The organism is Umboniibacter marinipuniceus (assembly GCF_003688415.1).
GTDB lineage: Bacteria > Pseudomonadota > Gammaproteobacteria > Pseudomonadales > DSM-25080 > Umboniibacter > Umboniibacter marinipuniceus.
The window spans coordinates 172,645-229,066 of record NZ_REFJ01000004.1 but is presented as its reverse complement, the minus strand read 5'-3'; the positions used below and the strand labels follow the sequence as shown (position 1 = coordinate 229,066).

At 49.9% G+C, this 56,422-nt stretch carries 59 protein-coding genes (2 of these 59 running past the window's edge); 30 read left to right on the top strand and 29 right to left on the bottom strand.

Annotation, left to right across the window (positions count from 1 at the left end):
- The 13 genes from yjgA to DFR27_RS09320 form a co-directional block, all read right to left on the bottom strand.
- Window positions 1-481: the 5' portion of a ribosome biogenesis factor YjgA gene (gene yjgA, locus DFR27_RS09380; RefSeq protein ID WP_121877207.1), read on the bottom strand. 38 nt of this gene lie to the left of the window's left edge; only the first 481 of its 519 coding nucleotides appear in the window; the start codon lies at window positions 479-481; its stop codon lies beyond the left edge, outside the window.
- A 3-nt stretch (window positions 482-484) separates the two neighbouring features.
- A complete protein-coding gene (gene mgtE, locus DFR27_RS09375; RefSeq protein ID WP_121877206.1) occupies window positions 485-1,834 on the bottom strand; it encodes a magnesium transporter in 1,350 nt (449 codons plus the stop codon).
- Window positions 1,835-1,842: 8 nt separating this feature from the next.
- The gene (locus tag DFR27_RS09370; RefSeq protein ID WP_121877205.1) at window positions 1,843-2,112 is read right to left on the bottom strand and encodes an HPr family phosphocarrier protein; all 270 of its coding nucleotides are present in this window, start codon (window positions 2,110-2,112) and stop codon (window positions 1,843-1,845) included.
- Window positions 2,113-2,189: 77 nt separating this feature from the next.
- Entirely contained in the window at window positions 2,190-3,080 is an 891-nt protein-coding gene (gene rapZ / locus DFR27_RS09365; RefSeq protein WP_121877204.1) for an RNase adapter RapZ, read from the bottom strand.
- A 41-nt stretch (window positions 3,081-3,121) separates the two neighbouring features.
- Window positions 3,122-3,562: a PTS IIA-like nitrogen regulatory protein PtsN gene (ptsN, locus tag DFR27_RS09360; RefSeq protein WP_121877203.1), complete on the bottom strand. Its 441-nt coding sequence runs from the start codon at window positions 3,560-3,562 to the stop codon at window positions 3,122-3,124.
- 12 nt (window positions 3,563-3,574) lie between these two features.
- Complete coding sequence (gene hpf, locus DFR27_RS09355) at window positions 3,575-3,874, bottom strand: ribosome hibernation-promoting factor, HPF/YfiA family (RefSeq protein WP_121877202.1); 300 nt, start codon at window positions 3,872-3,874, stop codon at window positions 3,575-3,577.
- 173 nt (window positions 3,875-4,047) lie between these two features.
- Window positions 4,048-5,529 carry an RNA polymerase factor sigma-54 gene (locus tag DFR27_RS09350; RefSeq protein WP_121877201.1) on the bottom strand — a complete coding sequence of 494 codons (1,482 nt, stop codon included), beginning with the start codon at window positions 5,527-5,529 and terminating at the stop codon, window positions 4,048-4,050.
- A 30-nt stretch (window positions 5,530-5,559) separates the two neighbouring features.
- On the bottom strand, window positions 5,560-6,285 hold the full coding sequence (lptB, locus tag DFR27_RS09345) for an LPS export ABC transporter ATP-binding protein (RefSeq protein ID WP_121877200.1): 726 nt from the start codon (window positions 6,283-6,285) through the stop codon (window positions 5,560-5,562).
- A 2-nt stretch (window positions 6,286-6,287) separates the two neighbouring features.
- Entirely contained in the window at window positions 6,288-6,803 is a 516-nt protein-coding gene (gene lptA / locus DFR27_RS09340) for a lipopolysaccharide transport periplasmic protein LptA (protein ID WP_121877199.1), read from the bottom strand.
- Window positions 6,772-7,341 carry an LPS export ABC transporter periplasmic protein LptC gene (gene lptC / locus DFR27_RS09335; protein WP_170150831.1) on the bottom strand — a complete coding sequence of 190 codons (570 nt, stop codon included), beginning with the start codon at window positions 7,339-7,341 and terminating at the stop codon, window positions 6,772-6,774. The genes lptA and lptC overlap by 32 nt, the downstream gene beginning before the upstream one ends.
- Window positions 7,338-7,856: a KdsC family phosphatase gene (locus DFR27_RS09330; RefSeq protein ID WP_121877197.1), complete on the bottom strand. Its 519-nt coding sequence runs from the start codon at window positions 7,854-7,856 to the stop codon at window positions 7,338-7,340. Before DFR27_RS09330 ends, lptC begins: the two co-directional genes overlap by 4 nt.
- The gene (locus DFR27_RS09325; RefSeq protein WP_121877196.1) at window positions 7,856-8,818 is read right to left on the bottom strand and encodes a KpsF/GutQ family sugar-phosphate isomerase; all 963 of its coding nucleotides are present in this window, start codon (window positions 8,816-8,818) and stop codon (window positions 7,856-7,858) included. Before DFR27_RS09325 ends, DFR27_RS09330 begins: the two co-directional genes overlap by 1 nt.
- An 8-nt stretch (window positions 8,819-8,826) precedes the next feature.
- Window positions 8,827-9,768, bottom strand: coding sequence for a calcium/sodium antiporter (locus tag DFR27_RS09320; protein ID WP_121877195.1), 942 nt, complete (start codon window positions 9,766-9,768; stop codon window positions 8,827-8,829).
- A gap of 146 nt (window positions 9,769-9,914) precedes the next feature.
- Between DFR27_RS09320 and DFR27_RS09315 the strand changes: the two genes are divergently transcribed.
- The 6 genes from DFR27_RS09315 to hisC are packed head-to-tail and all read left to right on the top strand — an operon-like array spanning window position 9,915 to window position 15,075.
- The gene (locus DFR27_RS09315) at window positions 9,915-10,505 is read left to right on the top strand and encodes an MlaC/ttg2D family ABC transporter substrate-binding protein (protein WP_121877194.1); all 591 of its coding nucleotides are present in this window, start codon (window positions 9,915-9,917) and stop codon (window positions 10,503-10,505) included.
- Between the two features lie 23 nt (window positions 10,506-10,528).
- Complete coding sequence (locus DFR27_RS09310) at window positions 10,529-10,771, top strand: BolA family protein (RefSeq protein ID WP_121877193.1); 243 nt, start codon at window positions 10,529-10,531, stop codon at window positions 10,769-10,771.
- Between the two features lie 3 nt (window positions 10,772-10,774).
- Window positions 10,775-12,034 (top strand): UDP-N-acetylglucosamine 1-carboxyvinyltransferase, encoded by a 1,260-nt coding sequence (gene murA / locus DFR27_RS09305; RefSeq protein WP_121877192.1) that lies wholly within the window; start codon window positions 10,775-10,777, stop codon window positions 12,032-12,034.
- Window positions 12,035-12,061: 27 nt separating this feature from the next.
- Window positions 12,062-12,691 (top strand): ATP phosphoribosyltransferase, encoded by a 630-nt coding sequence (hisG, locus tag DFR27_RS09300; protein WP_121877191.1) that lies wholly within the window; start codon window positions 12,062-12,064, stop codon window positions 12,689-12,691.
- A gap of 2 nt (window positions 12,692-12,693) precedes the next feature.
- Window positions 12,694-13,992 carry a histidinol dehydrogenase gene (hisD, locus tag DFR27_RS09295; protein ID WP_121877190.1) on the top strand — a complete coding sequence of 433 codons (1,299 nt, stop codon included), beginning with the start codon at window positions 12,694-12,696 and terminating at the stop codon, window positions 13,990-13,992.
- Between the two features lie 3 nt (window positions 13,993-13,995).
- Window positions 13,996-15,075 (top strand): histidinol-phosphate transaminase, encoded by a 1,080-nt coding sequence (hisC, locus tag DFR27_RS09290; RefSeq protein ID WP_121877189.1) that lies wholly within the window; start codon window positions 13,996-13,998, stop codon window positions 15,073-15,075.
- A gap of 23 nt (window positions 15,076-15,098) precedes the next feature.
- On the opposite strand, the gene DFR27_RS09285 is transcribed toward hisC, so the two are convergent.
- A complete protein-coding gene (locus DFR27_RS09285) occupies window positions 15,099-15,791 on the bottom strand; it encodes a response regulator (RefSeq protein WP_121877188.1) in 693 nt (230 codons plus the stop codon).
- A 36-nt stretch (window positions 15,792-15,827) separates the two neighbouring features.
- Here DFR27_RS09285 and DFR27_RS09280 point away from each other — a divergent pair, with 36 nt between their 5' ends.
- Window positions 15,828-16,481 carry a hypothetical protein gene (locus tag DFR27_RS09280; RefSeq protein ID WP_121877187.1) on the top strand — a complete coding sequence of 218 codons (654 nt, stop codon included), beginning with the start codon at window positions 15,828-15,830 and terminating at the stop codon, window positions 16,479-16,481.
- A 171-nt stretch (window positions 16,482-16,652) separates the two neighbouring features.
- On the top strand, window positions 16,653-17,399 hold the full coding sequence (gene gpmA, locus DFR27_RS09275) for a 2,3-diphosphoglycerate-dependent phosphoglycerate mutase (protein WP_121877186.1): 747 nt from the start codon (window positions 16,653-16,655) through the stop codon (window positions 17,397-17,399).
- A 232-nt stretch (window positions 17,400-17,631) separates the two neighbouring features.
- Here gpmA and DFR27_RS09270 read toward each other — a convergent pair whose 3' ends face one another.
- Window positions 17,632-19,008, bottom strand: coding sequence for an MATE family efflux transporter (locus DFR27_RS09270; protein WP_121877185.1), 1,377 nt, complete (start codon window positions 19,006-19,008; stop codon window positions 17,632-17,634).
- Between the two features lie 43 nt (window positions 19,009-19,051).
- Window positions 19,052-19,648, bottom strand: a complete 597-nt coding sequence (locus tag DFR27_RS09265) for a 2-hydroxychromene-2-carboxylate isomerase (protein WP_170150830.1) — start codon at window positions 19,646-19,648, stop codon at window positions 19,052-19,054.
- 174 nt (window positions 19,649-19,822) lie between these two features.
- Here DFR27_RS09265 and DFR27_RS09260 point away from each other — a divergent pair, with 174 nt between their 5' ends.
- Window positions 19,823-21,289, top strand: coding sequence for an aminoacyl-histidine dipeptidase (locus DFR27_RS09260; protein WP_121877183.1), 1,467 nt, complete (start codon window positions 19,823-19,825; stop codon window positions 21,287-21,289).
- Here DFR27_RS09260 and rarD read toward each other — a convergent pair whose 3' ends face one another.
- The gene (rarD, locus tag DFR27_RS09255) at window positions 21,290-22,186 is read right to left on the bottom strand and encodes an EamA family transporter RarD (protein ID WP_121877182.1); all 897 of its coding nucleotides are present in this window, start codon (window positions 22,184-22,186) and stop codon (window positions 21,290-21,292) included.
- Window positions 22,187-22,271: 85 nt separating this feature from the next.
- On the opposite strand from rarD, the gene DFR27_RS09250 reads away from it, so the two are divergent.
- Together DFR27_RS09250 and DFR27_RS09245 are read left to right on the top strand one after the other, a co-directional pair.
- The gene (locus tag DFR27_RS09250) at window positions 22,272-22,754 is read left to right on the top strand and encodes a GAF domain-containing protein (RefSeq protein ID WP_121877181.1); all 483 of its coding nucleotides are present in this window, start codon (window positions 22,272-22,274) and stop codon (window positions 22,752-22,754) included.
- A 9-nt stretch (window positions 22,755-22,763) separates the two neighbouring features.
- Complete coding sequence (locus DFR27_RS09245) at window positions 22,764-23,546, top strand: alpha/beta hydrolase (protein ID WP_121877180.1); 783 nt, start codon at window positions 22,764-22,766, stop codon at window positions 23,544-23,546.
- Between the two features lie 148 nt (window positions 23,547-23,694).
- On the opposite strand, the gene DFR27_RS09240 is transcribed toward DFR27_RS09245, so the two are convergent.
- A complete protein-coding gene (locus tag DFR27_RS09240; protein ID WP_121877179.1) occupies window positions 23,695-24,309 on the bottom strand; it encodes a Yip1 family protein in 615 nt (204 codons plus the stop codon).
- Window positions 24,310-24,414: 105 nt separating this feature from the next.
- On the bottom strand, window positions 24,415-26,148 hold the full coding sequence (gene aceK / locus DFR27_RS09235) for a bifunctional isocitrate dehydrogenase kinase/phosphatase (RefSeq protein WP_121877178.1): 1,734 nt from the start codon (window positions 26,146-26,148) through the stop codon (window positions 24,415-24,417).
- An 84-nt stretch (window positions 26,149-26,232) separates the two neighbouring features.
- Here aceK and DFR27_RS09230 point away from each other — a divergent pair, with 84 nt between their 5' ends.
- Window positions 26,233-27,315, top strand: coding sequence for an enoyl-CoA hydratase/isomerase family protein (locus tag DFR27_RS09230; protein ID WP_121877177.1), 1,083 nt, complete (start codon window positions 26,233-26,235; stop codon window positions 27,313-27,315).
- A 40-nt stretch (window positions 27,316-27,355) separates the two neighbouring features.
- On the opposite strand, the gene DFR27_RS09225 is transcribed toward DFR27_RS09230, so the two are convergent.
- Window positions 27,356-28,609 carry a transglutaminase domain-containing protein gene (locus DFR27_RS09225; protein WP_121877176.1) on the bottom strand — a complete coding sequence of 418 codons (1,254 nt, stop codon included), beginning with the start codon at window positions 28,607-28,609 and terminating at the stop codon, window positions 27,356-27,358.
- Window positions 28,610-28,806: 197 nt separating this feature from the next.
- Entirely contained in the window at window positions 28,807-29,574 is a 768-nt protein-coding gene (locus DFR27_RS09220) for a TlyA family RNA methyltransferase (protein WP_121877175.1), read from the bottom strand.
- Window positions 29,575-29,646: 72 nt separating this feature from the next.
- Here DFR27_RS09220 and DFR27_RS09215 point away from each other — a divergent pair, with 72 nt between their 5' ends.
- The 9 genes from DFR27_RS09215 to DFR27_RS09175 all read left to right on the top strand — a co-directional run bounded on the left by DFR27_RS09215 (window position 29,647) and on the right by DFR27_RS09175 (window position 40,062).
- Complete coding sequence (locus tag DFR27_RS09215) at window positions 29,647-30,315, top strand: nitroreductase family protein (protein WP_121877174.1); 669 nt, start codon at window positions 29,647-29,649, stop codon at window positions 30,313-30,315.
- Window positions 30,297-31,199 (top strand): DUF6279 family lipoprotein, encoded by a 903-nt coding sequence (locus tag DFR27_RS09210; RefSeq protein ID WP_147434528.1) that lies wholly within the window; start codon window positions 30,297-30,299, stop codon window positions 31,197-31,199. The genes DFR27_RS09215 and DFR27_RS09210 overlap by 19 nt, the downstream gene beginning before the upstream one ends.
- A 104-nt stretch (window positions 31,200-31,303) precedes the next feature.
- Window positions 31,304-33,499, top strand: coding sequence for a YgiQ family radical SAM protein (locus DFR27_RS09205; RefSeq protein WP_121877172.1), 2,196 nt, complete (start codon window positions 31,304-31,306; stop codon window positions 33,497-33,499).
- A 44-nt stretch (window positions 33,500-33,543) separates the two neighbouring features.
- Window positions 33,544-35,754: a S9 family peptidase gene (locus DFR27_RS09200; protein ID WP_245962642.1), complete on the top strand. Its 2,211-nt coding sequence runs from the start codon at window positions 33,544-33,546 to the stop codon at window positions 35,752-35,754.
- Window positions 35,755-35,854: 100 nt separating this feature from the next.
- On the top strand, window positions 35,855-36,058 hold the full coding sequence (locus tag DFR27_RS09195; protein ID WP_121877170.1) for a hypothetical protein: 204 nt from the start codon (window positions 35,855-35,857) through the stop codon (window positions 36,056-36,058).
- Window positions 36,059-36,328: 270 nt separating this feature from the next.
- Window positions 36,329-36,754 (top strand): dCMP deaminase family protein, encoded by a 426-nt coding sequence (locus DFR27_RS09190; RefSeq protein WP_121877169.1) that lies wholly within the window; start codon window positions 36,329-36,331, stop codon window positions 36,752-36,754.
- A gap of 14 nt (window positions 36,755-36,768) precedes the next feature.
- Window positions 36,769-38,181, top strand: coding sequence for an alpha/beta fold hydrolase (locus tag DFR27_RS09185; protein ID WP_170150829.1), 1,413 nt, complete (start codon window positions 36,769-36,771; stop codon window positions 38,179-38,181).
- A complete protein-coding gene (locus DFR27_RS09180) occupies window positions 38,174-38,902 on the top strand; it encodes an ABC transporter ATP-binding protein (protein ID WP_121877167.1) in 729 nt (242 codons plus the stop codon). Before DFR27_RS09185 ends, DFR27_RS09180 begins: the two co-directional genes overlap by 8 nt.
- Window positions 38,899-40,062, top strand: coding sequence for an ABC transporter permease (locus DFR27_RS09175; RefSeq protein ID WP_121877166.1), 1,164 nt, complete (start codon window positions 38,899-38,901; stop codon window positions 40,060-40,062). The genes DFR27_RS09180 and DFR27_RS09175 overlap by 4 nt, the downstream gene beginning before the upstream one ends.
- A 100-nt stretch (window positions 40,063-40,162) precedes the next feature.
- On the opposite strand, the gene greB is transcribed toward DFR27_RS09175, so the two are convergent.
- Genes greB through DFR27_RS09155 form a run of 4 tightly spaced genes read right to left on the bottom strand, consistent with a single transcriptional unit; the run spans window position 40,163 to window position 43,417 of the window.
- Window positions 40,163-40,657 (bottom strand): transcription elongation factor GreB, encoded by a 495-nt coding sequence (gene greB, locus DFR27_RS09170; protein WP_121877165.1) that lies wholly within the window; start codon window positions 40,655-40,657, stop codon window positions 40,163-40,165.
- Window positions 40,650-42,575, bottom strand: coding sequence for an alpha/beta hydrolase family protein (locus DFR27_RS09165; protein ID WP_121877164.1), 1,926 nt, complete (start codon window positions 42,573-42,575; stop codon window positions 40,650-40,652). Before DFR27_RS09165 ends, greB begins: the two co-directional genes overlap by 8 nt.
- A gap of 2 nt (window positions 42,576-42,577) precedes the next feature.
- Window positions 42,578-43,054 (bottom strand): hypothetical protein, encoded by a 477-nt coding sequence (locus DFR27_RS09160; RefSeq protein ID WP_121877163.1) that lies wholly within the window; start codon window positions 43,052-43,054, stop codon window positions 42,578-42,580.
- Window positions 43,055-43,102: 48 nt separating this feature from the next.
- Window positions 43,103-43,417 (bottom strand): hypothetical protein, encoded by a 315-nt coding sequence (locus tag DFR27_RS09155; protein ID WP_121877162.1) that lies wholly within the window; start codon window positions 43,415-43,417, stop codon window positions 43,103-43,105.
- A gap of 91 nt (window positions 43,418-43,508) precedes the next feature.
- On the opposite strand from DFR27_RS09155, the gene DFR27_RS09150 reads away from it, so the two are divergent.
- From DFR27_RS09150 to csrA, 3 genes are all read left to right on the top strand, one after another.
- The gene (locus DFR27_RS09150; protein WP_121877161.1) at window positions 43,509-44,348 is read left to right on the top strand and encodes an ion transporter; all 840 of its coding nucleotides are present in this window, start codon (window positions 43,509-43,511) and stop codon (window positions 44,346-44,348) included.
- Window positions 44,341-47,757, top strand: a complete 3,417-nt coding sequence (locus tag DFR27_RS09145; RefSeq protein ID WP_170150828.1) for a transporter substrate-binding domain-containing protein — start codon at window positions 44,341-44,343, stop codon at window positions 47,755-47,757. The genes DFR27_RS09150 and DFR27_RS09145 overlap by 8 nt, the downstream gene beginning before the upstream one ends.
- A gap of 183 nt (window positions 47,758-47,940) precedes the next feature.
- A complete protein-coding gene (gene csrA, locus DFR27_RS09140) occupies window positions 47,941-48,144 on the top strand; it encodes a carbon storage regulator CsrA (protein WP_121877159.1) in 204 nt (67 codons plus the stop codon).
- Between the two features lie 34 nt (window positions 48,145-48,178).
- Here csrA and DFR27_RS09135 read toward each other — a convergent pair whose 3' ends face one another.
- Window positions 48,179-49,705, bottom strand: coding sequence for an ATP-binding response regulator (locus DFR27_RS09135; protein WP_121877158.1), 1,527 nt, complete (start codon window positions 49,703-49,705; stop codon window positions 48,179-48,181).
- 119 nt (window positions 49,706-49,824) lie between these two features.
- Between DFR27_RS09135 and DFR27_RS12705 the strand changes: the two genes are divergently transcribed.
- Together DFR27_RS12705 and DFR27_RS09130 are read left to right on the top strand one after the other, a co-directional pair.
- Complete coding sequence (locus DFR27_RS12705; protein WP_245962641.1) at window positions 49,825-50,001, top strand: response regulator transcription factor; 177 nt, start codon at window positions 49,825-49,827, stop codon at window positions 49,999-50,001.
- Window positions 49,989-50,441 carry a response regulator transcription factor gene (locus tag DFR27_RS09130; RefSeq protein WP_245962640.1) on the top strand — a complete coding sequence of 151 codons (453 nt, stop codon included), beginning with the start codon at window positions 49,989-49,991 and terminating at the stop codon, window positions 50,439-50,441. The genes DFR27_RS12705 and DFR27_RS09130 overlap by 13 nt, the downstream gene beginning before the upstream one ends.
- An 81-nt stretch (window positions 50,442-50,522) precedes the next feature.
- Here DFR27_RS09130 and cmoB read toward each other — a convergent pair whose 3' ends face one another.
- From cmoB to DFR27_RS09115, 3 genes are read right to left on the bottom strand one after another with little or no spacing between them, the layout of a single operon-like run.
- Window positions 50,523-51,482, bottom strand: coding sequence for a tRNA 5-methoxyuridine(34)/uridine 5-oxyacetic acid(34) synthase CmoB (gene cmoB / locus DFR27_RS09125; protein ID WP_121877157.1), 960 nt, complete (start codon window positions 51,480-51,482; stop codon window positions 50,523-50,525).
- The gene (cmoA, locus tag DFR27_RS09120) at window positions 51,479-52,210 is read right to left on the bottom strand and encodes a carboxy-S-adenosyl-L-methionine synthase CmoA (RefSeq protein ID WP_121877156.1); all 732 of its coding nucleotides are present in this window, start codon (window positions 52,208-52,210) and stop codon (window positions 51,479-51,481) included. The genes cmoB and cmoA overlap by 4 nt, the downstream gene beginning before the upstream one ends.
- Window positions 52,200-52,514: a Kazal-type serine protease inhibitor family protein gene (locus DFR27_RS09115; protein ID WP_121877155.1), complete on the bottom strand. Its 315-nt coding sequence runs from the start codon at window positions 52,512-52,514 to the stop codon at window positions 52,200-52,202. The genes cmoA and DFR27_RS09115 overlap by 11 nt, the downstream gene beginning before the upstream one ends.
- Before the next feature lie 150 nt (window positions 52,515-52,664).
- On the opposite strand from DFR27_RS09115, the gene DFR27_RS09110 reads away from it, so the two are divergent.
- The 4 genes from DFR27_RS09110 to DFR27_RS09095 all read left to right on the top strand — a co-directional run.
- Window positions 52,665-53,939, top strand: coding sequence for an NAD(P)/FAD-dependent oxidoreductase (locus DFR27_RS09110; protein WP_121877154.1), 1,275 nt, complete (start codon window positions 52,665-52,667; stop codon window positions 53,937-53,939).
- 266 nt (window positions 53,940-54,205) lie between these two features.
- Window positions 54,206-54,631, top strand: coding sequence for a nucleoside-diphosphate kinase (gene ndk / locus DFR27_RS09105; protein ID WP_121877153.1), 426 nt, complete (start codon window positions 54,206-54,208; stop codon window positions 54,629-54,631).
- Window positions 54,632-54,661: 30 nt separating this feature from the next.
- The gene (gene rlmN, locus DFR27_RS09100; protein ID WP_121877152.1) at window positions 54,662-55,807 is read left to right on the top strand and encodes a dual-specificity RNA methyltransferase RlmN; all 1,146 of its coding nucleotides are present in this window, start codon (window positions 54,662-54,664) and stop codon (window positions 55,805-55,807) included.
- Between the two features lie 32 nt (window positions 55,808-55,839).
- Window positions 55,840-56,422 carry the 5' portion of a tetratricopeptide repeat protein gene (locus tag DFR27_RS09095; protein WP_121877151.1) on the top strand. Its footprint extends 203 nt past the window's final position, so only the first 583 of its 786 coding nucleotides appear in the window; its start codon is at window positions 55,840-55,842; the stop codon falls past the right edge of the window.

Genomic DNA, 56,422 nt, shown 5'->3' with positions numbered 1-56,422 from the left:
TCTTGGCATCGTTGGTTGAATAGGGGTTGTCGGGCTGTTTAGCGGCAGCCTTCTGAGCATTACGAACTAGGTTGCGCATTTGTTGACGGTCCACCTGAGGGAATTCTTCAATAAGCTGAAAAACAGCTTGATCACCTCGGTCAATGAGTCGGGCACGCCAGGACTCTAATTGCTTCTCGCGCCTAACGTTAGCCTCAGAGCCAGGCTGAGTTAGCTCATAGGCCTGTTGAATGGCTTCGCTATCTTCATCACGCATCAGCTTACCAATACGTTGCATCATTCGGCGTTTAGCTTCTTTATGCTTTAGACGGTCGTACTCATCAATCGCTTCGGCAAGCAGTTCCGACATAGGAATCGTCGCGCGTTGCTTCTTATTGAGTTCAATGAGTGAAGTGCCAAGCGACTGGAGCGCTTCCATCTGGCGTTTTACTTCGGATTTGCTGATCCAATCGTCTTCGTATTCGTCGTTATGCTCGGTCATGTTTTAGCCGTAAAAAATGGTCGCTAGTCCTAAGAAGGACAGGAATCCCAGTACATCCGTAGCAGTTGTTTGAATCATACCGCCGGCTAGCGCTGGGTCGATTTTCATTGATTTTAACACGAGCGGGATGACTGTGCCCGCTATTGCCGCATTTAACAGGTTAAATATCAATGCCAGGCCAATGACGAGTCCTAAGGTCCACGCGCCAAACCAGAAGTAGCTCATGATTCCAACTGACACGGCGAAGAAAATGCCGTTGATAAGGCCCATTGTGAGTTCACGGCGAAGTAACCAGCCTAAGTTGCTTCTGCTGATCTGTCCAAGCGCCATACCACGGATGACTACCGTTAACGTTTGATTGCCAGCTACGCCCCCCATACTCGCCACGATGGGCATTAGGATGGCGAGAGCGACAACCTGCTCGATGGTCGCCTCAAACATTTTGATGACAGTGGAAGAGGTGAAGGCGGCGAGCAGATTAATAGATAACCACAGTGCTCGGCGCGGGAGTGACTTGCGGACGGTAGCAAAGGTGTCGATATCGTCATCTAATCCCGCCAGTCCCATCATGTTATGGTCCGTGTCCTCTCGGATCACGTCCACCACATCGTCAATGGTAATTCGACCCAGTAAACAGCCGTTACTGTCCACCACCGGAGCGGAAACCAAGTCGTTTCGTTCGAACAGCTGTGCTACTTCTCTATCCGTGGCGGTTGCAATAATAGGTTCGACGCTGGTCACCATCACTTCGCGCACAGTCATGCTAGGATCTGAGGTAAGCACGCGTGATAGCGGCAGCGTTCCAACGTACTCGTCGCCGCTGTTCACTACAAATAGGCTGTCTGTGGTGTTGGGTAGGTCATCGTGACGGCGAAGGTAGCGTAACACCACATCGAGGGTAAACTTCGGTCGCACCGTGATGGTATCGGTGTTCATGAGGCCGCCAGCGGTGTCTTCATCGAAACTTAAAACTCGCTCAACACGATGACGGTCTTGCCAAGACATTTCTTGGAGTACGTCTTGGATGACATTCTCAGGAAGTTGCTGAAGAATATCGACGATATCGTCGGTTTCGAGGCCCTCGGTGGCCGCGGCAACTTCAGAAGCCTCCATCCGTTCCAAAAATTGACTTTGGATATCCTCTGAGAGCTCGGTAAGAACCTCTGGTTGAGTCTCGTCGGCGATATTTGCCCAGAGTAGGCGACGAGTAGGCGGAGTAGAGCTTTCGATTAATCGTGCTTGGTTGACGGGGGGTAAGTGCTTGATGATACTGCGAATACGCGCGCCGTCATCCTGAGCGACGGCATCGCTTAGCTCGTGGAACTGTTCGCGGGTTAAGGCATCATCGTACATAATGACTACTACTCGTCTTCGTCAAAACGATTGTTAATTAGCGCCTCTAAACTTTGCATCGCGGCCTCTTCATCTTTGCCTTCACAGCTAATCTCAATTTCGGCGCCTTGGGCGGCCGCAAGCATCATCACGGACATAATGCTTTTCGCATCAATCTCTCGTTGAGCGTAGCCTATTTGCACCGAAGCACTAAACTCGCAGGCACATTTGGTTAGCTTAGCTGCCGCTCGAGCATGCAGGCCAAGCTTATTGATAATAGAAATTTTCTTCTTGATCATAGCAAGCCACAGGTTGGGAGTTGTTTATTGCTGCTTAGTCTATCACTAATCAGCGAAGATCTCGAAGGGTTCGCTCGTTACTTTGGGGTGGCAGGCCAGCGATGGCGTTCTCGATGACGAACGACAAGGTTGGGATGTTGCGCTAGCAGCCGTCGTGCCAGTGCCTCGGCAAGATAAACTGAACGGTGTTTGCCACCAGTACAGCCAATTGAGATAGTGAAATAGGCGCGGTTCTCACCCTCATATTCCGGAATCCAGCGTTCGGCTAAGTGCGAAATATCTTCGAGCATAGCCTTAACCATGGGTTCATCTTTGAGGAAATTAACCACTTGAATGTCGCGACCAGTAAAAGCTCTTAGTTTTTCATCCCAATGAGGATTAGGAAGGCAGCGAACATCGAACACAAAGTCCGAATCGTTGGGGACACCGTGTTTAAAACCGAAAGATTGTAAGGTCAGGTTGAGTCGACTCTCATGCTGGTCGCTCGCAATTTTATCTTTTACGAGCGCCCGGAGTTCGTGCACGGTGGTGGTGCTGGTGTCTACTCTGAGGTCAGCCAAACTGGAAAGTTGGTCTAATAGAGTGAGCTCTTCCTGAAGTGACTCCCGCAATGCTTGACTATCACCGGAGAGCGGATGTCGGCGGCGTGTCTCGGAAAAGCGAGTCATTAATACTTCAGTGTTGGCGTCCAAGAACACAATCCGTACCTGAATGCCAAGTTCCTTGAGGAGCTCAACAATGGCGCCAAATCTTGCAATTTCAGTACGGCTGTTCCGAGCGTCGATTCCCACAGCAATACCGCGAAACACGTCGTTATTTTGGTTAACTTTGTCAACTAAATCAGGAATAAGAGAAGCGGGGAGATTGTCTACCGTATAGAAGCCGTTGTCCTCTAAGGTGTTAAGTACTTGGCTTTTACCGGAGCCTGATCGACCCGTTACGATTACAAGCTGCGTTGGCGCAGTCATTTGAAGTTCCTTCTTTAGTTTGTCTAAATTTTACGTTGGCCTTAGCCTACCAGTTCATAGAGCTCGCTGGCACTCGTTGATTGACGAAGTTGTTCGATAAAACGAGAGTCATTAAAACGCTCGGCTATTGCGCTCAATGCCTGTAAATGATCTTCGGTAGCTTCTTGAGGGACAATCAGCGCACAGACGACATCAACAGGTTGGCCGTCGTGAGCGTCAAAGTCTATAGGGTTTTCAAGGGTAAGTAGGACACCAATGACCTCAGGGCAACCGGGAATTCTGCAGTGGGGAATAGCAATGCCATTGCCAAGACCCGTGCTCCCAAGGCGCTCGCGTTCGAACAGCGCCTTAAATAGTTCAGTGTCGTGGATTCCCATCGATTCAGAAACGATCTCAGCAATCAATTCTAGACAGGTTTTTTTGCTGCCAACCCGAGCGGATGCTCGGGTTGTATCAGGGGTTAGAAGTTGTGCTAACTCCATGGCGGGTTGGGATTAGCCTTGGCGTCGTGCCGCTATCCCTTTCTCCTTGTGCTTTAAAATTTGTCGGTCGAGCTTGTCAACCATATGGTCAATCGCTACATAAAGATCATCTTCCACGCTCTCGGCGTGAATATCTTCACCTAGAACATGAAGCGTAGCTTCCGCTTTTTGGCCGTTCTTTTCAACACTAAATGTCACATTTACATTATTGATGTTGTCAAAGTGGCGTTCAAGCTTTTCTAGTTTCGACATGGTGTGAGCGCGGATGGCGTCGGTGAGAGGAAGTTGGTGTCCAGCGATGTTTACTTGCATAAGTATTGACCCTCTTCGTATTACAGTAGATTAACAGAACAGCCTAGGGGGAAATGGCCCCTTCTAGTGAACGGTTCGGCGGGCTGTCTTCGTCACAAACCGTCTGAAAGCAGGAATAACTTTCCCTTATTTAAAGGTAATAGGTTTTTACGAAACTGTGGGAAAAAATTCTACTATTTGAGACGCTTTCGTTGACTTGACGGCGCAATGCCAATTGCTTCTCGATACTTCGCCACAGTTCTTCTTGCTACTTTGACACCATCGGCTTCCAAAAGTGCCATCAATTTTGCATCGGACAGGGGTTTATTTGGCGGCTCACTCTCTACAAGCTTTTTGATGAAGGCCTTAATGGCCGTTGCCGAGGTGGTGTCACCTGAGTCCGACGATACGTGAGACGAGAAGAAATACTTGAGTTCAAAAACGCCTCTTGGAGTTAGCATATACTTGCCGGCTGTTGCCCGCGAGATAGTAGATTCCGCAAGACCAAGCTCTTCCGCTACATCGGCGAGTACCATGGGCTTCATTGCCTCGGGGCCATAGTCAAAGAAAGCTCGCTGGCGTTCTACAATGGCCGATGCAACGTTAAAAAGGGTATCGAAACGGCTTTCTACACTCTTGATAAACCACTGAGCTTGTTGCAGGTTTTCACGGAGAAATTTGTTGTCATCACTGGCATCGCCGCGTTTGATCAACGCTGAGTACTCGCGATTCACACAGAGTCGTGGTGCCACATCGGGGTTTATTTCAACGTGCCAAAGATCTTTACGCAGTGAAACCAGTACATCGGGAATAACATACTCAGAATCAGACTCCGAAAAACTATCGCCTGGGTGGGGGTTTTGTTGTTGAATCAAGTCAATTGATAGTTCGAGTTCACCCTCGGAGCATTTCAGCAACTTCGCCAATTTCTTGAAGTCTTGCTTTAGGATCGCGGGCATATGATTGCTAGCAATGATGATGGCCCTGGCAACGGTGGGATGCTTAGGGTCCATTTCGCTCAGCTGGAGTGCAATACACTCACCAAGGTCTCGCGCACCTACACCAATTGGGTCGAAGCTTTGGATGAGGTGTAAGATGGCCTCGACCTCGTCGATCTCGAATTCGTTGTCATCGGTTTCTTCGTGGCGGTTTAAATCGTCCGCGATGGATGCGAGTTCGGCGGTTAGCCAGCCATTCGAGTTAATGCTGTCAATCAGATAGTCACCAATAAGGCGATCGCGGATCGAGAGTGGCTTCATCGCTAACTGAAAGCTCAGGTGATCCTGCAGGCTAGCGTCTTGGCTGCGGTTCGCTAGGAAATCAAAGTCATTCTCTGGGGCAGCCTTTGCGGGACCACCTGAATAGACGTCATCCCATTGACTGTCCACGGGCATATCGCTGGGGATATCTTTCTCCCACTTAGGCTCTGAGGCTGACTCGGTTAGTTGATAGCTATCTGGCGAGTTATCGTCACGCTGCTCGTTACTCAGCGAGTTGCTCTCGCTAGGTAATGCGGGGCTACTATCCTCTACGTCTAAGAGCGGATTGCGGTCAAGGGTGTCTTGAATCTCTGCTTGCAAATCAAGCGTTGAGAGTTGTAGTACTTTCACCGCCAGCTGAAGCTGCGGTGTCATGGTCATCTTAAGGCTGGTCTTTAATTGTAAGCTCTGTTTCATGACAAACCATCCATGAGGTAATACCCAGCACTAATACTGAAAGTTTTCACCAAGATAAAGTTCTTTTACCTTCGCGTTATTCAGAATATCGTCTTTCCCGCCATGTGCAATGATGTGGCCACCACCCACAATGTATGCTCGTTCACAAATCGCAAGCGTTTCGCGCACATTGTGATCGGTAATAAGGATGCCGATACCTTTCGAACGTACATGCTCAATAATAGACATGATCTCGTTAACGGAAATTGGATCTACGCCCGCAAAGGGCTCGTCGAGAAGAATAAATTTGGGTTCCATTGCCAGGGCACGAGCAATTTCGACCCGACGGCGTTCGCCGCCCGACAACGCAATGCCCATGGCGTCCTTGATATGCGTGATGCTGAATTCTTCGAGTAACTCATTCATCCGCTCGCGGCGCTGGCTCTGCGTGAGGTCTGCTCGATTCTCTAGGATGGCTAGAATGTTTTGGCTGACGGTAAGTTTGCGAAAAATCGACGCTTCCTGCGGTAGGTAGCCAATGCCAGAAATAGCTCGACCATGCATAGGCTGTTGAGTGATATCGAGCTCGTCAAGTTTGACGGTTCCTTTATCAGAAGGAACTAGGCCGACAATCATGTAGAAGCAGGTGGTCTTTCCGGCGCCGTTTGGCCCGAGCAGACCAACCACTTCACCGCTGCTTACTTCAATGGAGACATCGATAACAACCGGTCGCTTGTTATAACTCTTGGCGAGGTGTTTCGCGCTAAGCGTAGCCATGATTACTCCTCACTCGGTGTTTGAGCTGGTGGTTGAATGACGTGCCTAACGCCACCCGAAGCGTTCGCCGCTCCGCGTTCTAGATCGAATTCAATACGATTGGCTGAGACTTCCGAGCCTTTATTGCTGAAGAGTGCCTCACCGGTAACCACTACGAGCTTTGTTAGCAAGTCATAATCAACTTGATTGCCTTGCGCGTAAACCTCGCCAACTTCGCTAGACGGCGTATCTTTAAACGTTGCCGGCGGGCCGATAGCTAAGACTCGAACTACTTCTCCATCTTCGTAAAAAACATCGATACGCCCGGCTTCGATGATCAATGAACCCTGAATAATCTTCGCGTTACCAATGTACGAGGTAATGCCCCGTGCAACGTCTTGAGAAAAATCCTCGGAAAACATCTCAATGGGTTTGTCTCTATCCTCGGGCAGCCCGTGAGCGTTTGCAGACGAAAGAAAAACGCATATTAAAAGCAGCAGGGTGGCGTTAACGAGTAGGTTCATAATAGGTTTCAACATTGCCTTGAAGTTCGTAATACTCGCGTGCGAGCCAAAGTTTGAGACGGTCGCCGCGTGACTTTCCGAAATGACTATCAATGGTCACAGGATAAATCGCTTGAGCGAATGCTTCGTTAGGATAGTAATCAATCCGAGCGGTTTCAATCAATTGGTATTCGCCGTCACCAAGCTCTTGGAACAGTTTGACCTGTTGGTTGAGGCGAATCATATCATCTCGGCGATAAAAGGCCGCTCTTCCTGCTTGGACTTCCCAAGGGTTTAGGTCGCTTTGATCGTAAAGTTTCATGGTAGGTTGTTCAGCTACCATCAACTCGGCGGCTTCGAAATATTTGAGGTCTGGAGAGTTCAGTTGCCACTCAAGGTTGCCCACTAAGTTTGAGTAATGGCGAATCTCTGCATCCACTAGAAATAGTGAAGGTGGTACCTGCTCCGTTGGCGCAGGTTGAGCTTGTTCGACTTGGTTTGCAATCAAAAGCAAGTAGATGGCAGTGCAGCCAACTAAGAAACCGATGACGACTTTAGCACGCTGACTGATCACAGCCACTTTTCCAGGACGCTGTCATAGCGGCCTTGTGCTTTCAAGATCATATCGGCAACTTCGCGGAATGCGCCTTCACCACCACGGCGCTCAGTAATGTAGTCGGCATGGTCTTTAACCGCGCCGTCAGCGTTTGCTACCGCGATGCCAAGTCCAACGCGGCGAATACAAGCTAAGTCTGGCCAATCGTCACCAACATAGGCAACTTGAGATGGCGCTAACTGTCGTTCCGCGAGCATTTCACTGAGCGGGACCCATTTATCCTCACGGCCTTGAATGATGGTTTTGATGCCTAAATCGGCAGCACGTTTTAGCACCATGTCGCTAGTGCGCCCGGTAATGATAGCAACTTCGATACCCTCAGACTGCAAGAGCTTGATGCCGTGGCCGTCTAGGGTGTTGAAGTTTTTGAACTGCTCACCTTGAGCAGTGAACATCAGCTGCCCATTAGTGAGCACACCGTCAACATCCGTGACCACGAAGCGTATTTGCTGCGCAAGTTCATTCGCATTCATTAGGCGACTCCTGCTTTGAGAAGATTATGCAGATGAACCACTCCCACCACTTCATTATTATCGGTGACCACCAAGCTAGTAATTTGCCAGTCTTCCATGAGTGCGAGTGCCTCGGCCGCGAGCATGTTCGGGCCAACCGTTTTGCATTCGGTTGACATGACTTCCGACAGCGCTACCGGCATGACGCGATCATAGTGATCCATCGCGCGGCGGAGGTCTCCATCGGTGAAAATACCTTTGAGCGTCCCGTTGTCTAGCACTAAGGTCATACCAAGGCCTTTGCTGGTAATCTCAAAGAGTGCATCGCGGACGGAGGTAGAGGGTGAACAGACGGGTAGGTCGTCGTCACCATGCATGACATCGCTGACTTTTAATAAAAGCTTTCGCCCCAGTGCTCCGCCAGGATGAGAAAAAGCAAAGTCCTCGGCGCTGAAGCCTCGAGCTTCCAGGAGCGCGATGGCTAGCGCGTCACCCAAGACCAATTGTGCCGTAGTGCTTGAGGTTGGCGCCAGGTTGAGTGGGCAGGCTTCCGTATCAACGCCACTATTCAGTGGTGCATCGGACGCTAGCGATAGCGTTGAAGAGAGGTTGCCGGTCACACTGATAAGCTTAATACCAAGGCGCTTGATAAGTGGCAGTAGCGAAACGACTTCAGCAGTTGTGCCGCTATTACTGAGCGCTAAGACAACATCGTCTTCGGTCATCATTCCCAAGTCGCCGTGGCTCGCTTCGGCGGGATGAACAAAGAAGGCAGGTGTGCCCGTTGAGGCGAGCGTAGCCGCTACTTTTTTACCAATATGGCCAGACTTGCCCATGCCAGTCACAATGACTCGGCCGGAGCAGTTCATCACGATGTCACAGGCGGTGGAGAAATTATTGTTTAGACGGCTCAGAAGGCCGCTAACCGCTTTAGCTTCAAGGTCTATGGTTCGCTTTGCAGAGGCAAGGTGATCAATGGTCATAAACGTCCTTAAACAAGAAAGTAATAGTAGGCACAGAATGAGCTTAACATAACCACGCCAAAGCTTCTGCCTAGCTTACTGCCGCGGCGTTTCAATGTGAGTGCGCAGGCGATGACAAGCAACGCGGTTAAGCCAGCCATGACATAGTAGTCACGTGACAGAATATCTGGGTCAATGGCCAATGGCCCGACAACGCCAGGAATGCTCGCTACGGCGATGATATTAAAAATGTTTGAGCCAATAATATTGCCGAGTGCGATGTCGTGATGACCTTTCAGTGCACTGGCGACTGACGCCGCAAGTTCGGGGAGGCTGGTCCCTACCGCCACAATCGTCAAGCCAATAAGGAGCTCGCTGACTCCCAGCGTGAGCGCGACGCCCTTAGCGCCCCAAACCAGTGTATTGGCGCTGCCAATCAGAATGGCCAGACTAACGATAAACCAGGCAAACGTCTTGAACCCTTCGCTGCGTTCAATTTCTTCTTGTTCTACCCCGGTTTGAGTTCGCGATACCAGCCAGAGAAAAACAGGTATAAGTAACAGGAGAATCAATCCCTCGAGTCGGCTAAGCTCGCCGTTAAAGATGAATAACCCAAGGAGCGCGGTAACGCCCACCAGAAAGGGTGCTTCCATCTTGAATAACTGTTTCGCAATGGGAATGGGGGCAACAATAGCGGTAATGGCCAACACCAGCGCAATGTTGGCCACGTTTGATCCTAAAGCATTACCCATTGCGAGGCTTCCAGAGTCACTCAGGCTCGCGCTTAGCGCGACCAGTACCTCAGGCGCAGACGTGCCCAAGGAGACAATGGTTAAACCAATGGTCATGGTTGACATACCTAGGTTTTTGGCAATAGAAGCGGAGCTTGCTACGAATCGGTCTGCACTCCAAATGAGTCCGGCAAAACCGAGTAGGATGGCAAGTGTTTGATAGATGATTTCTGTTGACATAAAAGCAGGTACTACAACGTATGATTAGATGAACTTGTAATTTTAAACTCAGAACGAGTTAATGTCAGTAGAATTCGGTGCCCTTTCATTGGAACTTACCCCTAGTAGCGGTAGAATGGCATCAGCAGAGATAGGAAGCTTGAGTTATGAAGCGTTTGCAAATTGTATTACTAGCACTGTGTGCACTGTTGGTTAACACCGTAGTGGCAGAAGAACTGTCGGCAGATGAAGCGGTAGCCAAAATGACTAACGACGTCATTGAGGTGGTCATGGAAGCTAAGGAGAATGGTAATGATCTAGATGGCTTTATGCCGCGTCTAGACCAATTAATGACCTATTACGCAGACTTCGATTGGATTGCCGCCCAAATCATGGGGCGTTATCGTCAGGGTGCCTCGCCCGAGCAGATCACCCGCTTTGGAAGTCGTTTCAGGTCGGTCATGATTTCTACCTATGCAAAAAGCTTTTTAGCCTATAACGGCGAGCGCGTCACCACCTTACCGGTAGAAGAGCGCTATGCTGGCGAGCGAAGAGTGCCTGTTCGACAAACTGTCGAGGGGATCGCTGGCGGTTTAAACGTTATCTACACTATGGGGCAGCGTTCAGACGGCCGTTGGGTCATGTTGAATTTACGTGTTAATGGTGTGAATTTAGGGCAGACCTACAATCAACAATTTTCGCGAATGATGACGGAGTTCAACTCCGTTGACGCGGTAATCGATAACTGGGGGCAATAAGCCTATCCAGACCAGAGGATATTATGGAAGCAGAACAAGTTAAAGAAATCGTCGTGGCGGCTTTTCCTGAAGCGCAGGTCGACGTAGGTCGTGACGGCAGTCATTACTCAATTCGCGTGGTAAGTGAGAGCTTTGCGGGTATGACACCAGTTAAAAAGCAGCAGAGTGTATACGCTTGCTTGAATGAACACATTGCTTCCGGTGCGCTTCATGCACTGCATATTCAAGCGCTGACACCAGCACAATGGGCTGCAAAACAAGGCTGAACTATGGATAAGTTTAAGGTTTATGGACCAACAAAGATTGCGGGAACAGTAGCGGTATCGGGAGCTAAAAATGCGGCGTTGCCCATCATGGCTGCGGCACTGCTGCCCAATGGCGCGCTGACCTTAAGCAACGTTCCTCAGTTAAATGACATCCGAACCCTTGCTAAGCTCATAGAGTGCCTAGGTGCTCGGGTGGAGTTGGACGGGAATGTCGCCAAAGTGGATGCCACAGCAGTCGATAAAATAGTCGCGCCCTATGAGCTGGTAAAAACCATGCGAGCAAGCATTCTGGTGTTAGGGCCGCTGCTTGCGCGTCTTGGTAAGGCCGAAGTTTCCTTCCCGGGTGGCTGCGCAATCGGCAGCAGACCTGTAGATCTGCATCTTAAGGGATTCGAAGCTATGGGTGCAAAGATTGATATCCGAGATGGCTATATTGTTGCCGAGGCGCCCGCCCAGGGCTTGAAGGGTGCGGATATTCATTTTGATGTGGTGTCCGTTGGCGCCACGGAAAATCTGGTAATGGCTGCTACGCTGGCTAACGGTCGAACCATTCTTCGTAATGCTGCACGAGAACCTGAAGTCGTCGACCTGTGCCATTTCTTAAATGCGATGGGTGCTCAGGTGAGTGGCATTGGTACCGAAACGCTCGTTATCGATGGCGTTGAGGCGCTGCATGGCTGTGAATATCGAGTTGTTGCTGATCGTATCGAGGCGGGAACCTTTCTCGTGGCTGCGGCCGCAACACGTGGCAGTATTACCTTGCTAGATGCAGCACCTGAAACCATGGATGTCGTGTTATTCAAGCTGCGCGAAGCTGGGGCAGATATCCAGATAGACGGCACCACCATCCATCTGACTATGAACAACAAGCGGCCGAAGGCGGTAAGCTTCGTCACCGCGCCTCATCCAGAGTTTCCCACCGATATGCAGTCGCAATTTTTGGCGATGAATGCGGTGGCGGAAGGTACTGCAGAGGTAGTTGAAACTATCTTTGAAAACCGCCTCGTAGCAGCGCAAGAAATGAATCGAATGGGCGCTCAAATTCTGCTCGAGTCAAATACCGCTAAGGTCACTGGGGTTGAATCACTGAGTGCAGCGCCAGTGATGGCTACGGACTTGCGAGCGTCGGCGAGTTTAGTCATCGCAGGTTTATTAGCCAGCGGCGAAACCTTAATCGATCGTATTTATCACATCGACCGTGGTTATGAATCGATTGAAACAAAATTTGCTCAGCTCGGAGCACGCGTAGAACGCATCAAATAATTTGATGCGTTCATTACTGGGGGATAAATGAGCACCATTACAATTGCCTTGACCAAAGGCCGGATTCTTAAAGAAACGCTACCTCTTCTTGCCAAAGCTGGCATTGAGCCTATCGAAGATATTTACACCAGTAGAAAGTTAGTCTTTGCTACCAACCGCCCTGATATCCAATTATTGATACTTCGCGGTGTTGACGTACCAACCTATGTCCGCTTTGGTAGTGCCGATATCGGTATCTCGGGTAAAGATATTTTATTAGAAATCGACAATAGTGATTTCTATGAACCGCTTGATTTAGGGATTGCGACTTGCGATTTGATGACGGCGGCAAAAAAAGGTTCGGCAGTTCAAACTGGACGCATTCGCGTGGCTACAAAATACCTCAAGGTAGCGGAACAATTCTACGCTGAGCAGGGCCGCCAGGTAGATCTTATCAAGCTCTACGGAGCAATGGAGTTGGCGCCAATTTTGGATTTGGCGGACGAGATTGTCGATATCGTGGATACCGGGAACACCCTCAAGGCTAACGGCCTAGAACCCCGCGAGTTTATTTGCCATGTCAGTTCCCGAGTGATTGTTAATCGTGCCTCGATGAAAACGAAGCATAGAGCCGTTACTGCCATTATCGATGCATTGCGCGAGGCTATTACTCAGTGAACATGAAGATCAAGCAACTAGATAGTGCTCAGGACAACTTTCAAGCTCAACTGGCTGATCTTTTAGCGTGGGAAGCCACGAATGACGATCAGTTAGACCTCGCGGTGCGAAATATTATTAGTTCGGTTCGAAGAGACGGGGATGAGGCGCTGATTGCCTTGAGTAATCAATTCGACAATACCGATTTTACTGATGCCAGTAGTTTCGAGATCCCTATGGCTGTCTGCCACGACGCACTCGCTAATTTGGATGATCAGGTTCGCGCGGCGCTTGAGTTGGCGGCTGAGCGAATTCGTACTTATCATGGTCATCAACTTGCAGAGAGTTGGACCATCACCGACGACTATGGCAGCTCACTTGGACAGCAAGTAACGCCGCTGGAGCGCGTGGGTATCTACGTTCCGGGAGGCAAGGCTTCCTACCCCTCATCGGTGCTTATGAATGCCTTGCCGGCCCAGGTTGCCGGGGTGGACGAAATCATCATGGTGAGTCCAACACCTAGCGGTGAGCTAAATCCGCTGGTGATGGCTGCCGCTGCACTAGCCGGAGTGAGCCGCTTCTTTGCCATTGGTGGTGCGCAGGCCGTGGCGGCACTTTGTTATGGCACCGCTACGGTTCCGAAGGTTGATAAAATTGTTGGCCCAGGAAACCGCTTTGTTGCCGCTGCCAAACGTCAGGTATTCGGCCGTGTTGGTTTGGATATGATTGCAGGGCCTTCGGAAATTTTAATCATTGCTGATGAGACGGTTTCTCCGCAGTGGTTAGCGGCCGATCTTTTCGCTCAAGCTGAGCACGATGAATTGGCGCAATCCATACTTATCAGCCCGAACCCCGAAGTGTTATCGGCGGTCCAACAGGCGTTGAATGAGCTCATTGATACCATGCCTCGCCAAGCTATTATTCGCGCCTCAATTGAAGGGCGTGGAGCTTTGATTCAGGTAGCCTCACTCAACGAAGCCGTGGAGTTGGCGAATCAAATAGCGGCCGAACATTTAGAACTCGCCTTTAAAAACGCCGATCAATGGGTGTCGAAAATCCGTCATGCTGGAGCGATTTTTGTTGGCGGCTATACGCCTGAAGCTTTCGGAGATTACTGCGCAGGACCTAATCACGTCCTGCCAACATCGGGTACGGCACGCTTTTCGTCACCGCTGGGAGTTTATGACTTTCAGAAGCGAAGTTCTGTGATTAATGTGAGTGCCGATGGCGCTAAGATTTTAGCGGATTGTGCCGGCTTACTGGCCGACCACGAATCGCTTTCCGCTCACGCGCTCTCCGCGCGACTGAGAAAAGAGGGTTAAGTCGTGTCGCGAATAAAACGAGTTATCCGCCCGGAATTGTTGGCGCAATCTGCTTATCATGTACAGAGTAGCCAGGGTTTGCTGAAGCTTGACGCCATGGAGAGCCCATTCAAACTGAGCGGCGAATTGTTGCAGCAATGGCTGCAAGCCATCTCGAGTACTTCATTAAATCGCTACCCAGACCCAACAGCGGGCAAGGCAGCGAAGCGATTCGCCGAGGTTTTTGCTTTGGCCGAGGATGAGGGGATTTTGTTTGGTAATGGCTCCGATGAGTTGTTGCAGATACTCATCCAAGCCGTTGCCGCCGATGGCACTAAGGTGCTGGCACCGTCGCCATCATTTGTGATGTATGAGACGCTGTGCCTTTGGAATCGTATTGAATTTGTTGGTGTGGATCTGAACGCTGATTTTTCTTTGAATATGCCGGCAATGTTGGAGCAGATAAACACCCATCAACCGGCGCTTATTTTCTTGGCGCAGCCTAATAACCCAACGGCTAACAACTGGGCCGTAGAAGATCTTCAGGCTATTGTTGAGTGTGCAGAGGGACTCGTTGTTATTGATGAGGCTTATTATGCCTACAGTGACCGCCATCACCTTGAGTGGATTCGCCGTTACGATAACGTCGTCATTGTGCGAACGTTATCAAAGCAGGGCTTTGCAGGAATCCGTTTGGGAATGCTTATTGCTAAGCAAGCGTGGTTGGATGAGTTCAATAAAGTCCGCATGCCCTACAATATCAATGTGCTCACTCAAGCAACGGCTGAGTTTGTAGCCGATGCCTGGGAACCTTTAGGTCTTGAAGCAGGGCAGCTTGCCGAAAATCGCCAGGAGTTAAGTGATTCACTCGTTGAACTTGGTCTTGAGGTTTTCCCGTCACAGGCCAACTTTTTAGTGGTGCGAACAGCTCACGAGGGCGCTTTACTTTGTAATGAGCTGAAGGCGCGCGGGGTGCTGATTAAAAACCTCTGTGGCACTCACCCGCTGTTCAAACATTGTGTCCGTATCACGGTTTCTAGTATTTCCGATAACACTCTGTTGTTGTCGGCGATTGAAAGTAGTTTGGAGAATTTGACCTCCTAAACTAATCGTTGGCGTAGACATCCTCAGCTGCGCCAGCGATAGCCCTGTGCATAGATTGTCTCGATAGCGCTGAAGTCTGAATCAAGTAGCTCAAACTTACCGCGAATGCGTTTAATGTAAGAGGTGATGGTTGCGTCATCAACGGTCATATTAGCCGCATACATCAGGGCGTCTTTTGACTTAACGTGTCCAGGTCTTTCCGCAAGTGCCTTCACTAAATAAAATTCGGGCACTTTTAAGTCAACAAGCTGGTCTTGCCACCAAACCTGAAGGCTTTTATCGTTGATTCGTAAACTGCCAACCGTAATCTCATCGCTAGTATCGGACTGACCCTGAGCAAGAATTTCGAAACGTTGGATAAGGTTTCTAACTCTTACTCTGAGATGTTCAAGACCAATGTCTTTGGTTAAGTAATCATCGGCACCCAAATGAAGACCGGCTACTTTGTCGAAGTCGCTATCTCGGTGAGTAAGAAAAATGATGGGGATTGTTGGAGCGCTATCGCGTAATTTTCGCAGCAGTTGAAAGCCTCCATCGCGTTCGTCGTCTAGGCCAACATCCAGCATAATTAGATTCGGCAATTCATCTAGAATCCCCGCTTCGGCGGTTTGGCGATTAGGATAGTGAACAACTTTGAAGCCATCCTGTTCAAATAAATCGCGATAATTGCTGGCAAGCGTTGGTTCGTCCTCGACGATGGCGATGGTCTTAGCCATAATGAATCTCCCTGAATGACCAATTAAGAGGCTGCGATGAAAATTGCCTATGGAATCATTTTTAGACTGTTATTACTGATAGCGGTGATCTGGCAACTTACCAATCTCTCCGATGGTATCACGATAAATGCCGTGCTCGTATTGCTAATTTTTCTGGTGCCTGAATGCCAATTACAATGGGCAAGGCGCTTCGCCACAGCCCCTATTCTAACTGAGAAATCACCCATTGCGATGCTTGTGCTGGGGCTCTTGTACATGGGAGTACTCCTAACCACGGATGAGACCTATACGGGAACTGTACCCAGTATTGTTGCCATATTGGGCTATGTACTCTTTGTTAAGTGGGTGCAGAGTGTGCAGTTTAACGGCCCGCTGAACAAAACGTTAGCGTTACCGGAATTTCTGCAAGGCTATCGACAGGTTTGGATCTTACACGGCCCGTCTAATGCCTATGATTGGCCAATATGGCGCGCAGTGGCTAGCGCTGAAGATGTTGCACTGTTGTGCGTTAACGCTGGTAGCTGGTCTTCAGAGCGAGTCCGCGATGACGAAGCGGTGCAGCAGTTCATTAAGCAGTTAGGCGGTGATAGTTTTCCGCCGGGTGGCGGCATGCGGTTGGACATCGAAGCAGGTCGCATCACCAACGTAGTACGTGAGGCTAGCAAGCGGGTGCGACCGAGCTTATCGTAAACTGGGGCTGTGTTTAGCGAAATTTAGTTGCTGATATTGTCATGCGAATTTAGTTACCCATATTGTCACGAGATATAGTCACTATGCCTATAATTCAGTCACGCCAAGGTCGTATATCGTTGTAAGTCACGCTATACTGCGGCGCATCTCAACATGCACGGGAGCAGTTACATGTATCAGTTGGTTTTGGTTCGTCACGGTCAAAGTACTTGGAATAAAGAAAATCGTTTTACTGGCTGGAAAGATGTCCCGCTATCAGAGCGCGGATTGGACGAAGCTAAGAAAGCGGGCCAGATGCTAAAGGCAAAGGGTATCGAGTTCGATACGGTTTTTACTTCCGTGTTGCGCCGTGCAATTATCACTTCGAACAATATCCTTGAAGAGATGGACCTAAGCTGGCTTCCAGTTCAGCGTAATTATCGTCTTAATGAACGTCATTACGGCGGTCTCCAGGGACTTGATAAATCTGAAACGGCGGCAAAGCATGGCGAAGAGCAGGTACTGATCTGGCGTCGTAGTTTTGATACCCCACCTCCAGCAATGTCAGTAGATGACCCTGAGCACCCATGTAATGATCCTCGCTATGCAGGCCTTGACGCTCGCGCATTACCGAATGCGGAAAGCCTAAAGTGCACTATCGATCGAGTTTTACCCTATTGGCATGATGCCATTGCCCCGGCTTTGAAAGCCGGGAAGAAGCCACTAGTTGTTGCTCACGGCAACAGCCTTCGTGCCTTGGTTAAGTACCTTGAGAACTATTCCGATGAAGCGATAATGGGCATCAATATTCCAACCGGAATGCCGTTGTTGTACACCTTAGACGAAAACTTCCAGGTAGTGTCTAGTGAGTATGTTGGTGATCCTGAAGAGGTTGCTAAGCTGATGGCAGAAGTTGCCGCGCAGGGTAAAGCCAAGTAAGTTTCAAACACTGAAATGCTTGACGAGAAAAGGGCTGCCATGAGGTAGCCCTTTTTTGTTGGGCTAGCGGGCTAACTGAGTCACCAGTCCGTAGTTAGCATTCGGCATTCGACATTCAGCATTCAGCATTCAGTAGTCGGTAGTCGGTAGTCGGTAGTCGGTAGTCGGTAGTCGGTAGTCGGAATTTGCGAGTGATGACTCGTGAGCCAAAGTGCTGCAGTGCCGAGCAATCTCAGCCCTGATAGTATTCAGTACCACTCACACGATATTTCTTTGAGACCCTATTTAGTCTGGAGATCAAAAGTAGCCCTGCAGCCGTTAGGCCGGCAACGAAGCCCATCCAGAAGCCGCTGGCCTCCCAGGATGTCCCAGTGATATTCCCAAGGCTGAGTGACCAACTTACGGTAAAGCCCACTCCCCAGTAACTGAGAATCTGAATCACCATGGGGATTCGGGTGTCTTTATAACCACGTAGTGCGCCCACCGAAATGATCTGTACCGCATCGATAATTTGGAATGCCGCCGAGAAAAATAGTAGATTACGCGCAATGGTGAGTACCGTTGGATCGCTGGTGTAAAGGGCAACGATGCCGTCCTTAAACACCAAGGTTGCCGTGGCTGTAATAACGGCAATAGAGCAGCTCATTGCAATGGTGAGAAAGCTAGCGTAGCGAGCTTGGTCTAGGTCTCCCTGGCCAATCAGATGCCCAACGCGAATGCAAATTGCCATGCTCATCCCGTAGGGAATCATGAAGATCATACTCGCCATGTTTAGCGCAATCTGGTGAGCTGCTACGGTGTCTGAGCCGAAGGGAACCAACAGAATAGCGACTACAGCAAAGAAGCTGACCTCGGCACAAAAACCGATGCTTGAAGGGAGGCCTACTTTGACAATGTCAGCGATTGTTTGCCGATGAGGGCCTTCCGCTTTCAGGGTGTCCCAGATGTGGTCATAGCTCTTGCTGAAACGGAGATGAACCAGTAGGCCTAAACCGGTTAGCCAGTATATGGTGGCGGTAGCGATGCCGCAGCCAATACCGCCAAAACCTTCACTATCACCCACACCAAATACCAACACATAGTCCAGCACGATATTGGCGAAGAAGGCCAGAATGTTCACAATCATCGGCGCTTTGGTGTGTCCATTCGCTTCGCAGAAGCATCTAAGTACGGTAGCAAAAGCTAGGCCGGGCACGCCGAAGGCAATGGCAAAGAGGTAGCCATCGGTCACGCGATCTACTTCTGGCGCCTCGCTAAAATCAAAGAGCTGAGGGAGAAGCCAGTAGATCATGGCAATAATGACCACGGAACTAAAAATGCCTAACCAGCAGCCCTGCACAAGTTTGCGACCGAGTAAACGCCAATCCGAAGCGCCGAAGGCTTGCGCCATAAACGGTGATACGCCCGATAGTACACCCAGCAGAAGAACTAAGAGTGGATGCCAGAGTCCTGCCGCCACGGCAATACCTGCCAGGTCATCAGTACCATACTGACCGGCCATGAAAGTATCGGTGACCGACATACCAATGAGGGCCACCTGAGAGATGATAAGGGGGATGCCGAGGTGAAACAGCCGTTTCCCTTCGGTAATCGCTTTGATTCGAGGCACGTTGTTCTCTTAAACGTCAATCTTAGGTGAAGGGATTATAGATTTAGAATGGCGAGCGCGCGCCAAGTAATTCGTCGATAACCCAAATACGGTCTTGGCCAAAAAGCATTTCGCCGTTGGCGAACATAGTTGGTGCGCCAAAGATACCTCTACCTATAGCGGCCTGTGTTGCAGAATCCAGTTGATCACCGTAATGGTCATCTTTTGCGTCATCAACCCATTTGCTAGGAAGATCACTTGCCTCGAGCACCTGCTTGAAAACTGATTCGTCGGCTAAGTTCTTGCCGTCGCTCCACATGGCTTCGAAGAGGGCGTGGGTATACTCCGCCAAGGCGCTATTTTCTTTGGCAACGAAGGCCGCTTTCATGATGAGCTTGGTGTCTATAGGAAAATGCGGATTGAGCGTGAAGTTAACACGATAGCGATTGGCATAACGATCAATATCACGGCGCAGATACTTGGCTTTGGCCGCTACTTTTCCGGGAGATAGATTGCCGGTTTCATTGAAGACGTCAGCCAGTGCTACCGGCATAAGAATAAGCTGAGCATCATATTCGCTGACAAGCTGATTGAGTCGGTGCCAAGCTAGATAGCTAAATGGGCTGGCGATATCGTAGTAAAATTCGATTTGTTGACTCATGATTATCCCTCTTAAGTGGAGCTTGTCTAACTGTAGCATGTTACTGCTAATCCCTCGTTGGTGCCAACGATTAAGCGCATGGTGTTGTGGTAATTTACATCGGCAGTGTTACGGATTTTGTCTGTCAGCGTATTCACGCTAAAATGGTGTTTTTAGTAATGGGATACTAACTCCGTGACAGCGCTTGTTGATGTACAACTTCAGCCAGAGAAAATCTGGTCATTCTTTGCCGAACTCACTCAAATTCCTCGTCCGTCTAAGCACGAGCAAGCCGTTATTGACTGGATCGTGGCTTTTGCCGAGGCGCGAGAGCTAGCTTGGGAACAGGATAGTATTGGCAATGTAATTGTTCGTAAGTCGGCGATGCCGGGCTGCGAACATCTTCAAACGGCAATTCTACAGAGCCATATTGATATGGTCCCGCAGAAAAACGCGGAGACTAAGCATGACTTCCTTGTTGACCCCATTAAAGCCTACGTTGACGGTGATTGGGTAAAAGCTGACGGCACCACGCTAGGCGCCGACAATGGTATGGGTGTGGCGGCGATGATGGCGGTGCTGGATGCCAGCGACATCCAGCATGGACCCATTGAGGCGCTGTTTACTATTGATGAAGAAGCGGGAATGACCGGGGCGATGAACTTAGATCCCGGTATGCTTAAGGGCAGCCTGCTGTTCAACCTTGACACCGAAGATGATGGCGAGCTGTATGTGGGCTGTGCCGGTGGCGTAGATGTGAATGTGGATTTTGATTACGAGCCCCTTGAGGTGCCGGCAGACGTTAACGCCTGGCAGCTCTCTGTCAAAGGACTGTTGGGTGGGCATTCAGGGGTGGACATTCATCTTACTCGAGGTAATGCCAATAAGCTCTTGAATCGGGTTATCCGCAAGCTTCTTCAAGCAGGAATTGAGCTGAATGTTGCTGATATTAAGGGTGGTAGTCTTCGTAATGCAATTGCTCGCGAAGCTTTCGCGACCTTGCTAGTCCCAGATTTTCAGGAAGATGAGCTGATTACGGTATTGGATGAAATCGCCGAGGAAATCGCCGCCGAATGGCAACTGGCAGAGCCTAATCTGTCAATTACCGTGGTCCCCACGAAATCACCCGCTGACTATATCCCACTCGATGATATCCTGAGGTTGCTTCGAGCCATTGATGCTACGCCACACGGCGTGACGAAGATGAGCGTGAGTTTGCCGGGGATTGTGGAAACCTCTAACAATTTGGGTGTTATTCGCGCTGGCAAATCAAAGATTAAGGTACGCTGTTTGGTTCGCAGTCTAATGGACTCAGCTCGCGACGAATTCTGTGAAGAGGTGGCGGCAGGGTTCTATCTGGCTGGGGCCAACGTTAGTTTCACGGGGGCTTATCCAGGCTGGGCGCCAAAGATGGATTCGCCGTTGCTGAAGGCAATGAGCGACACCCACGAAGACCTGTTTGGTTTTGCTCCAAAGGTAAAGGTCATTCATGCGGGACTTGAGTGTGGCATATTGGGAGCCATCTATCCGAATTGGGATATGATTAGTTTCGGCCCAACTATTCGAGGAGCTCACTCGCCCGATGAGCGAGTGGAGATTGCGGCAGTAGCGCGTTTCTGGGATTTACTCAAAGCGGCGCTGGAGCGAGTACCCGCAGCCTGATTAGCCATGATCGCTCCGGCGAGCTGAGTTAGCTCGTCGTAGTGAGTCGATGCTGTAGAACACTAAGCCCGTCCAAATACAGGCAAAGGTGAGGAGCATGCTGACGCTCAAAGTTTCTCCGTAAACCAAAATGGCCAACAGGAAGGTCATAGAGGGCGCAACGTATTGGAAGAAGCTTAATACCGTGAAAGGCATGCGGTTTGCGGCCGCGGTGAATAGCAGTAATGGCACCGCCGTTAGCACGCCAGCTAGGGGCAGCAGCCAAGTCGCCGAAGTAGATTGGCCAAAGACCATGTCACCCGAGTGGAAAAGATAGCCTAAATAGCCAATGGCTAAAGGCAGCATCAGTAAGGTTTCCACGAACAGCCCCACTCTCGCCTCAACGGGCCGTTTCTTCTTAATGATCCCGTAGCCACCGAAGCTCAGTGCCAACACAAGTGTGACCCAAGGTAGGTAACCAACCTGAAAGATTTGAATACTCACGCCAACAAAGGCTAGCGCGAAGGCGAGCCATTGGATAGGGCGCATTCGCTCCCCGAGTAACAGCATGGCTAGGAAACAATTGATGATTGGATTGATGTAGTAGCCGAGGCTGGTTTCAAGAATTCGACCGTCATTCACAGCCCAAATGAACACCAGCCAGTTTAGGGCGATAAACGCGGAGCTACCCATTAGCCACTTTAGCGTCTTCCAATCACTCAAAGCTCGCCAAACCTGTCGCCATTCTTTGACAATGCTGGCGATGATGGCCAAAAAGATTACGCTCCACACCACACGGTGAGCTAAGATTTCAAGCGCGCCAGTGTCCGCAATCCACTTAAAGTAGACGGGTAACAACCCCCATAATAGGTAGGCTCCGAATGCGGCAATTACACCTTGTTTGTTGGCATTGACCATTTACAATTGTTCCAAAAGCTGAGTTTGGCAGTGTAATTGCCAAGATGCGTTTAACCAACCTTAATCCTATCATTTAGAGGTAAATGTGAATAAGTCCGAGCAGTATCAAGAAACGCTAAGAAGAATCCAAGCCGTTTGTGCCGGCGAGACGGACCTGATAGCACTGCTGTCCACCATTTGCTGCGAGCTCCATCAGAGCTTTGATTACTACCACTGGACTGGGTTTTATCGCACGGTAGCGCCTCAGCAATTGAAGGTGGGCCCATACCAAGGCGGACACGGCTGCCTTGATATTCACTTTGATCGGGGGATTTGCGGCGCGGCGGCCAAACAAGCCGAAACCCAACTTGTTGAAGATGTCCACGCTCGTGCTGACCATATTGCCTGCGCCTCAACAACGAACTCTGAAATCGTGGTGCCGGTAACGAATCAGAACGGCCAAGTGATAGCCGTGTTAGATGTAGATTCAGATGATCCAGCCGCTTTTGATGAAATCGATCAACAGTATCTAGAGCAGCTTTGCCAGTGGATTGGTGAGCTATTGGGCACGCGAGAGTATCTCATTTAGGGAGGAGTCATGAGTCTTTACCACGCCAGATGGCAAGCGGAAAAGCCGGTTAGCCAATTATTGATAGTACACGGAGTTGGCGAGCATATTCATCGCTACGAAGCGCTTGCTAAGAAGCTTAACCAAGCGGGTATCTCCGTTTACGGCTTTGACCAGCTTGGTCATGGTCGTTCTGAGGGCGCTCGGGGTCATATTAATAGTTGGCGTGACTATCGTGATCCAGTTGAAGCCACCGTTAAAGCGTTGAAAGACGAATCGGATTTGCCGCTGTTTGTTTGGGGGCACTCTATGGGAAGCCTGGTAGTCTTGGACTGGTGGCTGTCGTCAACGCAAACAATAAACGGCCTTGTGGTCAGCGGAACCCTGTTGGCGGCTAAAGCAAGCTGGTGGCGGATTGCTGCGGCTAAACTGCTGTCATCAATCACCCCTAAGCTCAGTTTGCCGTTGGGCCTCTCGGCTGAGGAAATATCAACTCAGAAGGAAGTGGTGAGTGATTACCTCGCAGACCCCTTAGTTCATGGAATAGTTTCCGCTAGGTGGGGTAATGAACTACTAAAAACTTTGGCTGAGGTGAACACCCAATTATCACTAATTGATGTGCCTACTTTGATAGGCCATGGCGCCGATGATGCGATCAACGAGGTGGAGTCGTCTTATCGCTTATCTTCGTCGGTGGCAGGTCAGAAACAATTAGAGGTATACCCTGGCGTGCGGCATGAGGTACACAATGATAGCTCACGCGAACACTGGCAAGAGCAGCTAGTGAATTGGTGTACTAGGGCTCATAAGTGAAGCGCGTTGGTGTTGGGTGTTAGTCCAGATAGTAAAGACGAAAAAAAGGCGCAGTGAATAAATCGTTGCGCCAAACAGAGAGAAGTTAAATTTGTGTAACAAGGACTCCACCTAAGGAGTCCAAAGTTGAATTACTGTTACCTGCTACCTACGAAGGCATACTGGTATATTCCGGTCCAATACCAATACTCCAAACAATCACACTAGCTACCTTCATGATAACGAGGAGCACCAAGCCCACCGTCATCACGGAAGACGAGAACATGAACGCACGTTCTTTGGGGATTTTCATGAGAATTGGCATGCCCTCGTAACAGAGGTAGACCGCCCAGGCGATACCGGCTATGGCCACCGTTGCGCAGAGCCAGAGGTGTGGGTAAACAAAAACGAGGCCAGACAGAAAGACGGGCGTCATCAGGAATACTGCCATGGTCATTCCTCTACCGGTTTCCATCTCTTTTTCGGCAAAGGTCTCGGTCATCCAATTAATGAATTCACCTAACATGTATACCACGCCTAAATTGGCGACGTATGAAACCGCTGCTAAACTCGCGGCGCTCTCTTGGGTGAGGTACATGTGATTACCATTGAATGCCCAGCCAATTTCAGTCACGCCATAGAACGTTGCTAAGACGGGGATCAATGCAAGAATTGGGACGTGTGTTAAGAACACGCTGAGTTTGTTTTCTTTTTCACTGCGAATCTGAGCCCATTCTTGATCTGGATGGGTCAGGATGCCTACAGTGTGATTTAACAGCTTCATAGGTCACTCCTCGATGTTATTAGCTCTATATTTAAAGACTAGTTCAAAAAACGAGGAGTGCGAGGTGAAATAACATGAAAAAAATTGTGGTTTTTACGGGGCTGATTAGCGCGCTTTGATCTCCGGGTAAAATCGTTGAGCAACTCGATACGGATAGACATAGCTACTCTCGCCGTCGCGAATTCGTCGCTGTATTTCCTGCCAGGTCTGCCGTTGATAAAGGTCGGAATGAAACGCCTCGAAGGCTTTTTTGGCATGAGGGTTACCGCTGAAGAAATAGCTGAACTCCTCAGGAAATACGTCATTCTCGCCTACTGAATACCACGGAGCCGATGACATCTCGTCGCGAGCATTTCGCGGTGGCGGGATATCGCGGAAGTTACACTCATCCAAAAAGCAAATTTCATCATAATCGTAAAAAATGACTCGACCGTGGCGTGTCACCCCAAAATTTTTAAGTAACATGTCTCCTGGGAAGATATTCGCACCGGCAATTTCGCGAATCGCGTTACCGTAATCTTCCATGGCGTTGTTGATGGCGTCAACGGGCTGGCTATTTACAAACAGGTTGAGCGGTTCCATCCGCCTCTCAATGTAAAGATGTTTAATTAAGACTCGGTTATCTTTGAGCTCTACGGTTGCTGCGCATTCACGCAGGAGCTCCGCCAGACAGTCAGGGTCGAATTCCTGCTGTTCGAACCAGAAATTATTAAACTCCTGCGTATCGGCCATTCGGCCCGCTCGATCATGACGGCTAACCAAACGATATTTTGCTTTGACCTGCGCTCGCGTCACGGATTTTGGTGGACGAAAGCGGTCCTTGATGATTTTAAAGACCACATCGTAACTTTCTAAGGTGAACACACTCATTACCATCCCGCGAGTACCAGCCGCCATCACGAGCTGGTCATCTGACGTTTCACTATGACCGACGAAATTACGGACGAACTCAGTTTTGCCGTGCTTAATGAAGCCGAGGCTAGTGTAGAGCTCGTAGCGGTGCTTTTCGGGCATAATTGTATGCAAAAAATTTACGTAGGCTTGTGGAATTGGGGCATCAACCATGAAGTGAGAGCGGGTAAAACTAAAGATAACACTAACATCGTCAGAATTGATGATCGCCGCGTCGACAAAGACACCTTCACTAGGGATGTTCGAGATGGGAAGCACCAGCGGGGTAATTGCATCGCCATGAAGAATTCGCCCCACTAGGTAAGCGCCTTTGTTGCGGTAGAAAACCGACTTGAGTACCTGCACCTCGATATTGGCAAGCGACGTTGTGAGCTGAGGCTGCAACTGTGATTCCAGTGCTTTGGCGATATGCTGTGCGTCGTTTTCTAGGTGTCGCCATGCGACGCTAAACTGATATCTATCTAATAGGTTGATAGCTAACTCGAGAAAGCTATTTTGCTGACGGAACCGATTAAATACGCGTGCGCTGACGTCACGATTTTTCTCGCCTTCACCCTCAACAAATAAATACTGATTGTCATAGCGTTCGAAGCTAAACCAATTACTGTAAACGGAATTGTAAAAGGTCTGGGTGATATTGCGGTTATCATGATCTTCTATCATCTGCGCAAACTCACGCTTAACATCGGCCCAGAGCGCTTGATTATGCAACGCTTCATCGGCTACCAGTCTCAGCTTCGAGGCAGCCTTTTCAATGCCCGCTCGGTACACATCGGCACGATGCTTTTGCGCGTCGGCAGCAGCTTGCCAATCGGCCTGTTCGAAACGTTCGCGTGCGCCTAGGGTCACGCGGTTATGATCTTCAATAGCGGCTTCGAAGCCATTTAAAATGGCGGTAGCGATTCGGGTAGCAGTAAACTTAAGCATGATCTTGGATTCTGTTAAAGGTGATTGTTTCCACTTTAGCTTGTTATACTCATGACAACTTAGCAACCATAATAAGAAAAACCTATGTCTGATTCTGTCATGTTAACTTCGCGCCTCACTACCGCGGATAGCCATTCCATCGTTGAACTCACCCTCAATGCGCCAAAAACGCTAAACGCCTTGACTGAGCAAATGGTGGCTGAATTACACCAAGCGCTTCGTAGCTGCGAAGCCGATGACTCAGTGGTAGCGGTGATCATCAAGGGCGCTGGGGAAAGAGCGCTTTGTGCTGGTGGAGACATCAAGAATTTACGTGAATTAAGCTTGAATGGCGACCAAGGCCGCAGCTTTTTTGCCAAGGAGTATGCCCTTGATTACGCCATTCACTCGTTCTCCAAACCGCTTGTGGTTTGGGGGAATGGGATTGTTATGGGAGGCGGTTTAGGACTGCTGGCTGAAGCGCCCTTCCGAGTGGTCACTACCACTACTCGCATTGCCATGCCTGAAATTACTATTGGTTTGTATCCAGATGTTGGCGGTTCGTACTTTCTCTCGCGGGCACCGGGCAAGCTCGGTTTATTCATGGGCTTAACCGGCTGTTCAATCAATGGTACGGATGCGGTTGGGGTGGGTTTGGCTGACTATCGTTTGGATGATCTGCAATACTCGGAGCTCACCAAGGCAATGGCTATGTTGACTTGGGAGCAGCCGCGGCAGCAGCTCACGGAGTTATTGGCCCAGCTGGCGTCCTCGGCAAGCTCATTAGCACCGCGCCTGTTGGCTTACCGTGAAGAGATTGATTCGCTTTGCGCCAGCAATGACCTGAGTGAGATTGATCAGGCGTTGAAGTCTTACCAGGGTATCGACTTTATTGAGTCTGCCGCGAAGAAGTATCGCTCAGGCTGTCCATTAACCGCCTGCCTTGTTTGGGAACAGATGCATCGGGCTGGCGAGATGTCGTTGGCCGATGTCTTTCGAATGGAATGGTGGATGAGCGTTCGCTGTCTTCAGCAAGCTGATTTCGCTGAGGGCGTTCGGGCGCTTGTGATTGATAAAGACCAGTCCCCAAACTGGCAGCATGCGGACATCAATGAAGTCAGCCCAAGTTTGATTGAATCCTTCTTCACCTGCAACGAAGCGCACCCTCTGGCATTGCTTGGCGAGTGACCGCTTTGCAGGGTTAGTCACGCCTTGAGAGGTGGGCAAGCTAATCGCTATGGATGCTTAATAGCGCTTGGCGTTTTGCCTCAAAACGCAACGAGTCTCGCTGCTCGCTGATATCGTTGGCAGCTTGTTGATAGCTATCAGCAAGCTCGTTGTCCCCGGAAAATTCGTGGCTAATTGCCAGCATGTAGAGCGTGGAGTGCAAGTTGGGCGCTATCGCCAACGCGACCTCTAAGTGGTCTATAGCCGCATCGAAGTCTCCGGCAATCATTTGTTCTCGTGCGCGTCGCTGGTGGGTAATAGGGTTGCTCTCCCGATACTCCTGGAGCGCATCGGCGAGGATATCTGCATAGGCGAGTTGCTGGCGTTGACGATAGAAGCGTTCTAGGTTGCTCTGTGCGGTTTCAACGTTGTAGAGCGCAGTAGCCCCTTTTAGAAATGCCTGCTCAGCCCAGTCATCATAGCCCATTCGCCGATATAAAGTACCGAGGTTAGACCAAGAACCCCCCGATTGATCGTTCAAAGACAGCGACTGGTAAAGTAGTTGGTGGGCAAGCGAGAAGTCGTCGCTGGCAAGCGCGTCAATGGCGAGATTATTTAGGAATTCTGCTTCGGCTTCTTGGTCGCTAATGAGTCGGCTTCGGACTGTCACTGCATCGCGCGGGCTGTTGATATCAACGTTAATTGACTCGTAGGCGCTGATGCCAATATTGGTGTTGATATGGCGAATATACATCACCGTTTCGGCATCAATTTGATCCCATCCAGGGAGCGTTTCGACAATCTGGAAGGACGCCTCTAAGCCTTGCGAGCGGGCAAGTTTTACCATGAGCGCAGAGAAGGCTACGCAATTTCCGGCCTGTCGCTCAAAGGCTTCTGCGGCGCTGAAATTACCATCGGCTTGGTATTGGAACTGGTAGTTGTCGTTGCGATAGAAGGAGTTGATGATGTCGTCAATGCGTGCCTTTCTCTGTCTGGGCGTACCGACCACAGTGGTGTCATAGATTCGGCTTACTTGGGTTGTGGTAGCAATGTTGTCACCCGAGCTACTGAGGCGAAGCGGGCTAAATAGCTGGTGGTTGTTTGCAGCTAAAAGTTGCTCTGCGAAGCCAGTGAGCGAGGGTGAATCCGCCATAAAGCCGACGTCTACAGGCTTCATAACCTCGGTGGACGGACCTTGCATAATTAACTCGGACGAAACAGGGGCCGGCAAGCCCGTTAACGATGACTGATGCGCGCAACCTATTAGCAGCAAATGAGTTGCAGTTAATAACGCAAGCGAACGGAAGTACTCCATCGGTAACTCCTCTAAGTCAAATCGGCGGTAACTAAACTCAGTTTAGCTGAGAAGCCGAGCGAGCGCGATAACGCTTAGTGGATTAGCTTAGATGGCAATTTAGCGCAATAACGCTTACTGAAATCACTGCGTAGACGATAGGGCAGTCGTGATGAATGAGCTAGATAGACAAAAGGGAAGAAGCTTTGGATTTCGGGCTAATTGGTTTTCGGGGTGGCGATTAACAGGAATTCACGATTGCCATCCGAGCCCTGAATCTGGCTTTCTTCATAATGCCTAACGGTGAGCAAGTGTTGCGCACAGCACTCCTGAATCTGCGCAGCAACCTTGGTAAAAAGCCCTGTGTCACGAACAATACCGCCTTTGCCAATATGTGCTTTGCCTACTTCGAACTGGGGTTTCACGAGGCTGATCAGCTGCCCAGAGGGCTTCAGTAGTGGTTGGATGTTCGGCAAGATCAAGGTTTGGGAGATGAAGGATACATCCATCACAATCGTGTCGAAGCCGCCGGGAACAATAGCTAAGAGCTCATCGAATGGCATATTTCGAGCGTTAACGCCCTCCCGTAGGACCATTTTGGGGTTGTTGAGTAGGGTTGGATGTAATTGGCCATGCCCTACGTCAATACCTACCACCCGATCCGCACCATACTGCAGTGCGCAGTCTGAGAACCCGCCCGTTGAACAGCCAATGTCTAGTACCGAATGACCCGCTAAGCTGATCCCTTGGCCGCTTAAAATACCTTCGAGTTTCAGGCCGGCGCGAGAGACAAATCTATCCTCATCACTTAACTCAAGGGAAAGCTGTACGTCACTTGGTAACTTAAGACTAGGCTTGGAGGCCGTTGACCACTCGTGGCTATCGGATAATCGAAAACGAACTTTCCCCTGCTTTATCATGCGCTGGGCTCGGTTTCTGGAATCACAGAGCTTTTGGTTAACGAGTAGTTGGTCTAAACGGTCCATGGTTGTCTCACTAGGCTGATTGCCCTATTGTAATCTAATCCTAATAAAAAGACGTAACAAAGGGGTGTTTTGATGGCCGATTTTCCAATGGAGGCGCTGCAGTTCAACCGCTTTACCAAAGCAACTATGTGTGAGCGGAGTCGTGACTTTCTTGGGCTGTTGAAAACTCGCCGAACTGTGCGAGATTTCAGCACGGAAGCCGTGCCCATGGAGGTAATTTGGAATGCTATTCAATCAGCAGCAACGGCCCCTAATGGAGCTAATTTGCAACCTTGGCACTTTGTTGTGGTCACAGACAGTGAGCGCAAGCGAGCAATACGCGAAGCTGCCGAGGCCGAAGAGCGCGCTTTTTACACCAGCAGAGCGCCTCAGGATTGGCTTGACGTCTTGGCACCGTTGGGTACTGACGAGCACAAACCCTTTCTGAGCGAAGCGCCTGTTCTCATTGGGGTGTTCGCTGAGCGAAGTCGGATTGATGAACAGGGAGCGAAACAAAAGGTCTACTACCCAACGGAATCGGTTGGTCTGGCCACAGGTATGTTGATCAGCGCGTTGCACCTCAGCGGTCTCGCTACACTGACGCACACGCCAAGCCCCATGGGGTTCATGAATGAGATTATGGAGCGCCCGAGCAATGAGCGAGCGTTTGTTTTATTAGTTGTCGGCTACCCGAAAGAGGGGGCCGAAGTCCCCGCGATAACAAAACGAGAATTTGAAACAATATGCACACATCTAGGATAGCAACGCGTAATACTCCTATAGCAGATCGTATTTCCGACGGATGGCGACGGCTGCGCTTGGGCACCCGAGCCGCGCTGCTCTCGGTGGTTGTGTTACTGACTGGATGTACGCAAGCGTTTCTCTATGATTTCATTCCCCGATATATCCTCTGGGAGATGGATGAGTTCGTCACGCTCAATAATGAGCAAGAAGATGAACTGATGGTGCTAATGACTGACGCGCTGGAAGTGAACCGCAATGAGCATATGCCGCTCTACTATAATTTTTTATCCGATGTTGAAACGGAAATAATGTTGGGTGATGTGACGCCAGATGACGTGAAGTCTTGGTACACAAGAATTGTGACCTACCGAGCGGAAACTTTGGAATGGTTGGCGCCGCAAGGCGCTCAGTTCCTAATTAAGCTCTCCGATGAACAGCACGAGGAATTGCTGGCTAACCTGCAGCGAGGACTGAACGACGATGACGAATCGCTGGCCGAAGCCGATGTTAGCGAGCGTAAAGCCCGCTGGATTGAAGGTCGGATTGAGTTTGTGGAAGAAATGGTGGGTGAGCTCAGCGAGGCTCAGAAGACGGCGCTTATGAACTCGGTAACGGATCAACAGGATACCACTGAGCAATGGATGACCTGGCGTCACCGCTGGCTAGATGAGTTTTCCTCGGCGCTAAAAGATCGGGATGAAAGCCGCTTGATGGCCGTGATGGCTTATCCTGAAACCCTCTACTCGCCAGAATACAAAGCGATGAAAGTGGATAACCGACAGCGAAGCTTCGGCCATATTGCCTCGTTTTTAGGCGATCTAACTGATCAACAGCGGGCGCAGCTAGTTACTCAGCTGGACAAATGGCGGCAGCTTTTTGTGGCAATCTCCGCTGGCGGTTAGTGATCCGTGTTGTGGTAATCACATAGACGCCAGTGAAACTCCTGATTTGGCATCGGCGCTGTGATGAACGATAATGCCTGCACAGTTTTAGGCGATAACCCATCATGAGTTTAATCAAAGCACCACTTCTATCCTCCTACCCCAAGTACTGGGCTGAATGCTACGGTACCGCACCGTTCTTGCCCATGTCGCGTGAGGAGATGGACCAGTTAGGCTGGGATAGTTGCGATATTATTATTGTCTGTGGTGATGCTTATGTTGATCATCCCAGCTTCGGCATGGCGGTCATTGGTCGTCTCTTGGAGTCTCAGGGGTATCGAGTTGGTCTAATTTGCCAGCCAGATTGGACTAATGCCGAGGATTTCATGCGCCTCGGCAAGCCAAACCTTTTCTTTGCGGTATCCGCGGGCAACATGGACTCGATGATCAACCGCTACACGGCTGATAAGCGTATTCGTCATGATGATGCCTACACGCCAAACGGCGAGGGCGGTAAGCGCCCAGATAGGGCGGTCATTGTTTACACTCAGCGCTGCAAAGAGGCGTTTAGCGATATTCCGGTAGTTATTGGCGGCATTGAAGCAAGTTTACGTCGAATCGCTCAGTACGATTACTGGAGCGATGAAATCCGTCGTTCGGTGTTGATTGATTCAACCGCAGATATTCTGCTTTATGGCAATGCAGAAAGAGCCATTATCGAAGTAGCGCTGGCGTTTTCGCGCGGTAAAACCGTGGCAGACATGCGCAGTATTCGCGGGACCACGGTGGTGCTTTCTCATATTCCTGAGGGCTGGACCGAGGTAGACTCTACCCGTGTTGATTGGCCAGGGCACATTGATCAATTACTCAACCCTTACGCCATGAGTGAAGAGGCGGCCAACTGCGACAAAGCATCTGGGAAACCTGGAGCACTTGCGGTGGATGCCACGGCGCCGGACAACACTGAGGTCAAGGCGGAGCCGATTCGAATTATTCCGCAGCCGCTTAAGTCCAAGGCCGACTTTGATAAAGAAAAGTCTTATATTCGCCTACCCAGCTTCGAGAAGGTCTCTGCCGACTCGGTACTCTATGCGCATGCTTCGAGGGTGCTGCATCAGGAATCTAATCCTCATAATGCCGTGCCGCTGGTTCAGAAACACGGCAACCGAGAGATCTGGGTCAATCCGCCGCCCATTCCGTTGCTAACGGAAGAAATGGATCAAGTCTTTGCATTTGAGTACCAACGTGTGCCGCACCCAAGCTATGGTGAGGCCAATATTCCGGCTTACGAAATGATTCGTTTCTCGGTCAATATTATGCGAGGTTGTTTTGGCGGCTGTACTTTCTGCTCTATTACCGAGCACGAAGGTCGTATCATCCAGTCTCGATCGGAAGAGTCGGTTATCAAAGAAATTGAAGATATTCGCGACAAGGTCCCGGGTTTTACCGGTACCATCTCAGATTTGGGCGGACCTACGGCCAATATGTATCACTTGAAGTGTAAGAGTGATGATATTCAGGCAAATTGCCGTCGCCTTAGCTGTGTGTACCCAACCATTTGTAAAAACTTAAATACCGATCACACGCCCACTACTCAACTTTACCGTCGAGCGCGTGCGCTCCCCGGCATCAAGCGCATTGCGATTGCCTCGGGGTTACGTTATGACCTGGCCGTTCGGGATCCAGAGTATGTTCGCGAATTGGTGACACATCACGTTGGCGGCTACTTAAAGATTGCCCCGGAGCATACTGAAAAAAATACGCTGTCCAAGATGATGAAGCCCGAGATGGGCTCTTATTATGAATTCAAACGTCTCTTTGACAAGTACTCCAAAGAAGCGGGTAAGAAACAGTATCTGATTCCGTACTTCATTGCTGCACACCCGGGTTGTGATGACGAGGATATGATTAATCTAGCGCTTTGGTTGAAGAAGAATAAGTTCCGAGTAGATCAAGTGCAGACCTTCTACCCGTCGCCCATGTCCTTAGCCACGGCCATGTACCACGCCCGCCGTAATCCGCTGAAGCGCGTTAAGTACAAATCGGAGCAGGTGCACACGGCGCGAACGTTGGATCAGCGTCGCCGTCAAAAAGCGATTCTTAGGTACCACGATGAAAACGGCTGGGACAACCTTCGCGAAGCTTTCACTAGTATGGGGCGAAAGGATCTAATTGGTTCGGGCGACAATGCACTGGTCCCGGAGGCTTCAAAGCGACCTCAGAGACCTTCGGCGCGACCTAAGCCGAGTGGTGTTCGCCGAAACCTGGAAACGAAAAAACAACCGGCGAAGAGATTTGCCAAGAAACGCAGCCAACGATAGGCTGCGTTTTACCTTAGGCTTGCGCAACAATAAGAGAGATGACCATGCGATTACTCCGTTTCTTAGCTTACTCAATCATAGCGTCTTCGTCGGCGTTGGTGGCCGCTGAGCCGTTAACGATTGAGCGAATATTCTCCTCCCCAAGTATCTACGGCACCACGGTACGTAATGTTCAGATGGCACCCGACGGTTCTAGGGTTACCTTTTTAGCTGGTAAAGAGAGCGACGCCCAACAGTTGGATCTGTGGGAGTTTGACTTGTCGTCAGGCGAGCAACGCTTACTGTTTGATTCCAACCGGTTGAACGCCACTGAGGAAGTACTCTCTAACGAGGAGAAGGCACGGCGCGAACGCCTTCGTTTACGAGGCAACGGTATTGTCAGCTATTCTTGGGCGGGAAGTTCAGAGCAACTGTTATTCCCGCTTGGTGGTGATGCCTATCTCTACAATCTTGCTGAAGATGAAACCACTCGACTCCTGAATACCCCAGAATTTGAAACGGATATCAAGGTGTCGCCAAAGGGTAATTACATCTCATTTATTCGCCAACAGAATCTTTACATCAAGCACATTGCAACGGGTGAAGAAACGCAAATAACCCATGATGGTGGCGGCGTTATTCGCAACGGCATGGCCGAGTTTGTAGCGCAAGAAGAGATGGCTAGAATGACGGGCTACTGGTGGTCACCGGATGAAACGCAAATTGCCTTCACGCGAACTGACGACACGCAGGTCGCCACGGCACTTCGCAATGAAATCTACGCCGACCGCGTAGATACTATTGAACAGAAATATCCCTGGGCAGGTACGGCGAACGTAGAGATCGAATTGGCTGTATTCACGCTGATGGGAGCGAAAACTCAGTGGATTGATTTAGGCGAAGACAAGGATATTTACCTTGCTCGAGTTAACTGGCAAAAGCCAGGTTTACTTAGCTATCAGTGGCAGAACCGAGCCCAAACACGTGTTGAGTTGCGTCAGTATGATGTTGCCGCCGATGATGAGCATATTTTAATTGTTGAAGCCCATCCGGCGTGGGTAAATCTGGATGCTGATATTCGTTTTATCAACGGTGGCGAGCAGTTTATCTGGGCATCTGAACGAGATGGCTATAAGCACTTGTATCTCTACCGAGGCAACGGCGAGTTAATTCGTCAAATCACTTCGGGCGAGTGGATTGTAGATGGATTAGAAGCGGTTGATGTAGACGCCGATACGCTCTACTTCTCGGGTCGTAAAGATACGGTATTAGAGCGTCACCTTTATCGAACGGGGTTGTTGGAAGCTACCCCTATAGAGCGGGTTTCACAGCGCTCAGGAATGCATAGCGTTAGCTTTAGTAGTGATGGGTCACGCTATCTGGATACCTTCAGTTCTGTTGATACACTTCCTCAGTTAAGTCTTCATAGTCAAACTGGTGAGCGGTTACTCTGGATTAACGAAAACGCCGTGGGTGATAATCACCCCATGGCGCCCTATTGGAATGACTTAGTGTCGCCAACCTTTGGTACAACCATTGCGGATGATGGCGAGACTGTCCTTCATTATCGGCTGTTCGAGCCAGTTAACTTAGATACTTCCAAACAGTATCCAGCGCTGGTATTTCTCTATGGTGGCCCGGGCTCACAGCAAGTAACCAATAGCTTTAGTTCGCTATTTTTGAACTATATGGCTCAGCAGGGCTTTGCGGTGATTACCATTGATAACCGTGGCTCGGCTGCACGGGGAATGGACTTCGAAACAGCTATCCACCTTCGTACCGGAGATGTGGAGATTCGTGATCAAATTAAGGCGGTTGAAGTCCTGCGTGCAACGGGATGGGTGGATCCTAATCGCGTGGGAGTCTTTGGTTATAGCTATGGTGGCTATATGACCTTGATGGCCATGTTTACGGCTAGTGACTACTTTGCCGCAGGCGCGGCTGGTGGCTCAGTGAGTGACTGGCGTCTTTATGATACCCACTATACCGAACGCTATATGGGCCACCCAGAGACCAACGCTGCTGGCTATGATGCCTCCTCGGTACTGCCTTACGCGGAGAATCTAGTGGGCGATTTGTTCATCTACCATGGAATGGCCGATGACAACGTCTTATTTACCAATAGCACTCAGGTTTATCGTAAACTGCAGGAGGCGATGATTCCCTTTTGGAGCATGGACTATCCTGGTGAGAAACACGGTATGCGTGACGCGCGTACTCGCACCCATCAGTATCGCATGATAGAGCGGTTCTTTAAGCAATCACTTGCCAATTAATGACTCGCTAACGAATTTAGCCTAAATGACACGATTTGATTTTTGTGTCATTTAGGCGTAAATTGTTCGCGCTTGTATCTAATAATGAGAAGTTAATCACATGGACGTTGTTAATCGCCTCCCAAAAATTGAGAGTTTTTGCCTGTTTAGCTGTGCGCAAACGGGCGCAGTCAGCTATGGAAAGCTCGCTAATATTCGCCGCAGTAATCACCAACTTGAATTTCAAGATCATCGTGGTAGCTGGTATACAAGCTGCGAGAGTCTTGCTCGCCATAAGCAGACGGTTGAAGCTATCTGCGCCTAAGCAGCTGTTGAACGCCATCACCTTAGTTCAGCGAAGTCATTAACGGCAACCAGATCCCTGGTCACTAATTGTCAACGGTGGGCCAAGTTGCGGCTATTCGCCTGAATCTAAGAACTCAACAAAAGTGGCTATTCTGCTACGGGTCGGTTGTGGCAAGCTCTATTCCTTCGTCGTAAGTCATTGCATTACTACAAAATGGGTTACGCCCTTTGACGCTTTCGCGTAGACTAATAGCCCAAGCAACCGCTATACAGATAGGGATTCATAGTCATGAGTGCTAAGTGGACTGAACGTTTTTTTCAGATGGCTGATTTAGTCGCGTCGTGGAGTAAGGACCCAAGTACCCAAGTTGGGGCGGTCATTACCAAAGGCAACCGTGTGATAAGTCTTGGGTTTAATGGCTACCCGTCCGGCGTTAGTGATTCCGCTGGTCAAGATAGTCGTGAAACTAAGCTATTAAAGACTATTCACGCTGAAGAGAATGCCATTCTCCATGCCAAACGTGACCTGGCGGGCTGTGAAATTTTTGTCACCCACTTTCCGTGCCCAACCTGTGCAGCCAAAATTATTCAAACCGGTATCACTAACGTTTATTGCCGTACCCAGCCCGACGAATTTCTCTCTCGATGGGGCGATAAGATCGCCTTGAGTGAAACCATGTTTTCGGAAGCCGGTGTAGTGGTAAATTGGTGCTGAGCAAGGAGCTTTCATTGCGTTTTCTATCCACGTTTATTTTTATTAGTGCACTGAGTTATTCTGCGTTGTCAGAGGCTGCTAGTTTAAGTGAGTGGTCTTCATGTTTCCGCGACGGCTATTCCAAGCAGCTAAGCTGTGCAGAGCTAAGCCTTGATGATGGTGCGGTACTAGCGGTAACTCGCAAGGCAGCGGTGAAGTTGGGTGATACCAAACCGCCGATTTTCGTGCTGGCGGGAGGCCCAGGCCAAGCTTCATCAGAGCTTGTTTCGCTCATCGACGCCGCTTTTGGCCCCAGTAATCAGTACCATGATTTATACTTCGTTGATCGTCGTGCTACGGGCAGAAGTAACCCTTGGCAGTGCGAGCTGGACGAAACAGTGGTAACGGAAGCGCAGATTGCCAACGAAGTACAGCGTTGTTTCGAAAGATCAGTCTGGCCACTCGACCAGCTCAATTCGCAAACGAGTATTGATGACTTGGAAGCGCTTCGGACCCTCATCGGAGCGGATACTGTGAATTTGTGGGGCGGGAGCTGGGGCACTCGCTTCGCGCTACTTTATGCACAGCGATATCCCAACTCAGTGAATCGTATGGTCTTAGATGGCGTGGCCCCAGTTAGCCAGCCGGTTTTAATAACCGCTGAAGCAGCTCAGGGAGCATGGGATGAACTCGTTCTGCTTTGCCATGCTAATGATGAATGTCTTCGACGTTTCCCAAATCCAACTACCCAACTAAATCAGCTGTTGGCCTCTGTTGGGGACGGCATTACCATTTCCGTATTTGATGCCGCGCGCGGTGAGCAAGTTCAGCAGACGCTATCGCGCAGTCAAGTAGCCCAGGTCATTCGCGGCTTGTTATATATGCCAGAGATTTCTGGTCAGCTGTTTTACGTGGTTGATCAGGCGCAGCGGGGCAATTGGCAGCCACTTGTTAGCCTGGGTACTAGCCAAAATAGCGCAGCAGAGTCTATGTATATTGGTCTGACACTATCGGTTTTATGTTCTGAGGAGCTGCCGCGGGTGAGTAGAACGGCCTTCGATGAAGAGTTTAACAAAGGGTTCGTTGGCCAGTCTTGGCTGGAATTTTGGCAATTGGCATGCGCTCACTGGCCCACCGCAACCTATGGGTATGACGAACCAACGCTGTTGGATCATCCAACGCTGCTGATATCAGGAGCACTCGATCCTGTGACGCCACCTAACTATGCCGGGCTGAGCGCGCAACGGTTAGCAAACGCCTTGGAAATTGTGTTGCCCTATGGCGGGCATATGAATTCAATGCGTGGGTGTATGCCCACGCAAATAGGTCGTTTTTTCGAAGCCAAGGATGAAGAAATTAATACGGACTGCCTGAAGGGCTTACCGCCACCATTGTTTATGACCAATGCCTTCGGATCTCAACTGGGCGGAGGTTTAGACAATGATTAACTACCAGGAAGTCACCAAATCCTTTGCCAAGACCCGTGTTCTTAAGGGCACAACGTTTAACGTTGCTGAGGGTGAATCAGTAGCCCTCCTGGGTGCCAATGGCGCGGGCAAGACAACAGCTCTACGCATCCTATGCGGCCTAATCGATCGCGACGGGGGCAGTGTCAGTATTGACGGTTATGACCCCGCGGTTAACCCCATTGAGGCTCGTCGTCTTATTGGAGTGGTCGGTGATAGAGAAGGTTTATACGAACGCCTGAGTGTTCGTGAGTATTTGAATTACTTTGGTGGCTTACATGGTTTAAATCGTAGCGCCTGTGCGAGTGCAATTGACCGCGTTGTGGAAATGTTAAGACTAGAGGCGCTGTTAGATCGCAAAACGGCAGGATTTTCGCAGGGCGAAAGAATGAAGGTGTCGTTAGCGAGAGCGTTGTTACACGCCCCCAAGTTACTCGTACTCGACGAACCTACGCGCGGGTTGGATGTTCCCAGCGTTAGGCTATTACGTGATGTGTTAAACCGGTACCGAGAAGCAGGTGGCGCACTACTTTTCTCTAGTCATGTAATGCAGGAGGTCGACGCGTTGGCAGATCGAATATTAATCATGGCAGATGGCACGATCGTTGCGAACGGCACTACCTCCGAGCTCATTGAGCAGGCTAAGGTTACGGGGCTCGAAGACGCTTTTGTTCGCCTTGCGGGAATGGAGGACTTAGCATGATTCAGTGGTTTTCCGCGATTAAAAAAGAATGGCTCGAGGCGATTAGAGATAAACGATCCATCGCTATGGCGCTGATTATTCCAATAATGATGCCGGCCATGATGGGAGGGGTGATCGGCTTCTTGATTGAGAAGGAGTCGAGTTCGAGCTTTGATGTTGCAGTGGTTAACAGCCATTTGGCGCCGGATATGCTACCCCATCTTGCCGGGGAGAGAATGCAAATTGAGGCGCTAGAACCGGGTAACTACAATCCCGAGGAGCTACTCGAAGAATACGATGCGGTACTCATCATTGACGAAGATTTTTCGTCAGACCTAATTCAATTCTCCCCAGCTACCTCAGAACTCTGGTTTAACTCTAGCCAATCAACTTCCAACGGGGCAGCTCGTCAACTTCGCGCAAAGCTCGGCGCGCTCAGTCGGCAGCTTACTCAGCAGCGAATGACGGGGTTTGGCGTTCCGACCGTTGCAATGAGGCCAATTGCTATTGTTAGCAGGGATACGGCAAAGCCCGGTAGTCGAGCAGCGATTGTGCTGGGCAGTATGCCCGGCATGATCATTTTTGCGGCCTTTGCCTGTGCACTGGCTACGGCGATTGATACCACCTCGGGCGAGCGTGAACGACTATCGCTAGAGCCGCTCCTCGTTCAGCCCGCCTCAACTTGGTTGTTGATGTGTTCTAAGTGGAGTGTTGTCACGGCATTTGGCTGGATTGGCGCCGCCCTGACAGCGGTGTTATTAAGTGTGGTGATGTCATTGCTTCCGCTACAGGAGTTAGGCATCAGCTGGCAGGTCTCCTATTCGGCGCTAGCAATGGTTTGTTTTCAACTGCTGCCCGTCGCCATGTTTGCCGGCGCGCTCATGCTACTGGTGGCACTGAAAGCCAAGAGTTTTAAAGAAGCGCAAACGCTACTCGGGATTTTGCAGATAGCCCCGCTCGTGGGTTTGATGGCCATTGATTTGAGTGACAAGGTCATAGAACAAGAACTTCTGTTAATACCCTTCGTGTCTCAACAGCAGATTATTAAAGCCTCCTTTAGTGCAGATGCTAGCTTTGATCTGTGGGCGTGGGGCGGCGTAGCAATTACCGTGGCCCTTGCGTTGGGCGTTTTGGCTTTGGCTTCGAGGTCGCTCAATAAACCGCATCGCCTGTTGAGTTAGTATGACGAGATTGCAGGCTCAGAAGATGGCGAGCCTGCAGTACTCTTATCTATCTCAGTAAGGTTAGCAATGCAGCGCGCTCGCAGTTTGCGTGAGTGAATTAATACTCAATGGCTATAATCGCTACGGTTCTTTCACCCTCAACCGTAGCAAAGTTAACCTCATCATCGAGGTGTTTTCCAAGCAGTGCCTTGGCAAGGGGCCCGTCCATGCTGATGAAGTTTGGCGCACGGTCAAATTCGTCTGGGCCAACGATACGGTATCTAGACTCGTTGCCATCATCGTCCTCTACGGTCACCCAAGCGCCAAAGAACACTCGGTGGCTGTCGCTGGGTTTTCTATCCACAATGGTCGCGGCGTCTAAGCGTTTGGTCAGATACCTAACGCGGCTATCAATTTCTCTAAGCCGCTTCTTTCCGTAGATATAATCACCGTTTTCAGAGCGATCCCCGTTTTTCGCCGCAGCGGATACCACTGCAGTGACCTCCGGGCGCTCTACTTTCCAAAGTTGGCGCAGCTCCTGGGTAAGTAACTCGGCTCCCTCTGCGGTGATGTAGTTGGACTTCTTTTCGCTGGGTGGCCGCCATCTACCCATGCTGAATACTCACTTCGTCTTGGGCGTTACCTATTTTTGGCAAGTCATTGGTGTCTATGTTGAAACCGAAGCGCTGCGAGTAGAACCAGTGTTCAGCCTTGAGAACTTGATCAATAGTATCTGTATCTCGGAAGCCATGACCTTCGCCCTCAAAGTAGAGCGCGGCATAAGGGACGGATCGTTTTGCTAGCGCGGCACACATTAGTTGGGTTTGCTCGGGCTTCACCACTTCGTCTTCTAAGCCTTGGAAGAAGATAATGGGGCAGTTAATTTGCTCTGCGTGAAAGAGCGGTGAGCGAGCTTGGTATAGGGCCTCAGCAGCGGGAAGCGGGCCAATGAGAATACGGTTGTATCCCGCCTCAAATTTATGCGTTTCGGCTTCCAAGGCGAAGAGGTCACCAATTCCGTAGTGACAGGCCGCGGCCTGAAATGGTGAGGGGCGGCGCAGAGCTTGGAGCAGTGTATAAGCGCCCGCACTACTTCCCTTAATGGCCACTTGCTTAGCATTCACTCGCTTGGTTTGGATAAGATAATTTGCGGCAGCAATAACATCGTCTGCGTCGCGGCAGCCCCAATGACCGTTAAGTGATTCACGGTAGTGACGACCATAACCAATAGAACCGCGGTAGTTAACATCCATTACGGCGTAACCGCGGCTAGTCCAAAACTGTACCTTGTAGTTGAGAGCGTCCGTATTCGCCGCAGTCGGTCCGCCATGGGCCATCACAATTAGCGGTGGTAAGCTGTGTTCGGGGCCGTGGTAGTGAGGGTGCTTTGGTGGATAAAAGTAGCCATAGGCTTCGGACTCACCAGAGGTAGGGAATCGAAGGTGCTCCGGCTTGGATATCCACTCGGTTTCAGCGGGTTCAAGTGCACTCGAGCGAAGGACTACAAGGCCTTTCGAGGGGCTCCAAGCGCAAAGCGTAGGTAGCTCACACCAATTTGAAGCGATGAAAACGACACCGTCTTGATAGGACTGAAGTGCCTCCAACTGAGAATAGGGTAATTCAATCTGCTCTAATATTTCGCCCTGCAGTGATGAACACCAAAGCTGGGTAAGTCCCTCACGAGTTGATACGGAATAGACCCTGTTTGAATTGAAGCAATAACTGCTCCAGCCATAGAGCCAGAGCGGCCTGCCAATGTCTCGGTCTAGATCAACCATCAGTGCTTGGCTACCGTTTGTTATGGCGTAACGGTAGAGCTTTGACCAGCCGCTTCTATCACTGCAATACCAGAGGTCCTGGTCGTAGAAGCAAGGTTGAAAGACACCATCGCAGGGGTCGGTTTCCAGTGAGGATAATTGGTTAAGGCAGCCGTTTTGAAGTGCTGCTAGGCTGATTGTTGAGGCATCCCAGTTCATCACTTCCTTCGACCAACTCATCCAAGCGATCTGCTCGCCCGTTTCGCTGACCGTAGGTGCTGCACAAAAGTCCTCGGTACGATGGAGGATTTGGTGTTCGCCGGTCAACAGGTGAATAGACTCGATGGTGGCGAGGGGGTGCTCTGCTTCGCGATGATGCTCGCCGACAAAGAAGACCGAATTCAACGCCGCGCAGTAGTGAAAATCTGCGTAATAGGCCGCAACCTTCGGAGAGATATTAATGGTCCTTTGATGAGTCGCCAAATAGATTTTTTGGTCGCTCTTGTTAACGAATACCAGCCCATGAGGTGTTGGCGTCCAGCACTGCCCTCCGTATATATTTGCCTTGGTACCAACCCCGTAAGGAGGCTTAAGGATGTTTGCAACGCCTTCGGGGGTGAGTGAGCGAATAGTGGTTCTGCGCTCATCAGTCACGGCTTCTTGCCAGAAGAGCGTGTCGTTGCAGATTTGCGGATAATTTACCGCACGATTGGCTGAGGATAGGGTGGCTGAAGAAATTTTCGAAGGCCAGCTGCCGAAGCTGAGAGGACGCATAATTAGAGCTCAGTTAACGCTTGTTGATAACGTAGGTTGATGGTTTCAAGCGCATGCTGTTTACGTCGCTCGATGACAGTTTGGAATTTTGCCACGATCGTGCTCACTTGTGAATCCTCGTCGCTGAGGCAGTGGTTGTAGGCCCGCGAGAGTAATAGTTGTGATTTATTAATGACTTCCACGGCATCGTCTTCACCACTCAATTTCAAGCGCGTGCTCAGTTGCTGAAGGCGCACTAAGTTCTCGCCCAAGACGTCTAAATGTGAGGTTAGCTGAGCACGACGATGACGGGCAAGGCAGAGTTGCGCCACCGAGGCCGAGGTGCCAATCAAGATGGCGGCCTGATCCAGTAGGTCACAACGAAGCCGTGCGGAACTTCTATGGCTGACGGCGGCGCTTTGCATCAACATTAGGCCGGCTAGCGCCGCTGCTCCGCCACAGAAAACAAGCACCCAAATATGGATGGCGGTGAGTGTCATTGATTGGTCTCGCCATTAATTGATATTGCAATTAGTGTAGACGCTAAATCAGACTTTATGTAGTCGGCGTAAGGCGCTACCAATGATCACTAAGCTCGTGGCGATAACCGCCAAAGTTGGCACGCTGATGAAGCTAATGATCTCTTGGAATGCGAGCGGCATGATCACTACCGCGGTCAATAACCCAAGTCCGAAGACCCAATCGGCATAGCGCGGATAGTTTGATGCCTGCTGGCATTCAGGGCACTCTAGTGCCGCACCGCTTTTCATAGCAGCCTGATTCACTTCGCTACCGCGAAAGTCGGTTAAGAAGGTGGTGCCGCAATGAGGGCAGCGAACGTTGCGAGGTTTTAAAAAGAACATAAATTGTCTCAGTTTTAGATTACATGCTTTGGCAACTAGTATAACTTGTTTAAACTACACTCATAAAATTAAAGACAGACTTGGAGATAGAATGGAGTTAAGGCGACGTTTATACGTCATTATTTTCGGTACCGATACCTGGGCAGGAAAACTGTTCGATCTGACGCTACTGAGCCTAATTGTTGCTAGCTTCCTAGTGGCGGTCTTAGATTCGGTGGAACGCTACCATCTGCAATGGCACGATGCTTTTCTGCTGGCCGAAATTGTTTTCTCCATTATTTTCGCGGTGGAATATGCTACGCGAATCTGGGTGTCGCCGAATCGCTGGGGTTATGTAAAATCGCTCTATGGGATTATTGATTTGCTCAGCCTTTTGCCCATTCTCTTCCTTTGGGTTGATCCTTCCGCTGCGCATCTTGTTGTAGTGCGAATACTTCGGGTGCTGAGATTATTCCGAATTCTGCGCTTAACTGAATTTCTCGTCGAAGAACAGTTGCTGATACGTGCAATTCAGCAGTCAAGTAAGATGATTTTCATTTTCTTCTTAATTGTTGCCATACTTGCCACGGTCTTTGGTTCAACCATGTACGTCATTGAAGGGCCTGAGAGCGGGTTCAACTCCATTCCAGAAGGTATCTACTGGGCTGTGGTGACAATCACTACCGTTGGCTACGGCGATATCACCCCGCAGACGGCTATTGGTAAAGCGGTGTCAACGCTGGTGATGTTAACGGGTTACTCTATTATTGCTGTACCCACCGGGGTTTTCACAGCCAGCTTGGCGAGTGAAATAAAGTCCAACCAGCGCAGTGCATTTAGCTGTCCGCATTGTGGTCGGTTTGGTCATGAAAAGGATGCGCATTATTGCCGTCATTGTGGGGCGTCGATGTCGGCAAAACGGCAAACGGCTAAGCGAGCGGAAGATGACTAGCTGCAGACGATATATCATCGCGTTACTCTTGAGTATATCGTCATTATTGGCCTATAACTCGGCAACGGCGCAACCGGATGTGCCTGAATACCGCGTTGCGGCGCCCGTTTATTATCCCCCTTATTTAGATTTACGAGACAGCGAAAACCCGCGTGGTGTGGTGGTAGATTTATGGCAAGAGTGGGCTCAGCGACAGGGCGTTGCGCTAAATTTTGTTGCCATGGAGGTAGATGCGGGAACTCGGGCGGTAGCGTTTGGTGACGTGGATATCTACCTAAGCGTTTTAGGGGAGTATCTTCCATCGGCGGTATTGAAGAAAGCTAAACCCTATTACGGGATCTCAGTAGGCCTCTATCATGCAGTAGGCATTAATCCTGAAGCTAAAGACATCAGGCTAGTGACCACGCCAATGCTTCAGTATTCCCCAGAATTCACTCGCTTTGCAAATCGCGTTGACAATCAACTTTCGCTAGTGGGCTCAGACCAAGAGGCCATGCAAGCGTTGTTATCCGGCGAGGCCGATGTCGCCATGGTTGGCTCCACCATTTTCGCGGAGAATTTCTTGGCGGCGCAGCAGGGGCACGGACTTGTGTCCGACCACAATCTTAGAGCCTATAGTTTGCTTTACCCTGTGGTGCGAAGTAATCGCACTGACCTCCGGCTGTTGATTGATCGTGGTTTCGATGTGATGCCTCGAGAGCGTCTGGCTGAGATTGAAGTGGCGCAAATTGATAGCGCCGCAGCGCGATACTTTCAGGCTGTAAATAGCGGGATTAGGCTGAGTGAGCGCGAAGTGAGCTTCGTTGAATCCAGCGGACCCATTCGAGTAGTCTTCCCTGAAGATCCTTACGCGCCATTTTACTTCGATAATCGCGATCAGCTATCCGGAATTGATCTCGACTTACTCAGACTGTTAAGTGAACGTACAGGGCTAAGTTTCGATATTCAGCGAGTTGAGAGCTGGGATGATGGCTTAGCGAGCTTGGAGCAGAAAGAAGCCGATTTGCTAACGAGTGTTGTGCGGACCGATGCTCGAAGTGAATACCTATCGTTTACCGACTCCTACTACACCACCAACGATGTGATTGTTACGCGTAGAGATGTCAACGTACGGGACTTGGGTGATCTTCGCTACAAGCTGGTCGCGCTTCAGCGCGGCTGGCGTGTATCAGATGAAGTGCAGCGCGCGGTTCCTCAAGCTCGTATCCTGTTTACTAATAACGTGCAGGACGCGTTGAGCCTAGTAGCGAATGGCACGGCGTTTGCGTTTGTTGGCAACTCGCTCAACGCAAGCTACGAAATTGACCGCGGTAATCATAGTAATTTGAAGGTAGCAACGCCTATCGACCTAGGTGAACCGCCGGTTCACCTAGCTGTGCGAAACGATCGTCCTGAATTGGTTAGCATCCTCAATAAGGGGTTAGCCTCGGTCACGGAAGAAGAGCTAACCACGGCTCGAAACCGCTGGTTTCGAGTGCAGTATGACTATGGCTTAGACCGAGTTCGTTTCTATCGCTACCTTGGCGTAGCTGGCTTAGTTATCGCTGGCTTCTTCATTGGTATCTTTCTTTGGAATCAGCGCTTAAGGCATGAGGTAAAGGCTCGTCAACGGGCGGAGAACGAATTGATTGCGGCGCGAGAAGTTGCCGAGTCTGCTGCCGACGCTAAATCATCGTTTTTGGCTACCATGAGTCATGAAATTCGCACACCATTGAATGGTGTCCTAGGTATGCTGGAGGTGTTGGCACAATCTAGGCTTGACGAGGTACAGCAGGATCAGCTGCGAACTGTCCGTTCTTCAGGTGAAAGCTTGCTGGAGATTATCAATGATGTGCTCGATTTCTCTAAGATTGATGCCGGAAAATTAATCATTGAGCGGATTCCCGTTGATGTCGTGGCCTTGATTAGCCATGCCCACCAGGCTTTGGGGCCCGTTGCATCGAAACGTGGATTACAGTTTAACCTTGTCTTCAAGGATCGGCCCACCACCGGCTTTATGCTCGATCAGACTCGAGTGCGTCAAGTGATTATGAATTTGCTTGGCAATGCGCTGAAGTTCACTGAGCGCGGCAAAGTCGATATCGTTTTCTCAATGGAGAACCATGCTGAATGCTGGTTGAAGGTTCAAGTTATCGACACCGGGATTGGCATCGACTCCGCACAACTCGAGACCATCTTCGCACCGTTTCAGCAGGCTGAGTCAAGCACGTCACGGCGCTTCGGCGGCACTGGCCTAGGGCTTTCAATTTGTAAGCGCTTGGTGGACTTAATGGCTGGAGAGCTGAGTCTTCGACCGAACTCGCCACAGGGCACGGTAGCAACTTTCCGCTTTCCTGCAGAGCCCTGTGCGCTTCCGGCCATTGCATCTATTCCGTTAGTGGAATCAGTAAGGCCCCTGGCGAGTGCCAAAATCCTATTAGTGGAGGACCATCCTACTAATCAAAAGGTAACCTTGGCTCAGCTATCGCGAATTGGCTTAGTGGCAGATTTGGCAAATAATGGCGTGGAAGCACTTGCCGCAATGTCGCAACAGCAATACGACTTAATCTTGTCTGATTGTCATATGCCTGAAATGGACGGTTACGAGCTGGTTCGAAGAATTAGGGCCAATGAGGAAGCCGAGGGTGCATCGGGACTCCCGGTGATTGCGACCACTGCGAATGCGCTCGACGGTGAGCGTGAGCACTGTCTGGAAGTTGGCTTCAGTGGTTACTTACCCAAACCATTTTCATTGCGGATGCTTCGCGATGAGTTGGCTAAATATCTTAGCGAGCCGGAATCCGAAGTTGAACTGCAGCCAGCAAGCTCCAAGTCCAGCATAGAGCCGCTCCCTAAGCCAAAATCCCCTCCTGTAGCGGAAGGCGAAGGACTGTCTTCAGGGCTGATGATCAAGGTAGATCAACACACTGAACGGAAAGGTCGCGAACCGTTAGCTCATGGCGATGCCGATGCGACAACGGAGCCTGCGTTGCCGACAAGGGGTGATGCTGAATATGACGCTGCCGTTGGCTCAGCTGCTGCCAACCCGAAGGAAAAGATCGCTGCTGATGCAGACTTTGCAGAGTTAAAGGCGCTAGTTGACGACAACGCTATGCTCGATACCCTATTAATGGAGTTTCTGCGCTCTACTCATGCCGATTTAGTGGTGATGAAGCACGCTGAGTTGATGGGTGATGCGAAGCAGTTACAGAGCTCGGCACATCGAATTAAGGGCACAGCGCCGATGGTTGGCGCGAAACGTATGGCACAGCTGGTTACAGCGGTAGATCGCGATGCAAAAGCGGGGCAGACTTCCCAGTGGACTCAGACAAAAGAAAGTATCGTCTTGTCTTGGCTGGCGTATCTGGATGCGGTTGCTGTGGAGTTCTCCGTAGATCCTGCTGAAATAGAACGATTCAGGGAGATTTAGTTTTCGAGATCAGGCGCTAGGCGCTTTTTTTGTTGGCGATGGAGGTTGGGGGGTCTGCGAGTAATTGCTTACTAATTAGGTGATCTTTCGGATATAAAAAAAGGCTGCTTCCGACGATAATTAACTCAATGGGGTGATAACGCAGTTGTTTGTTATTGCCGAAGTTAATACAGGGAGTGAGTTATGTTGATCCTAACCCGTAAAATTGGTGAAAGACTGGTGATTGGCGATGACGTCGTAGTCAGCGTTTTAGGGTGTCGAGGCAACCAAGTTCGCCTTGGGATTGAGGCGCCGCGTGATGTGTCGGTTCATCGCGAAGAGATTTATGAACGAATTCAAAATGAAGATGATGATATCGAGCCATCAGAGCTTATCGTCAACTCTTAAAAAAAACGCGCTAAAGCGCGTTTTTTTATGGCTGCTATTCCGCTAACCCTATTGGCAGCTCAAACCAAAATGTCGTTCCACCTGAAGGCTCGCGCCGATAGCCAATATGGCCCTGATGGTCCTTAATGATGGTATTGCAAACGCTGAGGCCAATACCCATGCCATTTTTCTTGGTGGTGTAGAAAGGGTTAAATAGTTCATTCTCTGCGCCTTCAGCTAGGCCAACGCCTCGGTCACGAATAGACACCTGGATCTTATCACCCAAAACAATCCCCTTAACCCAGAGACCGAGGTCCTTTTCAGCGCTGTCAGCCATAGCTTCAAGCCCATTCCGAATGAGGTTGAGTGCCACCTGCTGAATTTGGATTGGATCCACGAAAACCTGTTCATCGCCGAATTGCAAATCTAGGTGAATCTGAACACCATTATTTCTCGCATCAACCTCAGCGAGTTGAACAATCTCTAACAGCAGCTCATTAGGTGAGTATAATGCGCGGCCATCAATGGGGCGTTTCACAAAGTCTCTTAAGCGCTGAATAACCTCACTGGCCCGGAGTGCTTGTTTTTCCATCTTCTGGAGCGTTTCGATGAGTCGCTCAGGTGGGTGATCTAGCTTATTCGCGAAGCGCTCGCAAACGCGGGCATAATTGGAAATTGCAGTGAGAGGTTGATTCACCTCATGGGCAAACCCCGCCGTCATTTCGCCCATGGTGCTCAGCCTTTCGATATGAGCGAGCCGTTCCCGCTGTTCTTTGAGCTCCTCCGCGGCATTATTCAACGCATCATCCTGAGCGAGCTGCTCTGTGATGTCTCGGAAAACTAATACGGCACCTTCAATCTCACCGCGATAGCGAGTAGGTGTAATGGATAGCGATACCGGGAAAGCCCGTTGGCTTGCCGATAGCATATCAATAGTTTCACTCGCAAAACTTTGGCCCTGAGTAATGAGTTGTTGGAGTATCAGTCGGTCACTCTCCTCGAAGACGTTGCTAACACTTTTCTCCATTAAGGATTGGTTAGCCCAGCCGGTCATTTGCTCAGCGGCATCGTTTATGAGGGTAATGCGTCCCTCGCGATCGGTGCCGATGATGCCTTCGTTAATAGATTCGAGTATCCGTTGGTTTTGCGCCTCTAACTGACTATTCTGTCGGGCAAGTCGATCTTCTAGGTGTTTGGTTCGCAGGTGGGTCTCGACTCGAGCGACGACTTCCGGGCCCGAAAAGGGCTTGTTGATATAATCAACCGCACCCACATTAAATCCACGAACTTTTACTTCGCTGTCGTCTACTGCCGAGAGGAAAATAATGGCTGAATCAGCGGTGTCTGCATCGGCTTTGAGCCTCTCGCAAACTTCAAAGCCATCCATGTCTGGCATCATGATATCAAGAAGAACCAGGGCTGGACGATGATATTTCGCCTGACGTATCGCCTCTTGACCGTTGCTAGCTGTCACTAAACGATAGGGTTTGTTAGCAAGTACTAGCTGCAACATTGACAGTGCGGTAGGGTGGTCGTCAACCAACAGGAGGCAGTCCTGTTCTTCAATCTCTTGATGATCCATTGGAAATTGTTGTCCTAATGTGAATTAATAGCTTAAGCAATGGTCTAAATTAGTCTACGCTTATACAAAGTAAATAGCACCCTTACGGATAAAGGTTAGGTATGACAGAAGAAAATGCAATGGTATTCATCGTTGAAGACGATGAGGCAGTTAGAGATTCTATCGAATTAATGATGGAATCGGTCGATCAACCCGCCAAGACTTATGCGGATGCGCAAGCATTCCTTGATGACTACAATTCATCAATGTCCGGCTGTATTGTGATGGATGTCAGGATGTCAGGATGCCTGGTATGAACGGCATGGAACTCCATCGCCGCCTAAATGAACTAGGTTGTAATCTGCCCATCATTTTCGTAACCGGTCATGGTGATATTCAAATGGCAGTCGAAGCGATGCAAAATGGCGCATTAGATTTCGTCACTAAGCCCTATCGAGAGCAAGAGCTCCTCGATACCATCAGCAGAGCTTTAGACAAGGATGCCGCTAAGCGTCAATTCCTCATCGAGAAGCGGGTGGTCCAGGAGCGCCTGGCTACACTCACAGCGCGTGAAACCGAAGTGATGGAAATGATGGTTGATGGCAATGCCAATAAGGTGATTGGTATTGACCTAGGCATCTCTGAACGTACCGTCGAAATTCATCGCGGGCGAGTAATGAAGAAGATGAAGACACACTCTTTAGCTGAGTTAGTAAAGATGGTGTTAGTGGCTAAAGGGCGTTTAATGCCAAAGTAATGGCTGAAGCTCGGCGTTCAATTTAACGCTTACACTAATTAGCCGGCGGACAAAGTTGCCATCGTCATACCGGCTTTGCGGTTAATTAGTGGGCGCTTCCGCAATCACAACCGTCCGCTTGGGGGCTGGATAGCCCTCTAGCGTCTTAGTGCTGTCCTCGGGGTCAAGAAAGTTAGCCAGACTATGGTAGGTCATCCAGTCGGTGGTGCGCTGTTCCTCGGTTGAGGTGGTGTTTAGGTCAACAACTCTCACGTTCTTGAAACGGACTTTCTCAAGCCAGTTCGTCAAGGTGGCCACTGACGGCAAAAACCACACGTTCCCCATCTTTGCATAGCGCCCGGAAGGCACCAAACTATATCCTTCAGGACCATCAACCACCAAGGTTTCTAACACTAGTTCACCGCCGGGTCTAAGTGTATCCCGCAGTTCAATCAAATGATCAATCGGTGACTTACGATGATAAAGAACACCCATTGAAAAGGTCGTATCAAAACAATGAAGCTTCGCGGGTAGATCCTCAATACCTAGCGGCAGTACTTGGACATTTTGGTAACCTAAGTATTTCTGTAGCACTCGAAATTGCACATTAAACAGTGGCGTTGGGTCAATGCCCAAGGTAAACGCCGCGCCAGCGCCATGACTTCGCCAGCAGTGGTAGCCGCTACCGCAACCTACATCAAGCACCTTTCGCCCTCCCAGCGGGCTGAGATGCGGTGCAAGTCGCTGCCATTTCCAATCGCTGCGCCATTCGGTATCAATATGGGTGCCAAAGAGTGAGAAGGGCCCCTTACGCCAAGGATGAAACTGCATGAGCTGATCACGCAAGTCAACTTGCTCACTACCGCTGACAGTAACCGTATCAAGATCAGTACGACGGGTATCCACGGGTAATTCAGGCAGTTGATCTAATGCATCTAGCCAGCGAGGCAAATCCCCGTAACGCTGCTGATTAAAGCGGGCGCTGAGCTGCTCAGCGAGCCCCGGCCAGGGGTTGACCCCTGCGTCGGTCATGGCTTTTAGTGCGTTATTGAAATCTATCATTTAATCGCCACCACTGAAGCAAAGTTGAAACACTGAAACCATACGTCAATACTACTAAAACCGGCCGTCGCAAGGCGTGACTCATGACTCTTAATGGTTTCGGCGCGAAGGTAGTTTTCCAGGGAACTCCGCTTTTGTGCAATCTCTAGATCGCTGTAACCGTTGCCGCGCTTGAACTCGTGGTGGAGTTCGGTATTGAGCTGTTGCAGATGCTCGTCTTCAAAGCGAATCTTTTCACTTAGAATGAGAATCCCACCAGGTTTCATCGCTGCGTAGATTCGGTCAATGAGTGGGCCGCGCTCTTCAATTGGAATAAATTGAAGCGTGAAATTGAGGACCACCACCGAGGCATTGCAAAGTTCGGTGGTTTGCATGTCTTCTAGGCGAAGCTCAGTGTGAATAGGCGAGTTGTTCAATGCCACGATATGAGTACAGCGTTCAATCATCGCCGCCGAGTTATCCACACCAATAATTTGGATGGAAGCGTCATCAACATGTTGTCGCATGGACAATAACGACGCGCCCAGAGAACAACCCAAGTCATAGATATGGCTATCGGCCTGCGCGAAGCGCTGAGCCATTACGCCAGTCATCGCAATAATCGTCTCGTAACCCGGAACTGAACGGGTGATCATATCGGGGAAGCATTGTGCTACGCGGTCATCAAATTTGAACTGATGAACTTCGGTTAAGGGATTGGCGTAAACACTGTCCTTTCTATTTCCCATTCGATTCCTCGGAGTTAGCGTGCATTTCGCACGAATTAGCTAAGTGATGTGTGGCACCGCTGGCGCACGCATCACAGGCATTGGCATAGGTACGCCATTCGCCCTGAGTGTCTTGGCCGCAGACCGGCATATATTCCATTGTGCAAATGGTTAATGCGCCATCGGCTGGGAAGTGAGGGCATTCAACTTTAATCGGTTGTGACGCTTCAGCCTCTTCACTTTCGTCGCCAGGCAAGGTGAATGGTGCACAGGCCGATAGGCTTAATAGTAGCAAAAATGTGCCAAAAACAACGCGAAAGGGCATGAAAGCAGCTCCGAAAATTTGAAAGAGCGCTATTGTAGTTACAGTGGGGGGCTGACCGCAATTTTTTGTGCTCTAGGGCGCTTTCTTTCGACGCAGACTTCGGTGTACACTCTGTAAAATATATTTTACACATGATTCAGGATTTAAAGCATGAGCGAACACATTCAGTCCTATTATGCCGCTACGGCAAATGAACTCATCACTCGGCCCGCACTTAAAGGCGAGCAACGTGCCGATGTCTGTGTCATTGGTGGTGGTTTTACCGGCGTCAGCGCCGCCTTAAATTTGGCGGAGCGTGGCTACAAGGTCATCCTTTTAGAGGCGAATCGAGTTGGCTGGGGTGCATCGGGACGAAACGGTGGTCAAGCCAGCGGTGAGCCTCGTCACGATCAGATTGACCTGGAGAAGAAGGTTGGCAAGGGTGATGCTAAAGCTCAGTGGGACTTAAACTGGGCGGCGATGGATGAGATGAAGCGTCGGATCGAAAAGCACAACATTGAGTGTGATTGGACGCCAGGTATCATTCACGCGTGCTACAAGAAGTCCGACGAGGAATGGTACAAGGGTTATATCGATAAACTGAATACCGAATACCAGTGTGATTGGATTAACTTTGTTTCCGCTGAGGAAATGTCTGAGAAAGTAGGTGCTAAGGTCTTTAACGGCGGACAGCTCGATACACGCTCAGGTCATGTTCATCCGCTTAACTATGTTTGCGGTCTTGCTAAAGCCGCTGAAGAAGCCGGTGCGATCATTTATGAAGCATCACGCGTGATTAGTTATGACCAGGGTGAGCCAACGCGAATTGAGACCGCTGACGGTGTGGTGGTAGCAGACTATGTTGTGCTTGGCTGTAACGGCTACCTTGAAAAACTAGAAAAGCGTGTGGCAGGAAAAATTCTACCTATTAACAACTTTGTGGTGGCTACGGAGCCGCTTGGGTACGACCGTGCTCGCTCCTTAATTCGTGATAACGAAGCGGTTGTAGATTCGAAGTTTGTGGTGAACTATTGGCGTCTGACCCCGGACAATCGTCTCTGTTTTGGCGGTGGTGAAAACTATGGTAAGAAATTCCCGAAGGATATTGCCAATTTCGTCCGCAAGCCGATGCTGTCTATTTACCCCCAGTTGGACGATGTAAAAATTGATTATGCGTGGGGTGGAACCTTGGCGATTACCATGAATCGCATGCCTCACTTCGGACGTCTAGGTAAGAATGTCTTCTACGCACAGGGCTATTCCGGTCATGGTGTGGTGCTGGCCTCTTTCGCTGGTAAGCTAATTGCCGACGCTCTGGCAGGCACGGCGGAACAATTTGATGTCTTGTGCCGCGCTCCTACGTACACTTTCCCTGGTGGTACGCTGTTGCGCTACCCGGGAATGGTTGCTGGCATGTTGTGGTACGCGATGTTAGATCGTCTGTAAGCACTCGGGACTTAACGATTGCAAAGCCGGCGCTTGGCCCCTTTAATCCTCGCGCCGCAAATTTTTTCAATAATTAGCCTCGTTAGTAAATCATTACTATCGAGGCGGCACCAGCTACGCGTATCTACCACCCTTTCTGATCTATAATTCACTAGCTTAGCTTCGTTCTTCACTCTATAATTGCGCGATTTTTTAAAAAATGAGCGCGAAGTAAGTGTTTTGTCAGTTGCTCGCGATCTACTTATCGACTTAATGGAGTTTTAAACATGGCGATCGAACGCACTCTTTCTATTATCAAGCCTGACGCAGTTGCAAAAAACGTAATCGGCGAAATCTACACTCGTTTCGAGAAAGCAGGCCTAAAGGTTGTTGCTTCTAAGATGAAGCACCTTTCACAGAAAGAAGCTGAAGGCTTCTACGCTGAGCACGCTGAGCGTCCTTTCTTCGGTGCTTTGGTTGAGTTCATGACTTCTGGTCCAGTAATGGTTCAGGTGCTTGAAGGTGAGAACGCGGTACTAACTAACCGTGATTTGATGGGCGCGACAAACCCGAAAGAAGCTGATGCGGGCACTATCCGTGCAGACTTCGCTGAGTCAATTGACGCGAATGCGGTTCACGGTTCTGACTCTACTACTTCTGCAGCGCGTGAAGTTGCTTACTTCTTCGCCGCAACAGAGCTTTGCCCACGCTAATTTAGCGTCGGCAATGGTGAAGGTAACTTTATGACAGTTGAACAGGTAACGCCAAAGGTCAATTTGCTGGGTATGTCCGAGCAAAAAATGACTGAATTTTTTGCCAGTATTGGTGAGAAGTCGTTCCGTGCCCAACAGATTATGAAGTGGATTCACCATCTGGGGGCGGAAGATTTCGATCAAATGACCAATATCAGTAAATCGCTGCGCGAAAAACTGAAGGACATTGCCGAAATAACGCCTCCAGAAGTTGTTCAGCGCTGGGATTCGAAAGACGGAACTCGCAAATGGCTGATTCGCGTTGGCGAAGGGCAAAATGTAGAGGCCGTATATATTCCAGAAGCTGGGCGCGGAACCCTTTGCGTTTCATCGCAGGTGGGCTGTGCGCTTGACTGCTCTTTCTGTTCAACAGGCAAGCAAGGTTTTAACCGTGATTTGACGGCTGCCGAGATTATCGGCCAGGTATTCATTGCGGCAAAATCCTTCGGTCAGCTTGAGCCCAAGGGTGATCGTAAAGTTACCAACGTTGTGATGATGGGCATGGGCGAACCGCTGATGAACTTCCACAATGTTATGGACTCAATGAACATTATGATGAGCGACTTCGGCTATGGAATTTCCAAGCGCCGAGTGACGCTATCTACGTCTGGCGTGGTACCAATGCTAGACAAAATGGGTGACTACACCGACGCGTGCCTAGCAATATCGCTGCATGCACCCAATGATGAACTGCGTAATCAGCTTGTTCCTATCAATAAGAAATATCCAATCAAACAACTTTTAGATTCGGCTAAGCGCTATATTACGGGCTTGTCTGATAAGCGAGATATCACAATTGAGTATACGCTTATCAAAGAGGTCAATGACCGTCAGCATCACGCTGAAGAATTAGCTGAGCTATTGCGCGATATTCCCTGTAAGGTAAACTTAATACCTTTCAACCCGTTTCCCTTGTCAGACCTAGAACGGGTTAGCAATAATGCGCTGTATCGTTTTCGCGATATCCTGCACAATGCTGGTTATGTCGTAACAATTCGAACTACTCGCGGCGATGACATCGATGCCGCTTGTGGGCAGTTAGCGGGTCAGTTCTACGACAGGACTCGTCGCCGTGAACGTTACGAAGCACGAGCGCAAGATCAAGAAAAAATTATTCCAGTCAAGCAGGTTCCTTAATCCGTTGGCTGATTGCTAACTAGGAAAAGCAGATGACAAAAATGATAAAGCTCCATCAACGCGTTACCAAGCTGCTAATGCCGCTTGCAGTGGTTGCTGGGCTAGCCGCTTGTACCACAACTACTACCGGTGATTTGGGTGAACGTAATCCCAATGCCGCCCGCGACGCCTATATCCAGCTTGGTGAAGAATACCTCAAGGTTGATGATCGCGAGAGTGCAAAACAGCGCTTCTTTCGTGCCATCGAGATTGACGATGACGCCGCTGGTGCCTATACCGGATTAGCTGTGGTTTATCTTCGCTCATCCGAGTACGACGAGGCAGAAGAATACTTTAAAAAAGCATTGCGAGCAGACAGTGGCTATACGCCAGCTAAGGTGCAGTACGGTGTGTTTTTGCTCGGTCAAAGCCGCTACCGCGAAGCCTGTAGTCAGCTTGAGCGTGCTACCGCAGACCGTGAGTGGACGCAGCGCCACGTCGCGTTATTCTACTACGGCCGGTGCGAGTTTAAACGTGAGAACTACGTGGAAGCAGAACGCGCACTCCTGCTTGCGAATCGAATTAACGTTCGCTTCGCGGCATCATATCTAGAATTGACCCAAGTCTATTTGGCGA

Coding starts and splice junctions, on each gene's coding strand:
- mgtE (WP_121877206.1), bottom strand. CDS start 1,834: ATGTACGATGATGCCTTAACCCGCGAACAGTTCCACGAGCTAAGCGAT.
- DFR27_RS09370 (WP_121877205.1), bottom strand. CDS start 2,112: ATGATCAAGAAGAAAATTTCTATTATCAATAAGCTTGGCCTGCATGCT.
- rapZ (WP_121877204.1), bottom strand. CDS start 3,080: ATGACTGCGCCAACGCAGCTTGTAATCGTAACGGGTCGATCAGGCTCC.
- ptsN (WP_121877203.1), bottom strand. CDS start 3,562: ATGGAGTTAGCACAACTTCTAACCCCTGATACAACCCGAGCATCCGCT.
- hpf (WP_121877202.1), bottom strand. CDS start 3,874: ATGCAAGTAAACATCGCTGGACACCAACTTCCTCTCACCGACGCCATC.
- DFR27_RS09350 (WP_121877201.1), bottom strand. CDS start 5,529: ATGAAACAGAGCTTACAATTAAAGACCAGCCTTAAGATGACCATGACA.
- lptB (WP_121877200.1), bottom strand. CDS start 6,285: ATGGCTACGCTTAGCGCGAAACACCTCGCCAAGAGTTATAACAAGCGA.
- lptA (WP_121877199.1), bottom strand. CDS start 6,803: ATGTTGAAACCTATTATGAACCTACTCGTTAACGCCACCCTGCTGCTT.
- DFR27_RS09330 (WP_121877197.1), bottom strand. CDS start 7,856: ATGAATGCGAATGAACTTGCGCAGCAAATACGCTTCGTGGTCACGGAT.
- DFR27_RS09325 (WP_121877196.1), bottom strand. CDS start 8,818: ATGACCATTGATCACCTTGCCTCTGCAAAGCGAACCATAGACCTTGAA.
- DFR27_RS09320 (WP_121877195.1), bottom strand. CDS start 9,768: ATGTCAACAGAAATCATCTATCAAACACTTGCCATCCTACTCGGTTTT.
- DFR27_RS09315 (WP_121877194.1), top strand. CDS start 9,915: ATGAAGCGTTTGCAAATTGTATTACTAGCACTGTGTGCACTGTTGGTT.
- DFR27_RS09310 (WP_121877193.1), top strand. CDS start 10,529: ATGGAAGCAGAACAAGTTAAAGAAATCGTCGTGGCGGCTTTTCCTGAA.
- murA (WP_121877192.1), top strand. CDS start 10,775: ATGGATAAGTTTAAGGTTTATGGACCAACAAAGATTGCGGGAACAGTA.
- hisG (WP_121877191.1), top strand. CDS start 12,062: ATGAGCACCATTACAATTGCCTTGACCAAAGGCCGGATTCTTAAAGAA.
- hisD (WP_121877190.1), top strand. CDS start 12,694: ATGAAGATCAAGCAACTAGATAGTGCTCAGGACAACTTTCAAGCTCAA.
- DFR27_RS09285 (WP_121877188.1), bottom strand. CDS start 15,791: ATGGCTAAGACCATCGCCATCGTCGAGGACGAACCAACGCTTGCCAGC.
- DFR27_RS09280 (WP_121877187.1), top strand. CDS start 15,828: ATGAAAATTGCCTATGGAATCATTTTTAGACTGTTATTACTGATAGCG.
- gpmA (WP_121877186.1), top strand. CDS start 16,653: ATGTATCAGTTGGTTTTGGTTCGTCACGGTCAAAGTACTTGGAATAAA.
- DFR27_RS09265 (WP_170150830.1), bottom strand. CDS start 19,648: ATGAGTCAACAAATCGAATTTTACTACGATATCGCCAGCCCATTTAGC.
- rarD (WP_121877182.1), bottom strand. CDS start 22,186: ATGGTCAATGCCAACAAACAAGGTGTAATTGCCGCATTCGGAGCCTAC.
- DFR27_RS09245 (WP_121877180.1), top strand. CDS start 22,764: ATGAGTCTTTACCACGCCAGATGGCAAGCGGAAAAGCCGGTTAGCCAA.
- DFR27_RS09240 (WP_121877179.1), bottom strand. CDS start 24,309: ATGAAGCTGTTAAATCACACTGTAGGCATCCTGACCCATCCAGATCAA.
- aceK (WP_121877178.1), bottom strand. CDS start 26,148: ATGCTTAAGTTTACTGCTACCCGAATCGCTACCGCCATTTTAAATGGC.
- DFR27_RS09230 (WP_121877177.1), top strand. CDS start 26,233: ATGTCTGATTCTGTCATGTTAACTTCGCGCCTCACTACCGCGGATAGC.
- DFR27_RS09225 (WP_121877176.1), bottom strand. CDS start 28,609: ATGGAGTACTTCCGTTCGCTTGCGTTATTAACTGCAACTCATTTGCTG.
- DFR27_RS09220 (WP_121877175.1), bottom strand. CDS start 29,574: ATGGACCGTTTAGACCAACTACTCGTTAACCAAAAGCTCTGTGATTCC.
- DFR27_RS09215 (WP_121877174.1), top strand. CDS start 29,647: ATGGCCGATTTTCCAATGGAGGCGCTGCAGTTCAACCGCTTTACCAAA.
- DFR27_RS09210 (WP_147434528.1), top strand. CDS start 30,297: ATGCACACATCTAGGATAGCAACGCGTAATACTCCTATAGCAGATCGT.
- DFR27_RS09205 (WP_121877172.1), top strand. CDS start 31,304: ATGAGTTTAATCAAAGCACCACTTCTATCCTCCTACCCCAAGTACTGG.
- DFR27_RS09200 (WP_245962642.1), top strand. CDS start 33,544: ATGCGATTACTCCGTTTCTTAGCTTACTCAATCATAGCGTCTTCGTCG.
- DFR27_RS09195 (WP_121877170.1), top strand. CDS start 35,855: ATGGACGTTGTTAATCGCCTCCCAAAAATTGAGAGTTTTTGCCTGTTT.
- DFR27_RS09190 (WP_121877169.1), top strand. CDS start 36,329: ATGAGTGCTAAGTGGACTGAACGTTTTTTTCAGATGGCTGATTTAGTC.
- DFR27_RS09180 (WP_121877167.1), top strand. CDS start 38,174: ATGATTAACTACCAGGAAGTCACCAAATCCTTTGCCAAGACCCGTGTT.
- DFR27_RS09175 (WP_121877166.1), top strand. CDS start 38,899: ATGATTCAGTGGTTTTCCGCGATTAAAAAAGAATGGCTCGAGGCGATT.
- greB (WP_121877165.1), bottom strand. CDS start 40,657: ATGGGTAGATGGCGGCCACCCAGCGAAAAGAAGTCCAACTACATCACC.
- DFR27_RS09165 (WP_121877164.1), bottom strand. CDS start 42,575: ATGCGTCCTCTCAGCTTCGGCAGCTGGCCTTCGAAAATTTCTTCAGCC.
- DFR27_RS09160 (WP_121877163.1), bottom strand. CDS start 43,054: ATGACACTCACCGCCATCCATATTTGGGTGCTTGTTTTCTGTGGCGGA.
- DFR27_RS09155 (WP_121877162.1), bottom strand. CDS start 43,417: ATGTTCTTTTTAAAACCTCGCAACGTTCGCTGCCCTCATTGCGGCACC.
- DFR27_RS09150 (WP_121877161.1), top strand. CDS start 43,509: ATGGAGTTAAGGCGACGTTTATACGTCATTATTTTCGGTACCGATACC.
- DFR27_RS09145 (WP_170150828.1), top strand. CDS start 44,341: ATGACTAGCTGCAGACGATATATCATCGCGTTACTCTTGAGTATATCG.
- csrA (WP_121877159.1), top strand. CDS start 47,941: ATGTTGATCCTAACCCGTAAAATTGGTGAAAGACTGGTGATTGGCGAT.
- DFR27_RS09135 (WP_121877158.1), bottom strand. CDS start 49,705: ATGGATCATCAAGAGATTGAAGAACAGGACTGCCTCCTGTTGGTTGAC.
- DFR27_RS12705 (WP_245962641.1), top strand. CDS start 49,825: ATGGTATTCATCGTTGAAGACGATGAGGCAGTTAGAGATTCTATCGAA.
- DFR27_RS09130 (WP_245962640.1), top strand. CDS start 49,989: ATGCCTGGTATGAACGGCATGGAACTCCATCGCCGCCTAAATGAACTA.
- cmoB (WP_121877157.1), bottom strand. CDS start 51,482: ATGATAGATTTCAATAACGCACTAAAAGCCATGACCGACGCAGGGGTC.
- cmoA (WP_121877156.1), bottom strand. CDS start 52,210: ATGGGAAATAGAAAGGACAGTGTTTACGCCAATCCCTTAACCGAAGTT.
- DFR27_RS09115 (WP_121877155.1), bottom strand. CDS start 52,514: ATGCCCTTTCGCGTTGTTTTTGGCACATTTTTGCTACTATTAAGCCTA.
- DFR27_RS09110 (WP_121877154.1), top strand. CDS start 52,665: ATGAGCGAACACATTCAGTCCTATTATGCCGCTACGGCAAATGAACTC.
- ndk (WP_121877153.1), top strand. CDS start 54,206: ATGGCGATCGAACGCACTCTTTCTATTATCAAGCCTGACGCAGTTGCA.
- rlmN (WP_121877152.1), top strand. CDS start 54,662: ATGACAGTTGAACAGGTAACGCCAAAGGTCAATTTGCTGGGTATGTCC.